The 55,082-nt window shown below is 63.0% G+C and carries 53 protein-coding genes, 1 tRNA gene and 1 pseudogene (1 of these 55 running past the window's edge); 28 read left to right on the top strand and 27 right to left on the bottom strand.

Annotated elements, in window-relative coordinates; all coding sequences use genetic code 11:
• The 3 genes from ntrX to hflX form a co-directional block, all read left to right on the top strand.
• Nucleotides 1-51, top strand: the 3' end of a protein-coding gene (ntrX, locus tag AC5ZG1_RS22420) for a nitrogen assimilation response regulator NtrX (protein WP_130223414.1). The gene continues 1,320 nt to the left of window position 1, outside the view; only the last 51 of its 1,371 coding nucleotides appear in the window; the start codon falls outside the window, past its left edge; it ends in the stop codon at nt 49-51.
• A 261-nt stretch (nt 52-312) separates the two neighbouring features.
• Nucleotides 313-561 (top strand): RNA chaperone Hfq, encoded by a 249-nt coding sequence (hfq, locus tag AC5ZG1_RS22415; protein ID WP_027578348.1) that lies wholly within the window; start codon nt 313-315, stop codon nt 559-561.
• Between the two features lie 11 nt (nt 562-572).
• Nucleotides 573-1,955 carry a GTPase HflX gene (gene hflX / locus AC5ZG1_RS22410; protein ID WP_130223412.1) on the top strand — a complete coding sequence of 461 codons (1,383 nt, stop codon included), beginning with the start codon at nt 573-575 and terminating at the stop codon, nt 1,953-1,955.
• 78 nt (nt 1,956-2,033) lie between these two features.
• On the opposite strand, the gene mazG is transcribed toward hflX, so the two are convergent.
• The gene (gene mazG, locus AC5ZG1_RS22405) at nt 2,034-2,864 is read right to left on the bottom strand and encodes a nucleoside triphosphate pyrophosphohydrolase (RefSeq protein WP_496134113.1); all 831 of its coding nucleotides are present in this window, start codon (nt 2,862-2,864) and stop codon (nt 2,034-2,036) included.
• 127 nt (nt 2,865-2,991) lie between these two features.
• Between mazG and queC the strand changes: the two genes are divergently transcribed.
• A complete protein-coding gene (queC, locus tag AC5ZG1_RS22400) occupies nt 2,992-3,708 on the top strand; it encodes a 7-cyano-7-deazaguanine synthase QueC (RefSeq protein ID WP_496134112.1) in 717 nt (238 codons plus the stop codon).
• On the opposite strand, the gene AC5ZG1_RS22395 is transcribed toward queC, so the two are convergent.
• Genes AC5ZG1_RS22395 through nthA form a run of 3 tightly spaced genes read right to left on the bottom strand, consistent with a single transcriptional unit; the run spans nt 3,705 to nt 5,361 of the window.
• Nucleotides 3,705-4,085, bottom strand: a complete 381-nt coding sequence (locus AC5ZG1_RS22395; protein ID WP_496134111.1) for a nitrile hydratase accessory protein — start codon at nt 4,083-4,085, stop codon at nt 3,705-3,707. The genes queC and AC5ZG1_RS22395 overlap by 4 nt on opposite strands.
• The gene (gene nthB, locus AC5ZG1_RS22390) at nt 4,085-4,744 is read right to left on the bottom strand and encodes a nitrile hydratase subunit beta (RefSeq protein WP_496134110.1); all 660 of its coding nucleotides are present in this window, start codon (nt 4,742-4,744) and stop codon (nt 4,085-4,087) included. The genes AC5ZG1_RS22395 and nthB overlap by 1 nt, the downstream gene beginning before the upstream one ends.
• Nucleotides 4,741-5,361 (bottom strand): nitrile hydratase subunit alpha, encoded by a 621-nt coding sequence (gene nthA / locus AC5ZG1_RS22385; RefSeq protein WP_496134152.1) that lies wholly within the window; start codon nt 5,359-5,361, stop codon nt 4,741-4,743. Before nthA ends, nthB begins: the two co-directional genes overlap by 4 nt.
• A gap of 81 nt (nt 5,362-5,442) precedes the next feature.
• On the opposite strand from nthA, the gene AC5ZG1_RS22380 reads away from it, so the two are divergent.
• Entirely contained in the window at nt 5,443-6,249 is an 807-nt protein-coding gene (locus AC5ZG1_RS22380) for an enoyl-CoA hydratase/isomerase family protein (protein ID WP_496134109.1), read from the top strand.
• A 9-nt stretch (nt 6,250-6,258) separates the two neighbouring features.
• Here the strand turns inward: AC5ZG1_RS22380 and AC5ZG1_RS22375 are convergent, their stop codons facing one another.
• The 4 genes from AC5ZG1_RS22375 to AC5ZG1_RS22360 form a co-directional block, all read right to left on the bottom strand.
• Nucleotides 6,259-6,600 (bottom strand): hypothetical protein, encoded by a 342-nt coding sequence (locus AC5ZG1_RS22375; protein WP_496134108.1) that lies wholly within the window; start codon nt 6,598-6,600, stop codon nt 6,259-6,261.
• 97 nt (nt 6,601-6,697) lie between these two features.
• Nucleotides 6,698-7,825 (bottom strand): ABC transporter permease, encoded by a 1,128-nt coding sequence (locus AC5ZG1_RS22370; RefSeq protein ID WP_496134107.1) that lies wholly within the window; start codon nt 7,823-7,825, stop codon nt 6,698-6,700.
• Between the two features lie 4 nt (nt 7,826-7,829).
• The gene (gene rbbA / locus AC5ZG1_RS22365) at nt 7,830-10,565 is read right to left on the bottom strand and encodes a ribosome-associated ATPase/putative transporter RbbA (protein WP_496134151.1); all 2,736 of its coding nucleotides are present in this window, start codon (nt 10,563-10,565) and stop codon (nt 7,830-7,832) included.
• The gene (locus AC5ZG1_RS22360; RefSeq protein WP_496134106.1) at nt 10,562-11,653 is read right to left on the bottom strand and encodes an HlyD family secretion protein; all 1,092 of its coding nucleotides are present in this window, start codon (nt 11,651-11,653) and stop codon (nt 10,562-10,564) included. The genes rbbA and AC5ZG1_RS22360 overlap by 4 nt, the downstream gene beginning before the upstream one ends.
• 251 nt (nt 11,654-11,904) lie before the next feature.
• Here AC5ZG1_RS22360 and AC5ZG1_RS22355 point away from each other — a divergent pair, with 251 nt between their 5' ends.
• Complete coding sequence (locus AC5ZG1_RS22355; RefSeq protein WP_496134105.1) at nt 11,905-12,090, top strand: hypothetical protein; 186 nt, start codon at nt 11,905-11,907, stop codon at nt 12,088-12,090.
• 142 nt (nt 12,091-12,232) lie between these two features.
• Entirely contained in the window at nt 12,233-13,072 is an 840-nt protein-coding gene (locus AC5ZG1_RS22350) for a universal stress protein (RefSeq protein ID WP_496134104.1), read from the top strand.
• A gap of 13 nt (nt 13,073-13,085) precedes the next feature.
• Here the strand turns inward: AC5ZG1_RS22350 and AC5ZG1_RS22345 are convergent, their stop codons facing one another.
• Complete coding sequence (locus AC5ZG1_RS22345; protein ID WP_035690792.1) at nt 13,086-13,970, bottom strand: LysR substrate-binding domain-containing protein; 885 nt, start codon at nt 13,968-13,970, stop codon at nt 13,086-13,088.
• A gap of 106 nt (nt 13,971-14,076) precedes the next feature.
• On the opposite strand from AC5ZG1_RS22345, the gene AC5ZG1_RS22340 reads away from it, so the two are divergent.
• The 6 genes from AC5ZG1_RS22340 to AC5ZG1_RS22315 are packed head-to-tail and all read left to right on the top strand — an operon-like array spanning nt 14,077 to nt 21,285.
• Nucleotides 14,077-15,240 carry an acyl-CoA dehydrogenase family protein gene (locus AC5ZG1_RS22340; protein WP_456641650.1) on the top strand — a complete coding sequence of 388 codons (1,164 nt, stop codon included), beginning with the start codon at nt 14,077-14,079 and terminating at the stop codon, nt 15,238-15,240.
• 4 nt (nt 15,241-15,244) lie between these two features.
• The gene (locus AC5ZG1_RS22335) at nt 15,245-17,335 is read left to right on the top strand and encodes an acetate--CoA ligase family protein (RefSeq protein WP_496134103.1); all 2,091 of its coding nucleotides are present in this window, start codon (nt 15,245-15,247) and stop codon (nt 17,333-17,335) included.
• Nucleotides 17,328-17,693 (top strand): hypothetical protein, encoded by a 366-nt coding sequence (locus tag AC5ZG1_RS22330; RefSeq protein WP_496134102.1) that lies wholly within the window; start codon nt 17,328-17,330, stop codon nt 17,691-17,693. Before AC5ZG1_RS22335 ends, AC5ZG1_RS22330 begins: the two co-directional genes overlap by 8 nt.
• Nucleotides 17,690-18,550 carry an alpha/beta fold hydrolase gene (locus AC5ZG1_RS22325; protein WP_496134101.1) on the top strand — a complete coding sequence of 287 codons (861 nt, stop codon included), beginning with the start codon at nt 17,690-17,692 and terminating at the stop codon, nt 18,548-18,550. Before AC5ZG1_RS22330 ends, AC5ZG1_RS22325 begins: the two co-directional genes overlap by 4 nt.
• A gap of 35 nt (nt 18,551-18,585) precedes the next feature.
• Nucleotides 18,586-19,797 (top strand): ABC transporter substrate-binding protein, encoded by a 1,212-nt coding sequence (locus tag AC5ZG1_RS22320; protein ID WP_130223388.1) that lies wholly within the window; start codon nt 18,586-18,588, stop codon nt 19,795-19,797.
• A 39-nt stretch (nt 19,798-19,836) separates the two neighbouring features.
• The gene (locus AC5ZG1_RS22315) at nt 19,837-21,285 is read left to right on the top strand and encodes an NAD-dependent succinate-semialdehyde dehydrogenase (protein WP_496134100.1); all 1,449 of its coding nucleotides are present in this window, start codon (nt 19,837-19,839) and stop codon (nt 21,283-21,285) included.
• Between the two features lie 9 nt (nt 21,286-21,294).
• Here the strand turns inward: AC5ZG1_RS22315 and AC5ZG1_RS22310 are convergent, their stop codons facing one another.
• Nucleotides 21,295-22,320, bottom strand: coding sequence for a pyridoxal phosphate-dependent aminotransferase (locus AC5ZG1_RS22310; RefSeq protein WP_456641656.1), 1,026 nt, complete (start codon nt 22,318-22,320; stop codon nt 21,295-21,297).
• Nucleotides 22,321-22,721: 401 nt separating this feature from the next.
• On the opposite strand from AC5ZG1_RS22310, the gene AC5ZG1_RS22305 reads away from it, so the two are divergent.
• Together AC5ZG1_RS22305 and AC5ZG1_RS22300 are read left to right on the top strand one after the other, a co-directional pair.
• Nucleotides 22,722-23,192, top strand: coding sequence for a hypothetical protein (locus AC5ZG1_RS22305; RefSeq protein WP_496134099.1), 471 nt, complete (start codon nt 22,722-22,724; stop codon nt 23,190-23,192).
• A 494-nt stretch (nt 23,193-23,686) separates the two neighbouring features.
• A complete protein-coding gene (locus tag AC5ZG1_RS22300; protein ID WP_496134098.1) occupies nt 23,687-26,437 on the top strand; it encodes a cation-translocating P-type ATPase in 2,751 nt (916 codons plus the stop codon).
• 42 nt (nt 26,438-26,479) lie between these two features.
• Here the strand turns inward: AC5ZG1_RS22300 and AC5ZG1_RS22295 are convergent, their stop codons facing one another.
• The gene (locus tag AC5ZG1_RS22295; RefSeq protein WP_130223378.1) at nt 26,480-27,382 is read right to left on the bottom strand and encodes a polyphosphate kinase 2 family protein; all 903 of its coding nucleotides are present in this window, start codon (nt 27,380-27,382) and stop codon (nt 26,480-26,482) included.
• A gap of 503 nt (nt 27,383-27,885) precedes the next feature.
• On the opposite strand from AC5ZG1_RS22295, the gene AC5ZG1_RS22290 reads away from it, so the two are divergent.
• Genes AC5ZG1_RS22290 through AC5ZG1_RS22280 form a run of 3 tightly spaced genes read left to right on the top strand, consistent with a single transcriptional unit; the run spans nt 27,886 to nt 32,525 of the window.
• Nucleotides 27,886-28,905, top strand: coding sequence for a TRAP transporter substrate-binding protein (locus AC5ZG1_RS22290; RefSeq protein WP_496134097.1), 1,020 nt, complete (start codon nt 27,886-27,888; stop codon nt 28,903-28,905).
• Between the two features lie 44 nt (nt 28,906-28,949).
• On the top strand, nt 28,950-30,848 hold the full coding sequence (locus tag AC5ZG1_RS22285) for a TRAP transporter large permease (RefSeq protein ID WP_496134096.1): 1,899 nt from the start codon (nt 28,950-28,952) through the stop codon (nt 30,846-30,848).
• 27 nt (nt 30,849-30,875) lie between these two features.
• On the top strand, nt 30,876-32,525 hold the full coding sequence (locus tag AC5ZG1_RS22280) for an acyl-CoA synthetase (protein WP_130223372.1): 1,650 nt from the start codon (nt 30,876-30,878) through the stop codon (nt 32,523-32,525).
• Between the two features lie 108 nt (nt 32,526-32,633).
• On the opposite strand, the gene AC5ZG1_RS22275 is transcribed toward AC5ZG1_RS22280, so the two are convergent.
• From AC5ZG1_RS22275 to AC5ZG1_RS22245, 7 genes are all read right to left on the bottom strand, one after another.
• On the bottom strand, nt 32,634-33,440 hold the full coding sequence (locus AC5ZG1_RS22275) for an MBL fold metallo-hydrolase (RefSeq protein ID WP_496134095.1): 807 nt from the start codon (nt 33,438-33,440) through the stop codon (nt 32,634-32,636).
• Nucleotides 33,437-34,228 (bottom strand): TatD family hydrolase, encoded by a 792-nt coding sequence (locus tag AC5ZG1_RS22270; RefSeq protein WP_496134150.1) that lies wholly within the window; start codon nt 34,226-34,228, stop codon nt 33,437-33,439. Before AC5ZG1_RS22270 ends, AC5ZG1_RS22275 begins: the two co-directional genes overlap by 4 nt.
• A gap of 14 nt (nt 34,229-34,242) precedes the next feature.
• Entirely contained in the window at nt 34,243-36,195 is a 1,953-nt protein-coding gene (gene metG, locus AC5ZG1_RS22265) for a methionine--tRNA ligase (protein ID WP_496134094.1), read from the bottom strand.
• 58 nt (nt 36,196-36,253) lie between these two features.
• Nucleotides 36,254-37,294 carry a DNA polymerase III subunit delta' gene (locus AC5ZG1_RS22260; RefSeq protein WP_496134093.1) on the bottom strand — a complete coding sequence of 347 codons (1,041 nt, stop codon included), beginning with the start codon at nt 37,292-37,294 and terminating at the stop codon, nt 36,254-36,256.
• The gene (gene tmk / locus AC5ZG1_RS22255) at nt 37,291-37,977 is read right to left on the bottom strand and encodes a dTMP kinase (RefSeq protein WP_456641663.1); all 687 of its coding nucleotides are present in this window, start codon (nt 37,975-37,977) and stop codon (nt 37,291-37,293) included. Before tmk ends, AC5ZG1_RS22260 begins: the two co-directional genes overlap by 4 nt.
• Nucleotide 37,978: 1 nt before the next feature.
• Nucleotides 37,979-39,238, bottom strand: a complete 1,260-nt coding sequence (locus tag AC5ZG1_RS22250; RefSeq protein WP_130223364.1) for a D-alanyl-D-alanine carboxypeptidase family protein — start codon at nt 39,236-39,238, stop codon at nt 37,979-37,981.
• A 240-nt stretch (nt 39,239-39,478) separates the two neighbouring features.
• Entirely contained in the window at nt 39,479-40,372 is an 894-nt protein-coding gene (locus tag AC5ZG1_RS22245; protein ID WP_496134092.1) for a septal ring lytic transglycosylase RlpA family protein, read from the bottom strand.
• A gap of 926 nt (nt 40,373-41,298) precedes the next feature.
• Between AC5ZG1_RS22245 and AC5ZG1_RS22240 the strand changes: the two genes are divergently transcribed.
• Together AC5ZG1_RS22240 and AC5ZG1_RS22235 are read left to right on the top strand one after the other, a co-directional pair.
• Complete coding sequence (locus AC5ZG1_RS22240) at nt 41,299-42,036, top strand: hypothetical protein (protein ID WP_496134091.1); 738 nt, start codon at nt 41,299-41,301, stop codon at nt 42,034-42,036.
• A gap of 275 nt (nt 42,037-42,311) precedes the next feature.
• Nucleotides 42,312-42,401, top strand: a tRNA-Ser gene (locus AC5ZG1_RS22235).
• A gap of 283 nt (nt 42,402-42,684) precedes the next feature.
• Here the strand turns inward: AC5ZG1_RS22235 and AC5ZG1_RS22230 are convergent.
• From AC5ZG1_RS22230 to AC5ZG1_RS22220, 3 genes are all read right to left on the bottom strand, one after another.
• Nucleotides 42,685-43,011, bottom strand: coding sequence for an Atu4866 domain-containing protein (locus AC5ZG1_RS22230; RefSeq protein WP_496134090.1), 327 nt, complete (start codon nt 43,009-43,011; stop codon nt 42,685-42,687).
• Between the two features lie 91 nt (nt 43,012-43,102).
• A complete protein-coding gene (locus AC5ZG1_RS22225; RefSeq protein WP_496134089.1) occupies nt 43,103-43,633 on the bottom strand; it encodes a nuclear transport factor 2 family protein in 531 nt (176 codons plus the stop codon).
• 89 nt (nt 43,634-43,722) lie between these two features.
• Nucleotides 43,723-44,445: an SDR family oxidoreductase gene (locus AC5ZG1_RS22220; protein WP_496134088.1), complete on the bottom strand. Its 723-nt coding sequence runs from the start codon at nt 44,443-44,445 to the stop codon at nt 43,723-43,725.
• 99 nt (nt 44,446-44,544) lie between these two features.
• Here AC5ZG1_RS22220 and AC5ZG1_RS22215 point away from each other — a divergent pair, with 99 nt between their 5' ends.
• Together AC5ZG1_RS22215 and AC5ZG1_RS22210 are read left to right on the top strand one after the other, a co-directional pair.
• Complete coding sequence (locus tag AC5ZG1_RS22215) at nt 44,545-45,432, top strand: LysR family transcriptional regulator (protein WP_496134087.1); 888 nt, start codon at nt 44,545-44,547, stop codon at nt 45,430-45,432.
• Nucleotides 45,433-45,576: 144 nt separating this feature from the next.
• Nucleotides 45,577-45,754: pseudogene (locus AC5ZG1_RS22210) on the top strand (EamA/RhaT family transporter); the annotation flags it as partial.
• Nucleotides 45,755-45,898: 144 nt separating this feature from the next.
• Here the strand turns inward: AC5ZG1_RS22210 and AC5ZG1_RS22205 are convergent.
• Nucleotides 45,899-46,444 carry a CAP domain-containing protein gene (locus tag AC5ZG1_RS22205; RefSeq protein WP_496134149.1) on the bottom strand — a complete coding sequence of 182 codons (546 nt, stop codon included), beginning with the start codon at nt 46,442-46,444 and terminating at the stop codon, nt 45,899-45,901.
• A 338-nt stretch (nt 46,445-46,782) separates the two neighbouring features.
• Here AC5ZG1_RS22205 and AC5ZG1_RS22200 point away from each other — a divergent pair, with 338 nt between their 5' ends.
• A complete protein-coding gene (locus AC5ZG1_RS22200) occupies nt 46,783-46,956 on the top strand; it encodes a hypothetical protein (RefSeq protein ID WP_165435055.1) in 174 nt (57 codons plus the stop codon).
• Nucleotides 46,957-47,402: 446 nt separating this feature from the next.
• On the opposite strand, the gene AC5ZG1_RS22195 is transcribed toward AC5ZG1_RS22200, so the two are convergent.
• Nucleotides 47,403-48,344: an alpha/beta hydrolase family protein gene (locus AC5ZG1_RS22195; RefSeq protein WP_496134086.1), complete on the bottom strand. Its 942-nt coding sequence runs from the start codon at nt 48,342-48,344 to the stop codon at nt 47,403-47,405.
• Nucleotides 48,345-48,407: 63 nt separating this feature from the next.
• Between AC5ZG1_RS22195 and AC5ZG1_RS22190 the strand changes: the two genes are divergently transcribed.
• Nucleotides 48,408-49,046, top strand: a complete 639-nt coding sequence (locus AC5ZG1_RS22190) for a TetR/AcrR family transcriptional regulator (RefSeq protein ID WP_496134085.1) — start codon at nt 48,408-48,410, stop codon at nt 49,044-49,046.
• Here AC5ZG1_RS22190 and AC5ZG1_RS22185 read toward each other — a convergent pair.
• Nucleotides 48,996-50,114 carry an AbrB family transcriptional regulator gene (locus tag AC5ZG1_RS22185; RefSeq protein WP_496134084.1) on the bottom strand — a complete coding sequence of 373 codons (1,119 nt, stop codon included), beginning with the start codon at nt 50,112-50,114 and terminating at the stop codon, nt 48,996-48,998. The genes AC5ZG1_RS22190 and AC5ZG1_RS22185 overlap by 51 nt on opposite strands.
• Nucleotides 50,111-50,680 carry a hydrolase gene (locus tag AC5ZG1_RS22180; protein ID WP_496134083.1) on the bottom strand — a complete coding sequence of 190 codons (570 nt, stop codon included), beginning with the start codon at nt 50,678-50,680 and terminating at the stop codon, nt 50,111-50,113. The genes AC5ZG1_RS22185 and AC5ZG1_RS22180 overlap by 4 nt, the downstream gene beginning before the upstream one ends.
• A gap of 118 nt (nt 50,681-50,798) precedes the next feature.
• Here AC5ZG1_RS22180 and AC5ZG1_RS22175 point away from each other — a divergent pair, with 118 nt between their 5' ends.
• The 3 genes from AC5ZG1_RS22175 to AC5ZG1_RS22165 all read left to right on the top strand — a co-directional run bounded on the left by AC5ZG1_RS22175 (nt 50,799) and on the right by AC5ZG1_RS22165 (nt 52,980).
• Nucleotides 50,799-51,419, top strand: coding sequence for a TetR/AcrR family transcriptional regulator (locus AC5ZG1_RS22175; RefSeq protein ID WP_496134082.1), 621 nt, complete (start codon nt 50,799-50,801; stop codon nt 51,417-51,419).
• A gap of 157 nt (nt 51,420-51,576) precedes the next feature.
• Nucleotides 51,577-51,780 carry a hypothetical protein gene (locus tag AC5ZG1_RS22170; protein WP_028168768.1) on the top strand — a complete coding sequence of 68 codons (204 nt, stop codon included), beginning with the start codon at nt 51,577-51,579 and terminating at the stop codon, nt 51,778-51,780.
• 84 nt (nt 51,781-51,864) lie between these two features.
• Nucleotides 51,865-52,980 carry an acyltransferase family protein gene (locus AC5ZG1_RS22165; protein ID WP_496134080.1) on the top strand — a complete coding sequence of 372 codons (1,116 nt, stop codon included), beginning with the start codon at nt 51,865-51,867 and terminating at the stop codon, nt 52,978-52,980.
• Here AC5ZG1_RS22165 and AC5ZG1_RS22160 read toward each other — a convergent pair.
• Complete coding sequence (locus tag AC5ZG1_RS22160; RefSeq protein ID WP_496134079.1) at nt 52,960-53,286, bottom strand: nuclear transport factor 2 family protein; 327 nt, start codon at nt 53,284-53,286, stop codon at nt 52,960-52,962. The genes AC5ZG1_RS22165 and AC5ZG1_RS22160 overlap by 21 nt on opposite strands.
• Nucleotides 53,287-53,467: 181 nt before the next feature.
• On the opposite strand from AC5ZG1_RS22160, the gene AC5ZG1_RS22155 reads away from it, so the two are divergent.
• Entirely contained in the window at nt 53,468-53,767 is a 300-nt protein-coding gene (locus tag AC5ZG1_RS22155) for a winged helix-turn-helix transcriptional regulator (protein ID WP_207230945.1), read from the top strand.
• On the opposite strand, the gene AC5ZG1_RS22150 is transcribed toward AC5ZG1_RS22155, so the two are convergent.
• Nucleotides 53,744-54,538 carry an SGNH/GDSL hydrolase family protein gene (locus tag AC5ZG1_RS22150; RefSeq protein ID WP_496134078.1) on the bottom strand — a complete coding sequence of 265 codons (795 nt, stop codon included), beginning with the start codon at nt 54,536-54,538 and terminating at the stop codon, nt 53,744-53,746. The genes AC5ZG1_RS22155 and AC5ZG1_RS22150 overlap by 24 nt on opposite strands.
• Between the last annotated feature and the right edge of the window lie 544 nt (nt 54,539-55,082).

Genomic DNA, 55,082 nt, shown 5'->3' with positions numbered 1-55,082 from the left:
ATGGAGCGCTCCGCGCTCCATCGCAAGCTCAAGGCCTTGGGGGTCGGCTGAGCCAACCGGTCGCAGATCCATGCAATTGACTGGGAATGATCGCTTTTTTCCCCATGCTTTTGCGGCAATTGCCGATTCTTGTTCATGGGTGGCGCGTCAACCGGCTTGCCTAATGGGCGGGCCTGCCCTCTAATCCTACCGCCGAGCCTGTCAGAGGGGGAACTCAGGATAGGCCGGCAACCGGGGAAAGGCTCCGTCAGAGGGCTCCAACCGGTTCCAACATTCCAATAAGAAGAACCACAAGACGGCGGGACAACAAAAATGGCGGCAGACCGCGCTCAAAATCTACAAGACACCTTCCTAAATCATGTTCGTAAGACCAAGACGCCACTGACGATCTTTCTGGTGAACGGCGTTAAACTGCAGGGCATTGTCACCTGGTTTGACAATTTCTGCCTTTTACTCCGGCGCGACGGTCATTCGCAGCTTGTCTACAAGCACGCGATCTCGACCATCATGCCGGGCGCACCGATCCAGTTGTTTGAAGGCGGTGAAGATACACAGGGGTGAGAGTGAACTGATTGGAGCCCCGTAATCGTGAAGGGGCCGCCGACCGGCCACGGTCGGCGGAGGGAGTTGAGACGGGCCGGGTGATTGTCGTCGGCCCGTACATGCGCATGCGCCGCGGCGAGGCCGAGGCGCAAACGGAGGCCTCTGTCCGCGATTTCGAGGGCCGGATCGAGGAAGCGGCCGGGCTTGCCCGCGCCATCGACCTCACGGTGATCGACAGCGTGATTGCCCCGGTCAGCCAGATCAGGCCGGCGACCTATCTCGGCAAGGGCAAGGTCGAGGAAATCACCGGCCTCGTCGCCGGGCACAATATCGAGCTCGTAGTGATGGATTGCGCGCTGTCGCCGATCCAGCAGCGCAACCTCGAGAAGGCCTGGAACACCAAGGTGCTCGACCGCACCGGCCTGATCCTGGAGATATTTGGCCGCCGCGCCAAGACCAGGGAAGGCGCGCTGCAGGTCGAGCTCGCGCATCTCAATTACCAGCGCAGCCGGCTGGTGCGGTCATGGACCCATCTGGAGCGTCAGCGCGGCGGCTTCGGCTTCATGGGCGGCCCCGGCGAAACCCAGATCGAGGCCGACCGGCGGCTGATCAGCGAGCGCATCACCAAGCTCGAAAGCGAGCTGAAGAAGGTTCAGGCGACGCGGCGATTGCACCGCGCCGGCCGCCAGCGTGTGCCGTACCGCGTGGTGGCGCTGGTTGGCTACACCAATGCGGGCAAGTCGACGCTGTTCAACCGGCTGACCCGTGCCGATGTCCAGGCCGCCGATATGCTGTTCGCGACGCTCGATCCGACGCTCCGTGCGCTGCATCTGCCGCATGGTGGCAAGGCGATGCTGTCTGATACCGTCGGCTTCATCTCCAACCTGCCGACGCAGCTCGTCGCGGCATTCCGCGCCACGCTGGAAGAGGTGCTGGAAGCCGATCTCATCCTCCACGTCCGCGACATCTCGCATGACGATGCCGAGGCCCAGGAGCGCGACGTCGAGGCGGTGCTGCGCCAGCTCGGGATCGATCCCGATGCCGACGGCGGCCAGCGCATCATCGAAGTCTGGAACAAGATCGACTGCTTCGATCCCGAGGAGCGCGCGAATTTGCGCAACATCGCCGCCCGCCGTCCGCCGGAGCGGCCGGCCTTCCTGGTCTCCGCCTGGAGCGGGGAGGGCGTCGACGAACTGCTCGCCGCGATCGAGGATCGGCTGGCGGCAAAGCGCATGACGCTGGACCTGTCGATCGATGCCTCCGACGGCGCCGGCATTAGCTGGCTGCACCGCAATTCCGAAGTGCTTGACAAGAAGCTGCATGACGGCCGCTTTGATATGACCGTGCGCGTCGACGAGACGAAGCGCGATATCGTCGTGTCACGCTTCGATGCCGTGCCGCATGTGATGTGAGCGGAAGCCCCGTAGCCCGGATGGAGCGCAGCGCAATCCGGGACCGGTCGAGCCAAACGCAAGAACCCCGGATTTCGCTTACGCTCCATCCGGGCTACGGGCACCTTTCGCTTCGTTCCACAGCGCATCCATCTCTTCGAGAGATGCGTCTTGCAGCGAACGCCCTTTCGCCTCTAGCGCGCGCTCGATATAGGCGAAGCGGCGCTCGAATTTGGCGTTGGTGCCGCGGAGTGCGGTTTCCGGATCGGCGCCGACGTGCCGCGCGAGATTGACCACCGCGAATAGGAGGTCGCCGGTTTCTTCCGCCAGTTCATCGGCATCGGCCCCGTCGAGTGCGGCCTCGATCTCGTCAGCCTCCTCGCGGATTTTCTTCAACACCGCGCGCGGATCGTTCCAGTCGAAGCCGACGGTCGAGGCCTTGCGCTGCAGCTCCATCGCGCGCGTGAGGGCAGGCTGGCCGGCCTTGATGCCGGCAAGCAACGATTTGTGCCCGGCCTCTTCCGGCGGCCGGCGCGCTGCACGCTCGGCCTTCTCCTCGGCCTTGATGCGATCCCAGACTTCCTTGACGTGGGAGGGGGCGAGATTGCCGTCCTTGTCGGCGAACACGTGCGGATGCCGCCGGATCATCTTCCTGGTGATCGCCTCCACAACGTCGCCGAACGCAAAGGCGTTCTGCTCCTCCGCCATGCGGGCGTGGAACACGACCTGCAACAGCAGATCGCCGAGTTCTTCCCTGAGATCGTCGAGATCGCCGCGGGTGATGGCATCCACCACCTCATGGGCTTCCTCGATCGTGTAAGGGGCGATGGTCGCAAAGTTCTGCTCGAGGTCCCAAGGGCAGCCGGTCACCGGCGTGCGCAAGGCGGCCATGATCTCGATGAGGCGTGAAATGTCGCGGGAAGGGGTCATGCGGCCACCAGAATTCTGCTTGTCCCGCTTTATGCCGTAAGCGACCGGCCGATCCCAGCGGAACACGCTGAAATATGCCGATTTCCACCGGTTGGCCGCCATCGCTGGCGGTGCTAAAGCGCGCGCCATGAGCGAAGATTTGTCGTCCGAAATCGCGCTGGTGCTGTTCTCCGGCGGGCAGGATTCCACCACCTGCCTTGCCTGGGCGCTCAAGCATTTTGCGCGCGTCGAAATGCTCGGTTTTGGCTATGGGCAGCGCCACGCGATCGAACTCGAATGCCGGGAGGGGCTGATCTCCGGCATCAAGGCGCTGCGGCCGGACTGGGCTTCAAAGCTGGGCGAGAGTCACACGCTGGAAATCCCGACGCTCGCCGAAATTTCCGACACCGCGCTAACACGTGACGTCGCGATCGCGATGGGCGCGGACGGCTTGCCCAATACTTTCGTGCCCGGCCGCAACCTCGTATTCCTCACCTTCGCAGCCGCGCTGGCCTACCGCCGCGGCATCCGCCACATCATCGGTGGCATGTGCGAGACTGACTATTCCGGTTATCCCGATTGCCGCAACGAGACCATCAAGGCACTGCAGTCGGCGCTCAGCCTCGGCATGGCCAAGGATTTCGAACTGCACACGCCGCTGATGTGGCTGAGCAAGGCCGAAACCTGGAATCTCGCTCATGAACTCGGCGGCACCGGCCTGGTCGACCTGATCCGCGAGCATTCCCATACCTGCTATCTCGGCGACCGCGGCGCGCCGCACGACTGGGGCTACGGCTGCGGCGAATGCCCGGCGTGTACGCTGCGGGAGAGGGGATGGCGGGAGTATGCGGCCGCCCAACGCTAGCCCGCAAAATCCTCCGGCCGCAGTTCGATCGGCTTGCCGTGTGGGGTGCGGTCGGCGGCGTGATCCCAGGCGTCGCGGTAGCGGTGGAGGGTGGCGGCAGTGGTGACGCCTTTTTCGGCGACGAGATGTTCCAGCGTCGCGAGCCAGTGGCGATAATAAGTCTCGCCGGTGTCGGGATCGCCTTCCGCCTGTGCGCGCTTGATCTGGTCGGCGAGGGCTGCGGCCCATTCGTTCCAGGTGAACAAGCCGCGCTCGTGCAGCGTTAGCGCCATCGCAAAGGCCTGCGCTTCCCAGGGTTCGCGGAACACCGGGCCGTCATCGTCGCGCGGGATGCTCGGCACGGCGGCGGTGGCGCGCGCGGCTGCGGCGCTGTCCATCACACACGCTCCAGATATGGCTCGAAGGCGTCGACCGAAATCTTGACGGTCGGATCCGACTCCGGGCCCCACAATTCGGTCCCGTCGAACACCACGGTGTAGAGCCACTGCGGGTTCTCGCCGGCTTCCATTGCGGCGGAGTCCGGAAACACGTGACAGCCATGGTCGCGCTCGACCACGCCGACACGGCCGCGCACATAGCGGGGCAGCCGCGTGTGCGTGAGGGGGTGGATGTTCTTCGCGCGCACCCTGTCGCCTGCCTTGAATTTTGCGGGCGCCGGCGCCGTGCGGCCGAACTTGCCGCGCACCATCACGCGCTCGACGTCATCGAGCTCGAATTTGCCATGCTTGAGCGCCTTTGGCGGCTGCACCGCGTGGCCCGTCGCGACTTCGTCTTTTGCGATGAACCCCTTGTCCAGCAAGAGGTCCTCGAGCCCGAGCAGCCACTTCGTGTAATAGCAGCTCGCGAGATAGATGTGCGGCGGCAAGGCTTCGCGATAATAGCGCGAGGTGTCGATGTTGAAGGCGCCGGCCGCGCCCATCGCGCGCACCATCGCCATCACCCGCGCTTCCCATGCGGCATGGAACATCGGCTCGTTCGGCTCGGGCTCGACCTTGCCGAACCCGTCCATGCCGCCCATGTCGTGCACGCCGTTCATGACGGCGCTCCCGGCCGCTTCGGGAACCCGGTGCCGATCATGGAATCGCGTGTCACGAGGTCCGCAAGCTGCGCCTCGCTCCAGCCCTCGGTGCCTTCGGGCCGCATCGGCAGCACCAGGAAGCGCGTCTCGGCGGTCGAGTCCCACACCCGGATTTCGGTCTCCTTCGGCAGCGTCACGCCGAAATCGGCGAGCACGCCGCGCGGGTCTTTCACCGCGCGCGAACGGTAGGGCGCGGCCTTGTACCAGACCGGCGGCAGGCCGAGCATTTCCCAGGGGTAGCAGGAGCACAAAGTGCACACGACCATGTTGTGGCGCTGCGGCGTGTTCTCGACCACGACGAGATGGTCCCCGACGCGGCTGACATGGCCGAGCGTGCCGACGGCCTTGCTGCCGTCCTCCAGCAGCGCCTGCTTGAACGACGGATCTGTCCAGGCTTTGGCGACGACCCGCGCACCGTTGTGCGGGCCGATCCGGGTCTCATAGGCCTGAATGATGGCGTCGAGCGCGGCCGGCTCGACATAGCCCTTCTCGGTCAAGATCGTTTCGAGCGCGCGCACGCGCAGCTCGGTCTCGGACAGTTCCGAATGATCCTGGTCGTGATGATGATCGCTCATGGCGGCGAGGATAGGCGAAGAATCCGGGGGATGTCGAGGCATAGAGTCTGCTAGCATTTCGACCATGACAGGGAGGCAATCGTGGCGGAATACGTAAAGATCGAAAAAGGCCTAGGCCCTGAAGGCCGGATCGCGGTCGTCCGCTTCGATCGCGGGGACGGCATCAATGCGCTGTCGCCGGAAGCGCTGCGCCAGCTCACCGATGCGGCCCGCAGCTTCGAGGATGACGGCGCGACGTCCGTCGTCGTGCTCACGGGCGGCGCAAAATCCTTCAGCGCCGGCTTCGATCTCAAGGACGCCGAAGGCCGTTCGCGTCGCACCATGGACATCGGCACGCTGCGCCGGCATCTGAAACTGGGGCCGCGGCTGACGCGGGCCTGGCAGGACATGGAACAGGTCACGATCGGCGCAATCGAGGGCTTTTGCATCGGCGGTGGCGTGGCGCTGGCGGTTGCGCTCGACTTCCGCGTCATGGCGCGCGATGCCCATATGCGCGTGCCCGAGATTGGGCTCGGCATGAACATGAGCTGGCAGAGCGTGCCGCGCATGCTGCATCTGATGGGACCGGCACGGACCAAGCAGGCCGTAATCCTCGCCGACGACCGCATCTCCGCCGCGGAGGCCTATGAATGGGGATTGGTGGAGCAGGTGGCCGAGCCCGGCAAGGCGTTTGAGGCCGCCATGACGCTTGCGACAAAGATCGCGGCGCAGCCGCCGATCTCGGTCGCCATGACAAAGCTCACGGTCAACCGCCTCGCGCACGCGCTCGATGATCTGGCTAGCCATATGGATGTCGATCAGTTCGCGCTGGCAAGCGTGACCGAGGATCACAAAGAGGGCGTGGCGGCATTCCTGGAACGGCGGAAACCGCGGTTCAGGGGGCGATAGCGCTTCGGGCTACTTTCGCGCTGCCGTCGTAGCATGCGCGTCAGCGGCCATTTCGAGGCAGGTCTGGAGCTCGACATAGCTCGGCGTGCCGTCGATGCTGGACTCGCTGATGCATGCCGCCTTGTCCTTCGCCGTGAACTTGCTCCACTGCCCAGCCACTTGCGTCCGCGCCTGCTCTTCGGCCTTCGTGCAGGACGCCAGGGTCTCTCCGATCCCTACCATCTCAGCCGTCTCTGCTTTGCAGATTTTGGCGATGTCAAATTTCGGCACCGCGTCCGCCGCGCGCACATCGTGTGATGCTGCAATTGAAGCGGCCGCGCCGAGCGCGGCAAAAATGATGAATTTGCGCATGTTCGACCTCCGGTCGTATCAATCATCATTAGACAAGCTCGTTCGATGTTGACGAAGATCAAGCCGGCGGCCGAGCACGTGAACGTGATCGTTATGACTAGTTCGAGGCCGAGCTGAGCGTGGACCGGAAACGCAGCAGCGACAGCACCAGGAACAGCGAGGCGATGCCGGCGACGGCAAGGAATTGCGGCCACACCACATCGAGCCCGGCGCCGCGATAGAGGATCGCCTGCGCGAAGGACACGAAGTGGGTCGAGGGCGACGCCTGCATCACTGTCGCAAGCCAGGGCGGCATGCTCTCCAGCGGCGTGGCGCCGCCGGACAGGACGTTCATGGGCACGGCGACCAGCATGTAGAGCAGGCCGAGCTGGGGCATCGACCGCGCAACAGTGCCCAGGAACAGCCCGATCGCGGTCGCGAAGAACAGATAGAGGATCGCTCCAAACATGAAGAGCGGGATCGAGCCGGCAATCGGGATCTGCAGCAGCAAGCGGACCACCAGATAGAGCGACAGGCCGACCGCGACCGCAATGACGAACCCGTTGGCCCAGATTTTCGACATCGCGATCTCGAACGGGCTCAGCGGCATCACCAGGAGATGGTCCATCGTGCCATGCTCACGCTCGCGTACCAACGCTGCACCGGCGAGGATGATCGCGAGCATGGTGACGCTCGAGATGATGCCCATGACGCTGGAGAACCAGGCCGTCATCACGTTGGGATTGAACGCGATCCTGGCCGCCAGGTCGACTGGCGATTCCGGCACGCGTTCCACCTGCGACACGAACTGAGCAATCTCGGTATTGATGATCTGTTGCGCGTAGCCCGATCCCAGGCCGGCCTGGATCATCGCGGTGGCGTCGACGTTGATCTGCAGTCCGGGCTGGCGGCCCGCCAAGACGTCGCGTTGGAAGTTGGGGGGAATATCGATGACGAAAGTGTATTTGCCGGTATCCATCAGATGTTCGATATCGGCTTGCGCGATCGCCACCGGCTCCTTGAAATAGGGCATCAGGAAGGCATGCGTGATCCGGCGGGACAATTCCGAATGGTCTTCGTCGACCACCCCGATCGAGGCATGAAACACTTCCTGTGAATTGCTTTGCGCCTGGCTGATGACGGCAAGCGAGAATGAGTAGATCACGAAGCCGAGCAGCACCCAGTCGCTGAAAAAGCTGCGCAGCTCCTTGGTGCCGAGCCAGACGATGTTGGAGAGGGAGCGCATCGTCTCAGCGCTCCTGCTTGGGGAGCAGCATCATGCTCAGCGCCGTCAGCACGGGGACGAAGACGAGCAGCATGAGGATGCTCGAACCGAGATCGGCAAGGCCCAGGCCCTTGGTGAAGGCGCCGACGCTGATCGGGCGGTAATAGCTCATCGGAAAGCAAAGGCCGATAAGCTGCGCCGAACCGGAAAGCGAAGAGACGGGCGTCATCATGCCCGAGAACTGCTGGGCTGGCAGGATGGTGAGGATCGCGGTGCCGAACAGCGCGGCGATCTGGGTCGTGCAGAAGGTCGAGATCAGCATGCCGTAGCCGGTCGTCGTGAAGACGTAGATGACCGTGCCGGCCAGCAGCGCCACAAAGCTGCCCTTCAGCGGCACGTTGAAGATGAAGACCGCCATCGCGAACATGATAATGAAATTGATCAGCGCGACGGCGACGTAAGGAAGCTGTTTGCCGACGAGGAATTCCAGCCGCGTCACCGGCGTAACGTAAAGGTTGGTGATCGAGCCGAGCTCCTTCTCGCGAACGACCGCAAGCGCCATCAGGATGGCCGGGAACAGCGCGAGCATCATCGCGAGGGTCGAAGGCACCATGGCGTAGATGCTGTCAAAATCCTGATTGTACTTGAACCGGACCTCGATATTGGCGGGCAGGGGCCTTGCCGCCTGCGTCGTGTTCAGCACGGGATCGCTCAGATAGAGCTGGTGCATCCCCTGCAGGTAACCCCGAATGGTTGCGGCGCGGAACGGCATGGCGCCGTCGATCCACGCGGATACGTAGGCGGGCCGCCCGCGCTTGATGTCGAGGCCGAAGTTTGGAGGAATCTCGATGCTGGCCGAGATGTCGCCGTTCTTCAGGCGACGATCGAGATCGGCATAGTCGGTCAGCGGAGGCTTTTCGAGGAAATAGGGCGATCCTCTCAGCTCCGACAGATAGGCACGGCTTTCGGGCGTTTGGTCGCGATCGAGCACGGCAAAGCTGAGATTGTTGACGTCGGCCGAAATGCCGAAGCCGAACACGATCATCAGGAGCGCAGTGCCGAACAAGGCGAACATCAGCCGGATACGATCGCGCATCAGCTCGAGGCCCTCGCGTATGGTATAGGCGAACAGCCGCCGAAAGGTGAAAAAGGAGCGTCTGCTTTCGCGGCCGGCGGTCTTGTCCGGTTCGGCTTGCGGCTGGTCGAGAGTCACGGTGGATGCCGTGCCCGGCGTTTCCCGTTCGAGGAAGCTGATGAACGCATCCTCCAGGCTCTTGGCGTTTCTCGCCTTGATCAATCCGGCCGGCGTGTCGGAGGCAAGCACGCGTCCTTCGTGCATCAGCGACAGCCGATCACAGCGCGCCGCCTCGTTCATGAAATGCGTCGAGACGAAAATGGTCATCCCTTGATTGCGCGACAGGTCGATCAGAAGCTGCCAGAACTGGTCGCGCGCCAACGGGTCGACGCCGGAGGTCGGCTCGTCCAGGATCAAGAGGTCCGGCTTATGGACGACGGCGACCGCAAGCGACAACCGCTGCCTGATTCCGAGCGGGAGCGACGAGGCGAGGTCATCGAGATAGTCGGCGAGGTCGCATTTCTCGATCAGCTCCGCGATGCGTGCCTCCGCAAACGCCAGAGACAGGTGAAACAGCCGCGCGTGCAGGACAAGGTTCTGGCGAACCGTGAGTTCCCCGTAGAGGGAGAAGGATTGCGACATGTAGCCGACGCGGCGGCGTGCTTCGAGGTCGCCGGCGCGCAGCACTTCGCCGAAGATCAGCGCCTCGCCCTCGGACGGCGGCAGCAGCCCGGTGAGCATCTTCATCGTGGTCGTCTTGCCCGATCCGTTCGAGCCGACAAAGCCAAAGATCTCGCCGCGGCGGATCGTGAAATTCACACGGTCGACGGCGGTGAAGTCGCCGAACCGGCAGGTCAGGTCCTTGGCGACAATGACGGGCTCGGCGTGACCGTCGAGCGGCGGACCGATCGGCTTTTCGTTGCCGGCACGCTGTCGCTGCGGGAGCAGGGCAACGAACGCGTCTTCGATCGAGTCGGTGCCGGTTTGCTGTTTGAGGTCGGACGGCGAGCCGGTCGCGAGAATCTTTCCCTCGTTCATCGCCATCAGCCAGTCGAAACGCTCGGCCTCTTCCATATAGGCGGTTGCGACGAGCACGCTCATTTTCGCCGTGCGGCCCCTGATACGGTCGATGAGATCCCAGAACTGGCGGCGCGACAGCGGGTCGACGCCGGTCGTGGGCTCGTCGAGGATCAGGAGATCGGGATCATGGATCAGCGAGCAGCACAGCCCGAGCTTCTGCCGCATGCCGCCCGACAGCTTGCTGGCCGGCCGGTCGGCGAACGGCGCAAGCCCGGTACTTTCCAGGAGCTCATTGATGCGCCACTCGCGCTCCTTGCGCGACTGTTCGAACAGCCGCGCGAAGAACTCGACATTCTCCTTAACGCTCAGGTCAGGATAGAGATTCTTGCCCAGCCCTTGCGGCATGTAGGCGATGCGCGGACAGATCAGGGCGCGCTCGGCGGCCTTGGAGATGTCGGTGCCGAGCACGGCGACCGCACCCTCCTGGATCTTCCGCGCGCCGGCGAGGATCGCGAGCAGGGAGGATTTGCCGACGCCGTCGGGTCCGATCAAGCCAACCAGGCGTCCGGCGGGTATGTCGGCCGATATGCAGTCGAGCACCGTCACCGAACCGTAGCGATGGGAGAGGGCTCGAACAACGGCGACCGGATCGTCGCTGCCGTTCATGGCGCAGCCTGCAGCGTCGTCGGCCATGCAACCGCGGAATCCCAGCGGACATAAGCAACACCGGGGAGGCCACTTCTGACCGCGTCCGCATGCGCAAGCAGGCGCTCCGGGTCGATGCGGACCCGAATGCGGAACATCAGCTTGTCGCGCTCGGTCTTGGTCTCTACCGTCTTCGGCGTGAACTGCGCCTGGCTCGCGACGAACGAGACCTTCGCCGGGATCGGATGATCGGGGTAGGCGTCGAGAACGATACGTGCGTCAGCGCCGACCTTCACCTTGCCGGCTTCCGTCGTCGGGAAATAGAGGTCCATGTAGACATAGGTCAGATCCAGCATCGTGAAGACCTTGCCGCCGGCCGCGAGGACTTCGCCGATATTGGTAAGGCGGTACTGGATCCGGCCCGCCTTCGGCGCCACCAGAGTGTTGTCGGCGATCTGCACCCTGTAGAGACCGGCATCGTGCTGGGCGGCCTCCAGCGCATGTTGGGATTCGAGCACCCTTGCCTGGGCCGCAGCGAGCGCGCCATTGGCCGCGTCGAGCTGCTGCTTGCGCTGGTCCAGCAATTCCTTGGTGGCCCAGCCGTTCTTGAACAGCGATTCAGTCCGCTGGTTCTCCTGCTCGGCGAGGGTCTTCTGCGCCTGCTGCTGGGTCAGCACGGCCTCGGCTTCCTCGATGGCGCGCTGCGCCTGCCGGCCCTGCGCAACCGACTTAGAAAGCGATTGCTCGAGATCGCGGGTATCCATCCGCGCCACGATCTGTCCGGGCGCAACCATGTCGCCGATATCGGCGAGTAGCTCGTACACGCGTCCGGCATATTTGGTGCTGATGTCGATTTCATCGGCTTCGATACGGCCGTTGCCGACGCTGATGCCGACAGGCAGCGGCGGATGCATTTGCTTCCAGATGTAATAGCCGCCGCCACCGGCGCCGAGCGCAGCGAGGAGGAGCGCCACCGTGATCCGCAAACCGCGCCGTTTGCCGCTTGGGCGGACCGGCACAGGCAGATGCGAGGCGGGCGCAGGCGCGGGCGAATGAGACGCATCGCCGGCTTGCGCGCCTCCTTTGATCTCTTCGATTTGATCTTGCATCGGTCAGTGCCTTTGGTTGCAGAGCTTGTCTGCAATCTTGCACCGCCGCATCCGCGGGCTGTTGACGTAACGCAAATTCTGCCGAACGCCGGTCCCGTGAGCCGTGTTCCAAGTAGGTTCCGAGCGACCGGCACATCAATGCGCGCGACAAAGTTGATTTCGCTCAACCCGCACCGCCGCGAATGCCCCATGCTCTGTCCAATTGCGCAGCGAGACGGCGCGCTCGCTTTCTGATCACCGAGGACAGGTCCATGGCCGACAAGAAGAACGTGGTTGCCACCGAACCCGGGATCGGTACCCTAAAAAGTCTCCAGACCAAAAAACAGCAGGCAGAGGTGGGAAGCAGGGTCCACGATTGTCTGGAAGACGACGAAGTTCGAGAAGCGCTGGACCTCCTCCATGAGCGCGACGAGAGAACGCCTCCCTGGCAAGATTGAAACGGGGACGGTTGTGGGTGACGTCAGTTAGAATTGGTGATCGGCATGCTCCCGGCGTTCAACGCGGTGCGATTGATCCACGTCAATCGCTGTCGTCTTGCTGCGCGCTACGTGTTTTCAACAATTCGCTGGGGAGTTTTCCGTGCCGCTGAGAACGATAGCCGTCTTCTTCGATCCGTCGCCTGCCGGCGAGGCGCGTGCCGACTATGCCGTCAAACTCGCATTCCGTCACCGCGCGCATCTGGTCGGGATCTTCGTGGTGCCATTCGGCTGGGACGGCAATCCGTCCGAATCCTTCGTCCGAGGGCAGGCCGCGGTTCGCGAACTCATTCAGCGCCATACGGCAAGCGAACTGGCTGCGACAAAGGCCGCGAGCCAAAGCTTCGCGACTGTCTCCACCCGCGAGGACATCAGTTGCGAGTTTCGTTGCATCCCTCCCGGTGAAGCCAATGAGGCGTCCGCCCTGAACGCGCTGCATTCCGATCTGGTGATCGTCGGCAGTCCACGGTCAGGCGGCCTGCCGCAGGAGTGGTCGGCGGAATCCCTGCTGCTCGCCACTGGTGTACCCGTCCTCCTGTTGCCCGAGCATTGGAGTGGGACCGCGGCGGAGCACATCGTGGTCGCCTGGAATGCCAGCCGTGAGGCACGCCGTGCCATCAAGGATGCTCTTCCGCTGCTTGCAGCCGCGCAGTCGGTGACTGTTCTCCTGGTGGATTCGCGCAAGAATGCCCGGCATGGCGAAGAGCCCGGCGCCGATGTCGGACTGTATTTGTCTCGCCATGGCGTAAAGGTGACCGTCGAGCGGATCCACTCCAACGGCGCTTCGGTCGCCGATGCCATCCTTGGTTTTGCCGGGCGCCACACAAGCGACCTGATCGTGGTCGGTGCTTACAGCCACGCGCGAGCGAGCCAGATGATCTTCGGCGGCGTGACCCGCGCCCTGTTGCGGGACGCGACCGTTCCATTGTTGATCGCGCATTGAGAGACCCGGCGGGCTAGCGCTGAAAATCGCTCATGCGGCTTCTCAGCCAGGCGAGAAAGCTGCGCGCCTTTTTCGGCAGGGGGCGGTTTTTCGGCCAGACCGCATAGTGCGCCAACGGGCGTTCGAGCGGTTGTTCGAACAGCGTCACGAGCGAGCCGTCGCGCAATTCGTTGCGGAGGAGGTGGAGCTGTCCTATCGCCACGCCGACCCCTTCGGTCGCGGCCTGATAGGTCAGCACCGAGCTCGGAAACGAGATGCCTGCGTCATTCAAGAGATCGAGACGATTGCAGGCCATCAGCCAGTCCGCCCAGTCTGTCCGCCGATAATGCGAATGCAGCATCGGCACCCGCTTCAGGTCGTCGATCGAATGCAGGTTCGCCTTGCGCCGCAAGGTGGGGCTGCAAACCGGCTGCAGAAGGTCGCGGAACAGCAGCTCGCTTTCAACGCCAGGCCATTTGCCGCCGCCGAACTGGATTGCGAGGTCGACCTTCTCCTTCTCGAAATCGACCGGCGCCACCGCATTGCTGATGCTGAGCCTAATGCCGGGATAGGCGGCGTAGAATGAAGGCAAACGCTCAATCAGCCATTTTGCCGCGAAGGTCGTGTAGACCCGCAGTCGCAACGGCTCCGATTTTCCGCTCGCGACCAGCCGCTGCGTGACTGTTTCGATAACGCGAAACGCCGGCGAAATCTGACGCTGCAGCTCCTCGCCCTCCGGCGTCAGCCTGATGCCGAGCTTGTCGCGCTCAAACAGCCGAAAGCCGAAAAAATTCTCCAGCGTCTGGATCTGGCGGCTCACGGCAGGTTGCGACACGCGCAAATCTTCCGCCGCCCGGGTGAAACTTTGCAGGCGGGCCGTTACTTCAAACACGTGCAGCGGATTGAGCGGCGGGAGCATTTGTGGCCATAACAAAATATCATGACCTTATAATCTATGTTCAGTTGCCGGGCAATGCTTTGGCTGGAAAACAGGCGTCAGTATCGTTCTTCCTGGCCCGGTGCAGATGGATTTCAGTCTCTCAGAAGAGCAGCAGATGTTCGCGGACTCGGTGCGCCGTTTTGCCGAGGGCAATCTTACCGAGGGCGCGCTTGCCCGCGCGCATGACCCGCGGTTTCCGTTCGATGTGGCGCGGCTGCTGGCGGATCAGGGGCTGCTCGGCATCGCCTTTGACCCGGCAGACGGCGGTCAGGGTGGAACGCTCTTGGATTCCGTGATCGCGATCGAACAGATTGCCTCCGTCTGTCCCCGCAGCGCCGATGTGGTACAGGCCGGCAATTTCGGGCCGATCCGCACCTTCGTGGAATATGCCAGCGCCGAGCAGAAGGCCCGCTATCTGCCCGACCTGCTCGGAGGCCGGGCCGTTATCAGCCTCGGCATGAGCGAGCCGGACGCAGGTTCCGCCGCGACCGAGATGAAGACCGCCGCAAAGGCCGATGGCGATCACTATGTGATCGACGGTAGCAAGGTGTTCGGAACCCACAGCCCGGATGCCAACCTGTTCCTGGTCTACCTGCGCTTCGGGCCAGGCGTCGGAGGCATCGGCTCAGTGCTGGTGGAGCGTGGAACGCCGGGTTTCACGGTCGGCAAGGCGTCCTCGTTCATGAGCGGAGAAGAGTGGAGCCCGCTGTATTTCGAGAACTGCCGGGTTCACAAGAGCAACGTTCTGCTCGGCCCCGGCGGCTTCAAGAAGCAGATATCGGGCTTCAACGTTGAACGGCTCGGCAATTCGTCGCGCTCGCTCGCGCTTGGCCGCTATGCCTTCAATCTGGCGCGGGAACACGCGCTGGTGCGCCGCCAGTTCGGACGGCTGTTGTGCGAATTCCAGGGCCTGCAGTGGAAGTTTGCGGACATGGCGACCAAGCTCGATTCCGCGCAATTGCTGCTCTACCGCGCTGCCAGCGTCAAGGAAGGCTTGCCCTCGGCGTACCACACCGCCATGGCGAAGCTGGCCTGCAATCAGGCGGGTTTCGATGCCGCCAACGAAGCGGTGCAGATCATGGGCGGTCTCGGCTACAGCACGGAAGGGTTGGCGGAGTACTGCATGCGGCGCACGCGCGGCTGGATGATCGCCGGCGGCTCGATCGAGATCCTCAAGAACCGGATTGCCGAGGATGTCTTCGAGCGGCGTTTCGATCAGCGCGGCGTCCAGGTTCGCGCGGCCGAGTAGGGCGATGGCGGACACCGGCTTCGTTCAACCGCTGCTCGCGCCCAGAAGCATCGCGCTGATCGGCGCCTCCGACGACAGCACCAAGACGTCGTCGCGGCCGCTGCGCTATCTGAGGCAGGCCGGATACGAAGGCACGATCTATCCTATCAATCCTCGTCGCGCGCAAATCGCGGGCGAGCGGGCATGGCCGTCATTGTCCGAGCTGCCCGCCGTCCCGGATCATGCCTTCATCCTGACGCCGACGGAGCAGGCCCTGGAGGCGGTCGAGGAATGCGCGCGCCTGGGTGTGCCCGTGGCGACGATCCTGGCGACAGGATTCTCCGAAGATCGCAATGCGGGACCTGCGCGGGTCGCGCGCCTCAAATCGCTGTGCAGGGATTCGCGGCTGCGCATCCTGGGGCCGTCGAGCCTTGGCGCCATCAACCTGCACCACCGCACGATCCTCACAGCCAACGCCGCGTTTGCGGAGCCGGATCTTCCGGTTGGCGGCACCTTCGTCGCCTCCCACAGCGGCAGCATGCTTGGCGGATTGATATCGCGCGGCAAGGCACGCGGCGTAGGCTTTGCGGGCCTGGTGTCGGTCGGCAACGAAATCGACCTCAGTCTCGGCGAGATATGCGCGGCGACGCTCGATGATCCCAAGATCATCAGCTACATGCTGTTTCTCGAAAGCCTGCGGCACGCCGACGATCTCAGAGAATTCGCGCTCGGCGCGGCGGCGCGCGGCAAGCCGATCGCAGCCTACAAGCTCGGGCGTTCGCCAGTGGCGGCGGAATTGGCGCTGTCGCATACCGGCGCGCTCGCCGGCGAGGATGACGTCGCCGACGCTTTCCTGGCCGATTGCGGCATCGCGCGGGTCGAGAATTTCGAAACGCTGCTCGAAGTGTTGCCGTTGCTCGAACGCGTTGCCCTCGGCGCAACCACGGGCCGAAGCCCTCGGGTCGGCATCCTCACCACCACCGGTGGCGGCGCGGCGATGGTGGTGGACGGTCTGGCGGGCAGGGGAATTGAGGTCGTCACACCTTCGAAAGAGACCTTCGCCGCCATTGGCGCTGCGGGCGTCGCCGTGCAGCACGAGCGGATCGTCGATCTGACGCTTGCCGGAACGCGCTATGACGTCATGAAGGCTTCGCTCGAGGCGATGCTGGCGGCACCTGAATTCGACATGGTGGTCGCGGTCACGGGATCTTCGGCGCGGTTTCAGCCCGAGCTCGCGGTAAGGCCCGTGATCGACAGCGCGGCATCCGGAAAGCCGCTTGCCGCATTCCTGGTGCCGGATGCGCCGGACGCATTACGTCTGCTTGGGCAAGCCGATGTGCCGAACTTCAGGACTCCGGAAGCATGCGCCGACGCGATCGCGGCAGCCTACAAGAGGCGCAGGCCGCGCCCGGCGCCGCCGGCCGCTCCACTCTCGTCCGGCACGCGACAGCTCGACGAACTCGAAGCCTATGTGCTGCTCGCAGGCCTCGGAATAGACCGTGCGCCGAGCGTGTCGCTTCCGGCCGACGGATCGAAGCTGGATCTGCCGTTCTCCTATCCCGTCGCGGTCAAGGCGCTCTCCGCAGAGATCGCACACAAGACGAATGTCGGCGGCGTCGCGCTCAACGTGACCAACGCGGAGGAGCTCAAGGCCGCGATCCTGCGCATCGCCGCCTCTGTGGCCGCGAACTGCCCCGGGATTGCGCTGCGCCATGTCCTCGTCCAGCCCATGACCTCGGGTCTCGGCGAGGTCTTGCTCGGGTATCGGCGTGACCCGGACGCTGGGCCGATCGTGCTGCTCGCAGCCGGCGGCATTTACACGGAGATCTATCGCGATCGCAGCATTCGCCTTGCGCCGGTCGACCTCGCTGGCGCGCGCGAGATGATCGAGGAGCTGAGCATCTCCCGCATCTTCCAGGGCTTTCGCAACCGGCCGGTCGGTGATCTGGAGGCACTGGCCCGCGCTATTGTCGCATTCTCGAAACTTGCCGAATATAGCGAGCGCGGCGTGATCGACGCAGAAATCAATCCCCTCATCGTCCGTCCAAAAGGAGAGGGTGTCCTCGCGATCGACGCGCTGGTGCAACTCGCACAACAGGGAGATCGTGATGATTGAGCAATTGAAAGAGCGTGTAAACGCCGACGCCGGCCTGGTTCGCCGCGGCCGTTTCCTCTCGACCAACTTCCTGCTCGAGGTCGGCTCGACGCAGTGGCTGGTAAACATCGTGGAAGGACAGGTTTCGTCGGTGACGCGAGGGCCGTTCGTGATGCCGTCGTGGTCGTTCGCGCTGCGCGCGCCGCAGGAGGAGTGGGCGAGGTTCTGGCAGGCTGATCCGCAGCCCGGTTCGCATGACCTGATGGCGCTGATCAAGCGCCGCGTTCTGAAGGCCGAGGGAAACCTCCAGGTCTTCATGGCGAACCTTCGTTACTTCAAGGAAAGCCTCGCCAAGCTGCGGGCGGGAGTTGCAGCATGAGCGCGAGCTTTGAACCGATCGTCGGCCGCTACATGAATCTTCAACTGCTGGGCCGGCCGCATCGCCTTTATGTCGAGGAGGCAGGGCAGGGCGTGCCGCTATTGTGCCTGCACACGGCCGGTTCGGATGGCCGGCAATATCGGGCGCTGATGAATCACAAGGACATCATTGCCCGTCATCGGGTGATCGCTTTCGATATGCCCTGGCACGGGAAGTCGTCACCGCCCGCGGGTTGGCACGATGAGGAATATCAGCTCACTTCGCAGCAATACACCACGATGATCCTCGAGATCATGCAGGCGCTCGAGCTGGACAAGCCCATCGTGATGGGATGCTCGATCGGCGGACGCATCGTGCTGCATCTGGCGCTGGAGCACCCCGATCGCTTCCGCGCGATTATCGGTCTGCAGGCGGGCGCTCACGTCGACCCCTACTATGATCTCAACTTCCTGCACCGGCCCGATGTGCATGGCGGCGAAGTGTGCGCGGCGATCGTCTCCGGCCTGGTCGGACCGAAGGCGCCGGTCAAGGAGCGCTGGGAAACGCTGTGGCATTACATGCAGGGCGGTCCCGGTGTTTTCAAGGGCGACCTGCATTTCTACAAGATCGATGGCGACATCCGCCAGCGCGTCGCGCAGATCGATACAGCGCGTTGTCCGCTGTTCCTGCTTTCCGGCGAATACGACTATTCGTGCACGCCCGAGGAAACGATGGCGGTCGCTGCAAGCGTGAAGGGTGCCCAAGCCACCATCATGAAAGGCCTCGGCCATTTTCCGATGAGCGAGGACCCTCTGGCGTTCATTGGTTACCTGCTGCCGGTGCTCGAGGAGATCAGCCGGACAGCCGGCAAAGGGTAATTGCAATTTTCAATTAAAGGGGAGGACAAGGGCAAATGAATCTTCGTTCCATCGTGCTGGCTGTGTCGGCTGCTCTGGCGGCCACGCCGGCTGCGGCCGAGATTTCGGGCGGCGTCGTGAAAATCGGCGTGCTCACGGACATGTCCGGTCCCTACGCCGACAATGTCGGCGCAGGTGCGGTGCTTGCGGCGAAAATGGCGGTTGAGGATTTCGGCGGCAAGGTCGCCGGCGTTCCGATCGAGGTCCTGTCTGCCGATCATCAGAACAAGGCGGACATCGGCCTTGGCATTGCACGGCGCTGGTACGACACCGAGGGAGTCGACACCATTACCGAGGTCGTGTCCTCGGCGGTCGCGCTCGCTGTTCAGCAGCTCTCGCGCGACAAGAACAAGGTCCTGCTGGCGACCGGCCCCGGGACGCCCGACCTCACGGGCAAGGCCTGCTCACCGGTCGGCATCCATTGGGCGTATGACAACTACGCACTTGCCAATGTCGCGACCGCACCGCTGGTGCATAGGGGGCTGAAGAGCTGGTACTTCCTGACCGCAGACTACAGTTTCGGGCATGCCTTGGAAGCGGAGGCGGCCAAGGTGGTCACCGCGAACGGGGGCCAGGTGCTCGGGTCGGCCCGAGCCCCGCTCAATACGTCCGACTTCTCCTCGTACCTGCTGCAGGCGCAGGCATCGAAGGCCCAGGTGGTCGGCCTCGCAAATGCGGGAGCAGACATGATGAACTCGCTCAAGCAGGCCAATGAGTTCGGTCTGACCGATGGCGGCCAGAATATCGCGGCCTTGCTCGTGAACCTTCCCGACATTCACGCCCTCGGTCTCAACAGCGCCAAGGGCCTGATGTTTGCCGACAGCTTCTATTGGGACCTCAACGACAAGACCCGCGCATGGAGCAAGCGCTTCATGGAGCGCTTCAATGGCAAGGCGCCCGGCAGCCTTCAGGCCGCCGTCTACGGTGCCGTGACGCATTACCTCAAGGCAGTGGAGGCAACCAAGAGCGATGAAGGAACGGTCGTCGCACAACAGATGCGCAAGACGCCCATCAACGATTTCTACACGGTGAACGGCACCATCCGCGAGGATGGCCGTGTGCTGCGCGACATGTACCTTCTGCAGGTGAAGCAACCGTCGGATTCGAAGTATCCGTGGGACTACTACAAGGTCCTCGCCACCGTTTCGGGCGACAAGGCGTTTCGTTCCTTGAAGGACGGTAACTGCCCGCTGCTCACGGAGAAATGAGGTCACTCCCGGTCAACACGCAAGCACGAGAGCGTCCGTATGGCAGTGGACTATCCTGAACTGAGGCTGTTCGTCGGCGGCCGATGGATCGGCCTTGACGCGCGAAAGGGTGAGCCGGTCTACAATCCGGCGACGGGAGGTGTCCTCGCCGAGCTCCCGCATGCGACCGTGGCCGATCTGGACGAAGCCTTGGATGCCGCGGCCGCAGGTTTCGAGCGGTGGCGGCGCACGTCTCCGGTCGAGCGGGCGCGGGTGTTGCAGCACGCGTCCGCCCTGATGCTCGAGCGGCGGGACCAGATCGCGACGCTGATCACGCTGGAGCTCGGCAAACCGATCGCCGAAGCAAAGGCCGAAGTCGAGCAGGCCGCGGGAATCTTCAGCTGGAATGCAGAGGAGGGGCGACGCGCCTACGGGCGGGTCATTCCGCCGCGAACGCGAGGGGCCATGCAGTTCGCTTTGCGCGAACCGATCGGTCCCATCGCCGCTTTCGCGTCCTGGAATGCGCCGGCAATTACGCCGTCGCGGAAGATCAGCGGTGCGCTCGCCGCTGGTTGCTCCGTGATCATCAAGGCGTCGGAAGAAACGCCGGCGACCGCACTTGCCATTGCCGCACTGCTGCAGGAGAGCGGTCTGCCGGATGGGGTGCTGAACGTCGTGTTCGGCAATCCCGCGGAGATATCGGCGAAATTGATCGGCTCTCCGATCATTCGCGGCATCACCTTCACGGGCTCGACCTCGGTCGGGAAACAGCTCGCATCGCTGGCGGTGCAGGGCATGAAGCGAATGACTCTGGAACTCGGCGGTCACGCACCCGTGGTGATTTTTGAAGATGTCGATCCGGAGGCAGTGGCACTCTCTGCGGTGACGGCGAAATACCGCAATGCGGGGCAGGTGTGCACGTCACCGACGCGGTTCTACGTGCATCGCGCGATCCACGATCGCTTTGTCGCGCGTTTCGCCGAGCTCGCAAGAGCCATCAAGGTCGGAAACGGCCTCGATCCGGCGACGAGAATGGGCCCGCTGGCCAATGCCCGCCGGTTGGAGGCGATGGACCGTTTCCTGGATGATGCCCGCTCGCGACAGATCGCGGTTCCGGTCGGCGGCAAGCGGATCGGAGGCGAGGGCTGCTTCTACAGCCCGACCTTGATCGCGAATGTCGATGAGGATTGCCTGGTCTCGAACGTGGAGCCGTTCGGACCGATCGCCGCGACAACTGCGTTCGACACGGCGGAAGACGCCATCCGTCTCTGCAACCGGCTTCCGTTCGGACTTGCCTCTTATGTGATGACCAACGACATGCGCAATGCCGGCGCCGTGATCGACGGCATCGAGGCCGGCAACGTCATCGTGAACCACTGGCAGGCATCGCTACCGGAGACGCCGTTCGGGGGCTACAAGGACAGCGGCGTCGGCTCGGAAGGCGGGGTCGAAGGGCTGCAGGCCTTTCAGAACATCAAATATGTGAGTGAGCATAGGCCGCCGTCGTAACGGCGCGGCTCAGGTCGCGCGCAACAGGTCCGCGACAGCCCGCCGGGCGATCGCGTTTTCCTCCGGCAGGCCGATCGAAATGCGCACCCAGGTATCGAGCGGTGGATAACTACGACCGATGTCGATGCCTTGTGCTGCGAGCGCGGACGCAATGGCTTGTTGCGGCCGGCCGGAGTTGAAGAACACGAAATTGCCCTGCGATTCCGTGAAGCGAACCTTTCGTTGCCGGAACAGCTCGTACCAGGCATCGCGCTCGACCGTGACCTTCGCGCGAACTGACGGCACATAGTCTGCATCTTTCAGACTGGCGTTCGCGGCGACGAGGCTGAGCCGATTGAGGCCGAAAAATGCGCCGATGCCGAGCTGCTTCACCGACTTGGCCAACTCGGCGGGCGCCAGCGTGTAGCCGATGGCAAGGCTGGCGAGCCCGTAGATTTTCGCGAATGTCCTGAAGACGGCGACCTGATCGCCGTTGCGAACGAGGCCGGCGACGGTTCGCTTCTCGAAATCCGGCGTGAATTCGAGATAGGCCTCATCGACGATGACGAGCGTGCGCTTGGAGAGATCGTGCACGAATTCGATGAACTGCGCCGCCTCGCTCACCGTGCCGCTCGGATTATGCGGATTGACAAGATAGACTGCGCGTGTCCGTCCATTGACCTTGCCGGCGATGGCGGGGAGGTCGTTCTCGAGTCGGTCGTTGAGTGGAACGCCGACCACGATGCCGCCGGCGGGCGAGACGGCATCGACCAGCGCAGTATAGCCGGGCTCGGAATAGATGAACTCGCCGCCCGTACCGCCGCGGGCCGACAGATACAGGCCGAGCACGTCGAGAATCTCGCCGAGTACGACCTGCTCGGCAGCAACATTCTCGTGCGCGGCAATCGTCCGCGTCAGCTCGGTGAGTTCGTCGCCGGTATAGCGGCTGAGACCGGTCAGGTGGGCCTTGATCGCCTCCACCGCCCGGGGCGAGGGACCGAACGGATTTTCATTCAAGGAGAGGCGAATTCGATCTTGTTTCGATGCATTGGCCATGGCTGGATACAAAAGACTGCTGGTTGCGGCCGCACTGATCAGCAGCCAATCGCGTCGAGAAAGCTCCGTCAGGGTGCTGCTCCTTACGGTCGATAGCGGTCGCAAAGTTGCGCCGGTCACCACCAACTATAAGCGACCAACGGGACGATCGAGAACACGTCAGACTGCACCGTCGCGCGATTGTTACGCGCGGTGAACTTACGTTGTCTACAGTCTTGATCTCGGATACGGTTCGGACTTCTCTCCGCGCGACACTCTCATTGTCGGGACCGACAACGAAAGGATTTTCGGATCGAACGAAAATCGACACACATCGGCGAATGCAAACGGTGAGTTTATTTTTCTCCGGTGCAAACTGCTGCGAACATTTCGACGTTGAGCACATGCAAAAGGAGGCAAGAATGAAGACAGTGGTTGTGTTCCTGTCGACGATTTTCCTGCTGGCCGTACCTGTGACGGCGCATTCCAAATCCGTTTTTGTTGCGAAAGTTCCTAGTGTCTGGCGCACGCCAAACGGCGCAGCCTTCCTGGAATTCCGTTCCAACCCTGATCTAAATCGCGCGTGGGTATCAGCGACCTTATGCGATAAATACGTTAATGGAGATTGGGCAGCGTCCGAATGCAAACCATACAACAGCTACAAGATTAGAGTTGCTGGCCTTGTCTACGATCGTTCGTTAGGTGCAATCCGCCTTGGCAAGCACGTGTGCGCCTGGGTGGAAGATGGACTTGTGCGGCCGATCTTTCGGCAGACGGGCCAGTGCAAACTCAACATAGGCACGGTTCGCCAAGACTACAGCGATGGCTTTGATACGTACTGGCGACCGATGGATGTGATCACCATCCAGCTAAATGATGGAACCGGCAGATAGGTCGAGCGGCGCGCGTTGCGGAATACTGTCTCGCTCTCGTGCAGCACAACGAGAGGAAGGCGAGGGTGATGCGAACCGAGCGCGTTGGCGCTAGGTAAACGTTGCTGACGTATCAAGGCGTGTCAATCGACCAAGAAGCTCGGCGAGCTGCGATGCAGCGAGAGGTAGAAAGCTCACCACACGGCTAGATACGTTGCCTTGGTGAGCGTTCGTTGCATCGTGCGGTCTTCGGATCTTACGAACGAGAAGTTCGTCGACGCGTTGCACCCGATATCGCTCGGTATCCGCTCGCGTGCTGTCGGCTGTATCGACCCCGGTCGTCAGCCTGGGGGGCAATTGCTCCTTGAGTTGTATTTGGCGAGGGACGGTGCGATGATGTTCGCGCTCACCGACGCGTACTTGAATGCGATCGTACCGGATTTGGTGCCGACTGCCAGCCTTGGACGATCGGTTTCTGGAATTCCAGGTCGCAAGCTTTTCTTCCTTGCAGACGCATGAGCACAGCAGTGAATGCGAACCCGGTCAGCGAGATTGTTGCCTGGCACGCGATATCTCAACAAGAGGTCGTGGAGCGACTCGGCACCAGCCGGGAGACAGGTCTCGATCCGGCTGAGGCCGCGGTCCGCCTTCGGAAATACGGGCCAAACCGTCTGCCGGAAGGCAGGAAGGAGGGACCATTTGCCCGGTTTCTCGCGCAGTTCAACAACATCCTGGTCTACGTGCTGCTCGCCGCGGGATTCACCAAGTTGATGCTGAACCTTTGGGTTGATGCGGCAATCATTTTTGCTGTGGTCATTCTCAACGCGCTGCTCGGGTTCATTCAGGAGGGCAGGGCCGAGAAGGCACTGGACTCCATCCGCAACATGCTGTCCGCGGAGGCGCGGACGTTGCGCGGTGGCGAGAGCCGCATGATTGCTGCGGAGCAACTTGTTCCGGGCGACGTCGTGCTCCTGGAGTCGGGTGACAAGATTCCTGCAGACCTGCGGCTCATCGAGACAAAGAACCTGCGGACCGAAGAGGCCGCCCTCACTGGCGAATCGGTACCGGCGGAAAAGAGTGTCGATGCAGTACCTGTGAACGCAACGGTCGGGGATCGCGAGAGCATGGCGTTTTCCGGCACCATGGTCACGTCCGGTCGCGCGACCGGAGTGGTCGTCTCGACCGGCAGCGAGACCGAGCTCGGCCGCATCAACCAGCTGCTCGCCAATGTCAGTGCGCTCGAGACTCCGTTGCTGCGCCAGGTCAAGAAATTCGGCTACGCCATCACCGCTGCGATCGGGGTGATCAGCGTCCTGATATTCGCCTACGGGAAGTGGGTGAAGGGTATGGACTTTGTGGAGTTGTTCCAGGCCGTTGTCGGCATCGCGGTATCGCTTATTCCGGAGGGACTACCCGCGCTCATCACGATTACCCTGGCCATCGGCGTGCAGCGCATGGCGCAGCGCAACGCCATCATCCGGCGATTGCCCGCGGTCGAGACGCTTGGATCGGTGTCGCGGATCTGCTCGGACAAGACGGGCACGCTGACGCTTATGGAAATGATGGTGGTGTCCGCCGTTACGGCTGAGTCAGCATATCAAATTACAGGCGACGGTTATTCGCCGAAGGGGGAGATCAGAAAGGACGGAGAGGCCGCGGGCAGGGAGCCGGTACTCGCGCTCATGGGGCGGGTCTCAATGCTCTGCAACGATGCGGAGCTGTTTCTGGAGGAAGGCCGCTGGAAAGTGGAGGGCGATCCGACGGAAGGGGCGCTCTATCCGTTCGCGGCCAAGCTCGGTATGGATCGGCAGGCAGAGCAGGCGGCAGCTCCGCGTATCGATGCCATTCCCTTCGAATCCGAGCACAAGTTCATGGCGACGCTCCATGAGGCTGCGAGCGGCGAGCAGGTGCTGCTGGTCAAGGGCGCCCCGGAAGTGATCCTCGATCACTGCGATCGCCAGCAGACCGCCGACGGCCCGCCGAGGCCCCTCGACCGCGAGCACTTCTTGAAACAATCAGACGGACTTGCGGCTCAAGGCGAACGTGTGCTGGCGCTGGCGTGGCTCGAGAATCCGAATGTGAAGGCCGGCAGTCTCACCGCGGCCGACTTGCCACGGACGCTCGTCTTGCTCGGCCTGATCGGCTTGCTCGATCCGCCGCGCAAAGAGGCCATCGAGGCTGTGAAGGAGTGCCATGGCGGTGGCATCCGGGTCACCATGATCACGGGCGATCACAAGATCACCGCCGCGGCCATCGCCAAGATGCTCGGTCTCGGCGACGGGAAGACGGCGATCACGGGCACCGAAATCGAGGGCATGGACACCGCGACGTTGCAGGAACGCGTTCGCACTGTTGATGTCTTCGCGCGTGCCAGCCCTGAACACAAGCTGCGCCTTGTGAAGGCCATCCAGGCCAATAACCAAATCGTGGCGATGACAGGCGATGGCGTAAACGACGCGCCTTCGCTCAAGAAAGCCGACATCGGCGTGGCCATGGGTATCAAAGGCACCGAGGTGACGAAGGAGGCCGCCGGGATGATCCTGGCCGACGACAACTTCGCCTCGATCTCGGCAGCAGTGAAGGAGGGGCGCACGGTCTACAACAACATCGAGAAGGCCATGCTTTTCCTGTTGCCGACCAACGTCGCGCAGGCAATGGTGATTGCGTCGGCCATCTTTCTCGGCTTCACCATGCCGATCACCGCCCCGCAAGTCCTTTGGGTCAATATGGTGACTTCGGTCGCGCTTGGCCTGGTCATCTCCTTCGAGCCGCACGAGATCGATGTGATGAAGCGGCCGCCGCGCGCGGTGGACCGCCCGATCGTCACAGGATTCGGGATTTGGCGGATCGTCTTTGTCGGCTTGGCGCTCCTTGCCTACACCTTGCTGGCATTCTTCTGGATGAAGGCCGAGGGCGCTTCGGACGGATTGGCGCGGACGGTCGCCGTCAATGCCATCACAATCGGCCAGGTCTTCTATCTCTTGAACAGCCGCTATCTGCTCGACTCGTCGCTCGACGTCAGGGCGCATATGGGCAACCCGTACTTGCCGCTCGGGATCGTTGCCGTGGTGATCCTGCAACTGATCTTCACTTACACGCCGCCGTTCCAGGCGACGTTCGGCAACGAAGCTATCCCGTTATGGGTCTGGCCCTGGCTGCTGGCGGGCGGTCTGGTGTTCTTCCTCGTCGTAGAGGCTGAGAAGCTGATCATTCGCTCGTCGGGCTCGCTGCGGAAGGTTGTCGTCGCTGCCGAAGCTGGCACATGACTGATCGCAGAGCCTTGGATCCCAGAGCCTTGGACAAAGGCGTCAGCCTTCGCGCGCAAGCTCCGCACGCGCGGCCGCCAGCTCCTTCTTCTGGCCCGCGCTCAGCGTCGGGTATGCAAGGTCAAGCTGCTCGACCGCCTCCACGATTGCCGCAGCGACGACAAGCCGGGTGAACCACCTGTTGTCGGCTGGGACCACATACCACGGCGCGTGCTCCGAAGCCGTGACCCGGATTGCATTTTCAAACGAGCGCATGTAGTCGTTCCAGAACTTGCGCTCGTGGATATCCGAAGGGGAGAACTTCCAGTTCTTCTCCGGCTCGTCGAGGCGCTTCATGAAGCGTTTTTTCTGCTCTTCGCGCGAAACGTTCAGGAAAAACTTGAGGATGACCACGCCCTGCCGCGTCAGGTAGTCCTCGAAATGCGCGATGTCGGCGAGCCGTTCGTCCCAGATCCGCTTGCTCATGAACCGCGGAGGCAATTTCTGCCGCTCCAGGATATCCTCGTGCACGCGCACAATGAGAACTTCCTCGTAATAGGAGCGATTGAATATGCCGATCCGCCCGCGCTCAGGCAGACGCTTGACGTAGCGCCACATGAAGTCGTGGTCGAGCTCTTCCTGCGAAGGCTGCTTGAACGAGTAGACCTGACAGCCTTGCGGATTGACCCCCGACATGACGTGTTTGATCGTGCTGTCCTTGCCAGCGGCATCCATGGCCTGGAAGACGAGCAGCAGCGACCAGCGATCCTGCGCATACAGCATGTCCTGTTCTTCCGCCAGCCACTGAGTGCCGCGTTGAAGGAGGCCGGCAGCTTCACCCTTGTCCATCTTCAGGCCGCGCGTATCGCCGGGGGCGAAATCCTTCAATTGAAAGCGCTTGCCGTTAGCGACGCGGAACGGGTGGGTGTACTTCTGGATTTGGTCGAGAATCTCTTTCCTCGGCATAGCGAGACCTCCCATTTGTGAAGAGACAATCTCGCTCGGTCGGCTAGACGCCGCAATGCTGTCGGCCTCAGTGATCGGGCAGCTCAGTACGATCTGGAATTCCCGGGCCGATCGCCAGCGCGGGAGCAATAGCAGGGAGGGCGTGCAGGACTCGCGTGAACGGACCGCAGACAATCGGGAGAGCGCTACAACAACGGCTCGAGGCTATGGCCTATACCAAATTCGCATAAGGTATATTATGGAATATTTTTATATACAATCAGATCAAAGATTTAGGCGAACTTCCTGATAGAAACGCCAATCTGGCGCGTCAGCGCCAGCTTCCCGTCAGGCAATCCGGAGCGACCGCATTGGCCAGTCCGCGTGTGAGCATCCAGCCGTCCGCCGCCCTGTGTGAAAGCCTATATTGCCGCCGGCTCCAGACGCTGCAATAAGCGCCAGCGAGATCGCTTGCCGACCCGCGGCACGGACAACAACAAGCCTCATAAAGGGAGCAAACCAAGATGACCTTTTCACGACGCGCGCTACTGAAGGCATCGGCTGCCTCGGCCGTTTTGGGCGCCCTTGGCGCGCCATTGGTGGCCCGCGCGCAAGCCGCCGAGTTCACCTACAAATACGCCAACAATCTGCCGGACAGCCATCCCATGAACGTCCGCGCCCGCGAGATGGCGGCGGCGATCAAGACCGAGACCAATGGCCGCTTCGACCTGCAAGTCTTCCCCAACAACCAGCTCGGTTCCGATACCGACGTGCTGAGCCAGATCCGTTCCGGCGGCGTCGAGTTTTTCACGCTGTCCGGCCTGATTCTGTCGACGCTGGTGCCGGCGGCATCCATCAACGGCATCGGGTTCGCGTTCCCGGACTATGACACGGTCTGGAAGGCCATGGATGGCGGGCTGGGCGCCTATGTCCGCGGCGAGATCAAGAAGGCCGGGCTCGAGGTGATGGAAAAGATCTGGGACAACGGGTTCCGCCAGACCACGTCGTCGACCAAGCCGATCAACGGTCCGGAGGATTATAAAGGCTTCAAGATCCGCGTGCCGGTCTCGCCTTTGTGGACCTCGATGTTCAAGGCGTTCGACGCCGCCCCCGCCTCGATCAATTTCAGCGAGGTCTATTCGGCGCTGCAGACCAAGATCGTCGAGGGTCAGGAGAACCCGCTGGCGATCATCTCGACCGCCAAGCTGTACGAGGTGCAGAAGTACTGCTCGCTGACCAACCACATGTGGGACGGCTTCTGGTTCCTCGCCAACCGCCGTGCCTGGGAGAAGCTACCCGAGGACGTCAGGACCATCGTCGCCAAGAACGTCAATGCGGCGGCCGTCAACGAGCGTGCCGACGTCGCCAAGCTGAATGCCAGCCTGCAGCAGGAACTGGCCGGCAAGGGCCTCATCTTCAACCAGCCGGGCATCACGCCGTTTCGCGACAAGCTGCGCGCCGCGGGCTTCTATGCCGAATGGAAAGGCAAGTACGGCGACCAGGCCTGGGAGCTTTTGGAGAAATCCGTCGGCAAACTGTCGTAAGCTCCAGCGCGCCAACTCAATAATCTCTAGTGCAGGGGGCCGTGATGGCTCATGCCGAACTGAGCGAGATCATGGCCGGCGAGGCGGACCACTCCCCTCGCCGCCGTTCGTTCACGGAATCGCTCGAACACACCCTCGGACGGCTGGTCGAGATCCCGGCGGCGCTATTGGTCGTAGCCGAGATCGTGATCCTGTTCGCCGGCGTGGTTGCTCGCTATGCGCTGCACAGCCCGCTGATCTGGTCGGACGAACTGGCCTCGATCCTGTTCCTGTGGCTGGCGATGCTGGGCGCTGCGGTCGCGTTCCGCCGCGCCGAGCACATGCGGATGACCGCCGTCGTCGCCAATGCGCGTCCGGCGCTGCGGTCCTATCTCGATCTCGTCGCCACCGCCGCGGCGCTGGCGTTCCTGCTTCTGATCGCCTGGCCGGCCTACGAATACGCTTACGAGGAAAGCTACATCACGACGCCGGCGCTGCAGATCCTCAATAGCTGGCGGGCGGCGGCGCTACCGACCGGGATCGGCCTGATGGCGCTGTTCGCGCTGCTGCGGCTCGCCCGCGCGGCCGATGTGCGGACGGTGCTGGCCGCAATCGCATCGGTAGCGGCGGTGATTGCCGTATTCTGGCTGCTCAAGGGCGTCTTGCGACCGCTCGGCAACCTCAATCTCATCATCTTCTTTGTCGGCGTCACCGGCTTTTCGGTCTTCGCCGGCGTGCCGATCGCGTTCGCGTTCGGGCTTGCGACCTACGGCTATCTGGCGCTGACCACCGGCACGCCGCTGATGGTGCTGGTTGGCCGCATGGACGAGGGCATGAGCCATCTGATCCTGTTATCAGTGCCGCTGTTCGTCTTCCTGGGTCTTCTGATCGAGATGACCGGCATGGCGCGGGCGATGGTCGCCTTCCTGGCGAGCCTGCTCGGTCATGTCCGTGGCGGACTGCATTACGTGCTGGTCGGCGCGATGTATCTGGTCTCCGGCATTTCCGGCTCCAAGGCCGCCGACATGGCCGCCGTCGCGCCGGTGCTGTTTCCGGAGATGAAGGCGCGCGGCGCCCGTCCCGGCGATCTCGTCGCCCTGCTCTCCGCCACCGGCGCGCAGACCGAAACCATCCCGCCGAGCCTCGTGCTGATCACCATCGGCTCGGTCACCGGCGTTTCGATCGCCGCACTGTTCACCGGCGGCCTGCTGCCTGGCGTGGTGCTGGCGATCACGCTGTCGGTGCTGGTCTGGTGGCGCTACCGCAAGGAGGACTTGCGGCACGTGAAGAGGGCGAGCGGCGCCGAGATTGGGCGGACACTCATCATCGCCCTGCCGGCGCTGGCCCTGCCTTTCGTGATCCGCTACGCCGTCATCGAGGGCATCGCCACCGCAACGGAAGTCTCTACGATCGGCATCGTCTACGCCTTTATCGTCGGCTTCTTCATCTATGGCCTTTTGATCTACCGCAATTTCGACTGGCGGCGACTCGTGCCAATGCTGGTCGAGACGGCTTGCCTGTCGGGTGCGATCCTCCTGATCATCGGCACGGCAACCGGGATGGCCTGGGGGCTCACCCAGTCCGGCTTCTCGCGGGCGCTCGCCGCGGCCATGACCGGCCTCCCCGGCGGCTCGGCAAGCTTCATCGCGGTGTCGATCCTGGCATTCGTGATCCTCGGCAGCGTGCTCGAGGGGATACCGGCGATCGTGCTGTTCGGGCCGTTGTTGTTCCCGATTGCGCGTGCCGTCGGCGTCCACGAGGTGCACTATGCCATGATCATCATCCTGGCGATGGGCATCGGATTGTTCGCACCGCCCTTCGGCGTCGGCTATTATGCGGCCTGCGCCATCGGGCGCGTCGATCCGGCGGAAGGCATCAGACCGATCTGGGGCTATCTTCTGGCGCTGATGGTTGGACTGATCATCGTCGCGATCTTCCCGTGGATTTCCATCGGGTTCTTGTGAGACTTTAATCTTTAATGGGATCCAGCCATGAGCGCAGCCCAGAACCAGTACAATATCGGATTGGACAAGACGCCCGCCAACTACGTGCCGCTGACGCCGCTCAGCTTCCTGGCGCGTTCGGCCGCCATCTATCCCGACCATGTCAGCACCGTCTATGAAGGCCGTAGCTTCACCTGGGCCGAGACTTACGATCGCTGCCGGCGCTTCGCGTCCTATCTCGCCAGCCGCGGCATCGGGGTTGGCGATACCGTTGCGGCGATGCTGCCGAACATCCCTGCGATGAACGAACTGCATTTCGCGGTGCCGATGACCGGCGCGGTCTTGAACACGTTGAACATCCGGCTCGACGCGCCGTCGATCGCGTTCCAACTCGATCATGGCGGCGCCAGGATCATCCTGGTCGATCCCGAATTCGCCGGCGTCATCGCCGACGCGCTGGCGCAGATGAAAGGTCCCAAGCCCTTCGTCATCGACGTCGATGATGCATCGTTCGATGGCGGCCAGCGCATCGGCGAGATCGAATATGAAGCGGCGCTCGCGCTGGGCGATCCCGCCTTTGTCGAGCGTCGGCCTGACGACGAATGGGAAGCGATCGCGCTCAGCTATACGTCGGGGACCACGGGTAATCCCAAGGGGGTGGTGACGCATCACCGCGGCGCCTATCTCAACGCCGTCAGCAACATCCTCGCGGGTAATCTCGGACAGCATCCGGTCTATCTCTGGACGCTGCCCATGTTCCACTGCAACGGCTGGTGCTTTCCCTGGACCATAGCAGCCGCCGCAGGCGTCAATGTCTGCCTGCGCAAGGTCGAGCCCACCAGGATCTTCGAGCTGATCGCAAAACACGGCGTCAGCCACATGTGCGGCGCGCCGATCGTCTACAACGTGCTGATCAATGCGCCGGACGCGCCGAAGGGCGGGCGCGCAAAGCCCGTGATTGGATTGATCGCAGGCGCCGCCCCGCCGGTCGCCGTGCTCGAAGGCGCCGAGCGGATCGGCATCAAGCTCACACATGTCTATGGCCTGACCGAGGTCTATGGCCCTGCCTCCGTCTGCGCCGAGCAGCCCGGCTGGGACGAATTGCCCGCCCCGCAGCGCGCTCAGATGAAACGGCGACAGGGCGTGCCCTACCCGCTCGAGGAGGCTGTCACCGTGCTCGATCCGGCCACGATGCAGCCCGTGCCGCGCGACGGCGAGACCATCGGCGAAGTCATGTTCCGCGGCAACATCGTGATGAAGGGCTATCTTAAGAACGAGAAGGCGACGCAGGAAGCCTTCGCCGGCGGCTGGTTCCACACCGGCGATCTCGGCGTGCTCGATCAGCACGGCTACGTCATCATCAAAGACCGCTCCAAGGACATCATCATCTCCGGCGGCGAGAACGTCTCCTCGGTCGAGGTCGAGGATATTCTCTACAAGCACCCCGCTGTGCTGTTTGCGGCAGTGGTCGCCAAGCCCGACCCGAAATGGGGCGAAGTGCCCTGCGCCTTCGTCGAGCTGAAGCAAGGTGCGCAGGCGACGGAGGCAGAGATCATCGCCTTCTGCCGCGAGCAGATGTCCGGCTTCAAGACGCCGAAGGCGGTCGTGTTCGGCCCGATTCCGAAGACCTCGACCGGCAAGATCCAGAAATTCATGCTGCGTAACCAGGTCGGATCAGCGAAGGCGATCTCGACCTAGCCGCGATCACCGCCGTCGTTACGAGCGCAGCGAAGTAATCCATCTATCCACGGGCGCAAGCGGAGGAATGGATTGCTTCGCTGCGCTCGCAATGACGACGATGGACTTTTACCCCGCCTTGTCCAGCACCAGCCGCATCCCGTCATAGGCCGGCACCACGCCCGCGGGCAGGCTTTGGCGGAGCACTTCGTAATCGAGGTCGGCGTGCATATTGGTGATGACGGCGCGCTTCGGCTTGAAGCGGTCGATCCATGACAGCGCGTCGGCCACGCTGAAGTGGCTGGAATGCGTCGCATAGCGCAATCCGTCGACGATCCAGAGATCGAGGTTCTCCAGCGCCGGCCAGCTTTCCGTAGGGATATCGTGCAAATCTGGCGTGTACGCCGCGCCGCCGACGCGAAAGCCGAGCGCGGGAATCCTGCCGTGCTGGACCAGGAAGGCGGAAAGCTTGACCGGACCGCCCTTCCCCTCGGTCGTATGGCTCTCGCCCGCCTCGATACCGTGACGCGTCAGGATCGGAGGATAGTCGCTGCCCTCGGGCGAGATGAAGCAATAGGAGAACCGCGCCATGATGTCCTTGGCGGTCGACTGGTTGAAGTAGACCGGAATGCGTCGGCGCTGATGCATCACCACCGAGCGCAGGTCGTCGATGCCATGGGTCTGGTCGGCGTGCTCATGCGTGAGGAAGACCGCGTCGATGTGATCGACGTTGGCGTCGATCAGTTGCTCACGCAGGTCGGGCGAGGTGTCGACCACGATCCGCGTGGTGCCGTGCGCGCCATTGCGCTCGACCAGCAGCGAGCAGCGGCGGCGGCGGTTCTTCGGATTGTTCGGATCGCAGGCGCCCCAACCGAGCGCCGGGCGCGGCACGCCGGCGGAGGAGCCGCAGCCCAAAATCGTCAACGTGAGCGTCATGCCCCCTCTTTCGGAGCCGGCACTTTCGAGAAGAGCCGGAAGAAGTTTTCGGTGGTCTGTCGCGAGATTTCCTCGAGCGAAACGCCGCGCGTCTCGGCGAGGACCTTGGCGACCTCGACCACGTAAGAAGGCTCGTTGCGCTTGCCGCGGAATTTGCCGGGCGCGAGATACGGCGAGTCGGTCTCGACCATGATGCGATCATCAGGCAGCTCGGCCGCGAGCGCCCGCAACGCCTCCGATTTCTTGAAGGTCAGGATGCCCGTGAACGAGATCGACAGGCCAAGCGAAATCGCTTTCATCGCGAGCTCACGCCCGCCGGTGTAGCAATGCAGCACCGCCTTGAACGGTCCCTTCGCCACCTCGTCTTCCAGGATGCGGCCGCAATCCTCGTCCGCCTCGCGGGTGTGGATCACGAGCGGCAGGCCGGTGGCGCGTGCAGCGGCGATATGCGCGCGGAAGCCGCGCTCCTGCGCCTCGCGCGAACCGTGCTGGTAGAAGTAGTCGAGCCCGGCCTCGCCGAGCGCCACGACCTTCGGATGCCTGGTCAGCTCGATCAGTTCGGCCGGCGCAATGCCGTCTTCCTCGTCGGCCTGATGCGGATGCGTGCCGACCGAGCAATAGACGTTCGGAAAACGCTCGGCGATCATAAGCAGCCCATCGAGCCGCCGCACCCGGGTCGAGATCGTGACCATGCGCCCCACGCCCGCACCCTCGGACCGCGCGACGATGGCGTCGAGATCCTCGGCAAAGTCAGGAAAATCCAGGTGGCAATGGCTGTCGACCAGCATGTCCTTCCAACCGCTCAATCGGTCTTTGGTTCGACATAGCGAGGGAACACGCCGACCGGCGGCGGCAATTGGACGCCCGGCTTGAGCCGCTCGCCAAAGGCCGCGAATTGGCGCGACTTATGATCGTGCCTGGGAATGCCCAGACTGTCGAGCAGCTTGGCCGAGGCTTCCGGCATCACAGGCTGCGTCAGGATCGCGATCTGGCGCACGACCTCCGCGGTCACATACAGCACCGTCTTCTGCCTGATAGGATCGGTCTTGGCCAGCGCCCATGGCGCTTCGCCCGCGAAGTAGCGGTTGGCTTCGGCCACCACGGCCCACACCGTGTTCAGCCATTGGTGGATCTGCTGGGTCGCCATCGCATTTCGCGACGCCTCCAGCATGTTATCTGCCTGCGCCAGGATCGCCTTGTCATTGTCCGAGAACTCGCCGGGCTCCGGCAGCACGCCGTCGAGCTGCTTGGCGATCATCGACAGCGAGCGCTGCGCCAGATTGCCGAGATCGTTAGCAAGGTCGGCATTGATGCGCGCGACGATGGCCTCGTGGCTGTAATTGCCGTCCTGCCCGAATGGCACCTCGCGCAGGAAGAAATAGCGCATCTGATCGACGCCATACTGGTCCGCGAGGTTGAAGGGATCGACGACATTGCCGACCGACTTCGACATCTTCTCGCCCCTGCTGAACAGGAAGCCATGGGCATAGACGCGCTTCTGCACGGGGATGCCGGCCGACATCAGGAAAGCGGGCCAATACACCGCGTGGAAGCGGATGATGTCCTTGCCGATGATGTGCACATCCGCCGGCCAGTACCGCCAGTTCGGATCGGTCTCGTCGGGATAGCCGACACCGGTGATGTAGTTGGTGAGCGCATCGACCCAGACATACATCACATGTTCGGGATCATTGGGCACCTTGACGCCCCAGTCGAACGTCGTGCGCGAGATCGAGAGATCCCTCAGCCCGCTCCTGACGAAGCTCATGACTTCGTTGCGGCGCGAGTCCGGCCCGATGAAATCGGGTTGGCTCTCGTAGAGATGAAGCAGTCTGTCCTCGTACGCGGAGAGCTTGAAGAAGTAGCTCTTCTCCTCGACCCACTCGACCGGCGTGCCCTGCGGTCCGCGGCGGACATTGTCCTCGCCGACGACGGTCTCGTCCTCGGCGTAATAGGCCTCGTCGCGCACCGAGTACCAGCCGGAATAGCTGTCGAGATAGATGTCGCCATTCGCCAGCATGCGATCCCAGATCGCCTGCACCGAGCGGTGGTGCGCCGGTTCGGAGGTGCGGATGAAACGGTCGAACGAGACGTTCAGCCGCTCGTCCATTTCCTTGAAGCGGGCGGCGTTGCGCGTGGCGAGTTCGTGCGGCGTCAGTCCCTCGCCTTGCGCGGTCTGGATCATCTTCTGGCCGTGCTCGTCGGTGCCGGTCAGGAAGAACACGTCCTTGCCGTCGAGCCGCTGGAAGCGCGCCAGCGCATCGGTCGCGATCGCCTCATAGGCGTGGCCGATATGCGGCTGGCCATTGGGATAGGCGATCGCGGTCGTGATGTAGAACAGGTTGCCGCGATCGGTCGCAGGCGCGGGGTTGGCGGCGGGATCGGGTTGCTTCGGCTTTGGCTTCGGCGCCTTCTTCGCCACCGGCGCGGGCGCGGGTGTGCTGGCCTGCTCAGGAGCAGGAACCGGCTTTTCCGGCGCAGCCTTCTTCGTGGTTTTCTTTACCGGTTTTTTCGCGGTCTTCTTGGTTTTGGCAGTCGCTTTCTTGCTAGCTGCCTTCTTGGCAGTTGCCTTCTTGCCCGCGGCTTTCTTGACGGCGGTTTTCTTCTTGGCAGCTTTCTTCACGGCCGTCTTGGCCGTCTTTTTCGCCTTCTTCGTAGTCGCCTTCTTCTTTTTCGTGCGCGTTTTCACCGCGGCCTCGGCGGCGCGACGTGCTGCCTTCTTCGTCTTTTTCTTCTTCGAAGCTTTCCGAGCCACAACGAATTCCTCAAGGTGCAGTTCAAGCGAAAATGATCGGGATTGGTGAAATGGCGGATTACCGCACGGCTTCCGCGAGCATCGAAAACACCGAGAACACCAGCGGTTTGCGTTCCAGATTGTATGCTTCGGTATCGCGCGCGGCGAGGACGATCTTTTCCCATACCTCCGCCAGCCGTGCAAGGCGCGGCAAATTGGCGTTGGGATCGCCCGTGCGCAGTCTGTCGCTGATCCAGCGTTCGACGCCCTCGATGAAGGCCGCGAGCGCCACGCGATCGCTGAGGCCCAGCGAATCCGCGAGCGCATGCAGTTCGCGCGGATCGACCTGCGGCAATGTCGCAAGCAGCGCTGCGGTCTTCTGCTGCAGCTTCAGCGCGTCGCCGCCGAGAAGGTTCAGCGCCCGCGCCACGCTCCCCTGCGCCGCTGCGGCGGCCTCGATCAGCGCCGGATCGTCGGGTGCCATTTCGGCGGCCGCGGAAGCGGCGCGGATGACGTCATCGGTATCAAGCGGCCTGAGCAGCAATTTACGGCAGCGGGACAGGATCGTCGGCAGCACCCGCGACGGCGCGTGGCTGACCAAAAGGAACAGCGATTGTTGCGGCGGCTCCTCGAGAATCTTCAGGAGCGCATTGGCCGCATTCGGATTGAGCTCGTCGACGGTATCCACGATGCAAACGCGCCAGCCCTCGACCGCAGCCGTCGAGCCGAAGAACGAGATGGTTTCGCGGGTCTCGTCGACCGTGATCACCGTCCGCAGCACGCCGCGGTCGTTGAGCCCGCGCTCCAGCACCAACAGCCCGCCATGAGCACCCGCCGCGACCTGCCGCGCCACCGGATCCTGCGGATCGACCGCCAGCGTTTCCGCCTGCTGCACGGAAGGCGCGAGCGGATCGCGGTGCGCCAGCACGAAGCGCGCCATGCGATAGGCCAGCGTCGTCTTGCCAATGCCCGCCGCACCGCCGATCAGCCAGGCGTGCGGAATGCGGCCCGAGCGATAGGCCGCGAGCAGCGCGGTCTCCGCCTCGCGATGCCCGAAGAAATCGGGCGTCTCGCGCGGATGCCGGACCGCGATCTCCTGCTCGACCTTGCGCGCGCTCATGCGTGGCTCGCCGCCGGAATTGCTGTGAGGAGGCGCTCGCGCAACGCATGCCAGATGCGCTCGGCGACCGCATCGGCGTCGGCATCGGCATCGATCAGCAGGCAGCGCTGCGGGTCTTCGACCGCGAGCTGCCGGTACGCCTCGCGCAAATCCTGATGGAACTGGACGTCCTCGGACTCGAAGCGGTCGGGCGCCGCGCTGCCGCGCCGTGCCGCCGCCCGCTTCAGGCCGACTTCCACGGGCACGTCGAGGATGAAGGTGAGATCCGGCTTGAGGTCGCCGATGGTGACGCGCTGCATGGCGCTGACGAGGCCGGGCGGCACCTGTCCGAGCCGGCCCTGATAGACGCGCGTCGAATCGAAGAAGCGGTCGCAGAGCACCCAGATGCCCTGATTCAGCGCTGGCTGGATCACGGTGCGGACATGGTCGTCGCGCGCGGCTGCGAACAGCAGCGTCTCGGCGTCGGGCCCGAGCAGCTTGCCCATGCCCGACAGCAGCAGATGGCGGATGATCTCGGCGCCCGGCGAGCCGCCGGGCTCGCGGGTGACGATGGTGCGCACCTTGGTCCCGTTCAGCCGCTCGGCGAGCCGCTTGATCTGTGTGGATTTTCCGGACCCCTCGCCGCCTTCGAACGTGATGAAACGCCCGCGCAAGGATGGTCGTTTGGCCCTCGCCTTTGCCATATCAGAGCTTCTCGACGCCGGCGCGGAACATGCCGATGACCAGCTCCTGGGCGCCGTCGAGCGCCCGGCGCACGGTCGATCCCGTGCCGATCGCGTCCGCCGCGTAGACGGGCGTTTCCACGGCAAGATTGCCGCTCCGCCAGACCCTGACGACGCCGATCTGTTGCCCGGCCTGGATCGGCGCCCGCACCGGGCCGTTATAGACCACGCGCGCGAGCAGCTTCTCATTGCCGTTCTTCGACACCATCACCTTGATCGGTTCGGGGCTCGTCAGCTTCACCGAGCGGCTTTCCCCGCCGAACACCCGTGCGTAGCCGATGGTCTGGTTGGCGGCGATCAGCGTGCGGGTCTCGAAGCTGCGGAAGCCCCATTCCAGCATCTTCTTGGCTTCGCTTGCGCGGTCATCGGCGTCCTCCAGCCCGTTGACCACCACGATCAGCCGCGTGTCGTTCTGCACGGCCGAGCCGACCATGCCGTAGCCGCCTTCCTTGGTGTAGCCGGTCTTCAGGCCATCGGCGCCGCTCAGCGAGTTCAACAGCGGATTGCGGTTGAGCTGACGGATCTTGTTCCAGGTGAATTCCTTCTCGCCGAACAGCTTGTACATGTCGGGATAGGTCAGGATGATATGGCGCGCGAGCTTCGCCAACTCGCGGACGGTCATCTTGTTGCCGGGGTCAGGCAGGCCGTTGGAATTGGCGAAGGTCGATTTGGTCAGCCCCAGCTCCCGGGCGCGCTTGGTCATGAAATCGGCCGCAAACTCGCGCTCGGTGCCGGCGATGCCTTCGGCGAGCGCGATGCAGGAGTCATTGCCGCTCTGGATGATCGCCCCGTGCAAGAGGTCGTCGACCGAGACCTTGCTGTGGATGGCGGCGAACATCGTCGAGCTGCCGGAGGGCGCCCCGCCCCGTCGCCAAGCGTATTCGCTTATCTTGTATTCGTCGGTCAGCTTGATGTGGCCGTTCTTGAGGGCGTTGAAGACGACTTCCGCCGTCATCAGCTTCATCATGCTGGAGGGCGCGCGGAGCTCGTCGGCGTTCTTCTCGAAAAGCACGCTGCCCGAGGACGCCTCGATCAGGATCGCGGTCGGCGCATCGCCGTCAAAGCCGCCCTCCTCCTTCTTGGCGCCCTGCACGCTGTTGTTGGCGGCATAGACCGCGGTGCCGAAGCCGATCGCAAGCGCGACCGCAGCCGCCGTCAGCGCGCGCCAAGGTGAACACCAGGGCCGGCGCGCCGGGAAAGCGGATCGAGAAGCAGCGATCATCGGCGATGTCCTGAAACGGGGGCCTTCTACCAGTTGGAAGTACCGCAAACAACTGAGGTTTTGGCCGCAAGGCCGTAGCCGGCGCGCACTCCCGCAGTGAAAATGATCCTATCGCGTAAGCCGCGTCGGTTCCTTGAAGCAAATCCGGCAAAGACGGCGGAAACGCGTACGCCTGAACGGCTCGAAGCTGCAGCCGGCGCTGATCAGGTTTCTTAAGATAAGCGCGTGAAGCTGTTGATTTTAGTACAGCCCGCGACCGCTCAGCACTTCCGCCGGACCGCGCGGATCAATCGGGACATAGGCCGAGCCGGCATCGCTCGCAGAGCTGCCATTGGCGTCATATGACACCTGCCGCAGATTCGCGGTGCCCCGCCCGCGCCCACGGCTGGAGGCAGACATTTCCGAGGTCGCATTGGTCGAGGCGTAATCGGCCGACGTATTGCCCAGCGAATAGGGCCGCCCCTCCGGCAGCGGAACCTCGGCCCGGATGTGGCCAGCCGAGGACGACATGTCAGGCACGAACGGCCTGGCCGAGGCGATCCGGACCGTGGACGGCGACGGCGCCGGCACGCCGCTGCGCAGCGTTGCCAACAACTGGCGGTCGTCGGAGCCCTCCAGCGGCGCCCGTCCGACATATTCGACGCGGACGCGGGCGACGCCATGACCTTTGAATTCAAGCAGTTCGGCGGCTTTGTTCGAGACGTCGATGAGGCGGTTGCCGTGATAGGGGCCGCGGTCGTTGACGCGCACGATCAGCGACTTGCCGTTCCGCAAATTCGTCACCCGCGCATAGGAGGGCATGGGCAGCGTCGGATGAGCGGCGGTCAGCGAGGCCATGTCGAACACTTCGCCATTGGCGGTCAGCCGACCGTGGAAATCATCGCCATACCAGGAGGCCATCCCCTCCGCGCGGTAGTTGGCGTCTTCCTCCGGCACATACATGCGCCCGGCCACCATGTAGGGCTTGCCGACCCGATAGGTCCCGCCGCCCTTCGGTACCGGGTCGCCGAAGGCGACCACGCGCGGGCTTGCGGAAACACCGTACTTCGGATCGACGCGGCTCGCGAACTTGTTCGAGGACGCGCAGTTGGCGAGCACCAGGCAAGTCGCGACCGCAGCCACCCCCCGCGCCATCGCTCGAATCGGATATTGCCGCTTCCCCATCGACCCCAACTACCACGCTACCGGACGCGTGCCCACTTGCGAGGCCTCTTCGCGTCACTGATCCCCACGATGCGGCCCACCTTCCGCATCAGAACGTGAGGATATCGCAACCGGAACACGGCGGAAATGGGGAGAGCCGAACCATGGTAAATTCTCGGTTGCGCCCTCCCCGGCATTCTACGGGCAAAGCTGTCCCGCTTTCACACATCTGTTGCAGCAAATCATCACTTCACGGCCGATCGCAGCGTTGCCGGCAGGATTCTTTTGACTGTGCAAGGCTGCAGTCGTTCTCTCCCTCGTGCGCAGGGGGCGCAAAGGAAGTTCTGAAATGATCGAGACGGTTACGGCGGTGATGGGCCTGGTGAGCGCGGGGATCTTTCTGGCCCATGCCTATGAGGGTTTTCGCACCCGGGCGTAAAGCCCAACGCGAAATGGAAAGACGCATCACCTCTTTCCCGAAAGGCATGTTCGTAAAGCTTTAATAGATTCGGACGAGCATCGGAGTGTAGCAGGTGCATCATGCGCAAACACGACTTGGTCTCCGACGGATTCCTGACGCTCACAGCAGCAAGCTTCGTGCTGCTGTGCTCGAGCCTGCTGGCCTTCGCGCTGAACTAGGCTAAGGCCACGCCTCCCCGGGGGCATTCCGGGCCGATCGTGCTGCGCTCTCGTTTCGACGTGCGCGGCCTTTGCAGTTTTCGCACAGTTTTTTTTGATCTCGCCTTCCCTGCGCGGCGGTCGCCAGACCGTCCTTGATCTTCGGCTCCCAGCCTGAGACGAACTGCGCAAGCTCCTTAGCGAGGCTTACGCGCATTGCTCCACGCCATAAAGACCACCGCTCTCTTGATCTCGCGCGCCGGTTGGGCTTTGGGTATGGCAGGTTTGGGGGAATTCCAATGCGTAAATTGTCGATCGTGGCGTTGTGCGCCACGCTGGCGGGTTGTGTCTCGGCCGGCGAAACTGTTTCATTCAAGACGTCGAACCCGCAACAGCAGGCCTTGATGCGCGACGGCCAGCCCGCGCTCGTGTCGCGGCAGAAGAATTCGCTGGTGCTGGTCCGTCCAGCGGCGCGGCAGCTTCAGGCCAACGGGCGACCTGTATTTGTGGTCGGCATCAACAATCTCGGACGTCAGCCCGTCGACTTCCGCGTGGCCCAGGTCGAGGCCGTCCAGCATGTTGGCGGACAGGATTTCGGCATGCAGGTCGTCACCTACGAGATGCTGGTCCAGGAGGAGAAGAACCGCCAAGTAGCGGCCGCTATCTTCACCGGTCTTGCGGCCGCCGGTAATGCGTATAGCGCCTCACAGGCTGGCCATGGTCACTACAGGACGCCCTCCGGTCGCACCGGCACTTTCTACAGTCCGACCGCTGCAGCAATCGCCCGGGAAAACGCTGCAGCACAGAATGAGGCGATGATCGAAGCCACGATCGAAACCGGCCAGCGCAATATGGCTGCGCTGGAACAAGCTGTCATCAAGGACAATACTTTGATGTCGGGTGAATGGTACGGCGGCCAGCTACACTTGGCACCGCCGACCGACCAGGGCGGCGGACCGAAGACCTACACCATCGTCATCACCGTTGGCAGCGAGCGCCATGTGATCGATGTCTCGCAAGGGCCAGCGGGCGTCTGATCGACGAACCGAAAGCGGCACCAAGCGCTACTCCAAGGCATGGAGCGACCTGCCAGTTGCTCCGTGCCGGCGTGGATGCGGTCACAATTTCCAAGCGTCTCGGGCACGCCAAGCCTGATATCACCTTGCGCATCTACGCCCATTTGTTCAGAAAGGACGACGGCAGGTGGCAGCGGCGATCAACACGGCGCTGAATCGCCAGGCTGCCAATCGGGTGCCGATTTCGCGGTTTGTTCCATTGAAACCTCCCGCTAAGCACTTGAAAACATTGGTTTGGAAGGGTGGCCGAGTGGTTTAAGGCACCGGTCTTGAAAACCGGCGTGCCCGCAAGGGTACCGTGGGTTCGAATCCCACCCCTTCCGCCATTGGCCGCCGATTGCCCTCAATAGCGCGACATAGTCGCCGATTATCGGACGCCTGCCACGTGGCATAGCGACCCGTCGATTCTACGCCATAGCCCGATATATTCAGATCGAGGCCACAGACTTCAGCACGGAACGACCGCTTCGAGTCCATCCCGCCGTTCACCTGTAACCATGACGAGCGGTCGGGCTGCACCTCGTTCGGTCCGCGTCGGTCCCGGCGATAGGACATTGATGCGGATGCCGGTGCCGCGCAGGCGGTTTATTTCGGAAGACGCCCCCTGCGCTACCGGCGATAGAGGATCATCCCGGCGTGATGCAGAACATCGTCGATGAATTCGCCATCAGCGGTGAAGCCGGTATCATCCCAATATTCGATATGCGTGCCGGTCACTTCGTAACGGCCCTCGTAGGCACGCTCGCGCGTCCCTCGCGCTTCAATGTAGCGGCCGTTCGGCAGAAGTTCGTGACGGATGTGGCCGTCCTGCGTAACCCAGAGGCCGACATAGGGGTGATTGGCTTTCAATTCTGTTTCCTCGGCCCGCCCAGGTGGGATCAGGAGCGTTGCCACGATCATGGCTGCAAAGACGCGCTGCATGGCCGAGCTCCTCATTTCATATGTGTGTGTTGAGTTGGGCCGCGGCCGGCCGCTCCGTGTCCGGGGACACGAAGCGACTGGCCCCGGCGAGGTTCGTTATGGCCGCCTATTGCCGGCGCGGCTCGTTGTTGTCGACGACCTGCTGATAGGCGACGAGATCGAGAAAGGCTTCGGCCTCGACGACAGACCCGTCCTTCATCTTGAAGATCCACACGAACCGATTGCGGTACGGCGCTCCCGACGTCGTGGTGGCCGAAGCGTCGAAGCGGACGATGACCCTGTCCCCTTTTGCCCAGATGTGGTGCACGACAGGCCGGAGCGGAGTCGCGAGACGGCTCACAAGGGGAGCCGAGGCGCGATCGACGAAATCCTTGAGGCCGCGATAGGTGCCGGCAACTGGGCCGGAGCCATGGATTGTCCATGTCACGTCGGGGGCCAGGAGGTCAGCAAAAACGTTGCCGCCCGCAGTCCATCCCTCGAAAGCCTTACGCACGGAGGCTTCATTCCGCGCCTCGATGTTAGCATCCGGCGTGGGGGAATTGGCCTGGGCGAGGCCCGTGGTCGCTATGACGGTCAGGAGGATCAGGAGCGTGCGGGTGCGGCCCGCAAGCCGGTCGATCGAAGTGGCAAAGGTCATGGCCTCTTTCCTGTCGTTAAGGGGATAAAGGCCGCGAACGGGGTCATCAGCACGGGATTGACCCCGATCGCGGATCGGATCGTCCGGCATCAGTTGCTCGATGCGGTAGGTCGGATGGTAATTTCGGTTGTGTCCACGCTCGGCGGAGCCTCGATCAGTTGCCGGACAGCGCGCGCGATGTCGGCGGGCTGAAGCGCGATCGCCCGATAGCGTTCCATCACAGCCACGGTCTCCGCATGGGTGATGGTCGAGGCGAGTTCACTTTCCACGACGCCGGGGTTGACGCAGGTGACGCGGATATTTGTGCTCTCCTGACGCAAGCCGTCCGAGATCGCGCGAACCGCGAACTTCGTTGCGCAATAAACGGCGGCGGTCGGCAAGACCGAGAGCGCGCCGATGGAGCCGATATTGATGATCTGGCCGCTGCCATGCGCCTCCATGATCGGCAAGACGGCGCCGATGCCCCAGAGCACGCCCTTGATGTTGACATCGACCATGCGCTCCCATTCGTCGAGCTTGCCGGCCGCAAGCGGCGAGAGCGGCATCACGCCGGCATTGTTGACGAGAACGTCGATGCGCCCCCACTTCTCCATCGCCGCCTGAGCGAAGCTGGCCATGGAATGGCGGTCGGTCACGTCGAGCAGCCGGGCTTGGGCGATCCCGCCGGTTCCTGTGATGTTACCGGCGATGGCTTCGATGCGGTCCAGCCGGCGGGCGCCCAGCAGCACCTTTGCGCCGGCCCTGCCGAGCTCTCTGGCGATGCCCTCGCCGATCCCGCTGGAGGCGCCGGTGATCAGAATAACCTTGTCCATTTCGTGCCCCTTGCTTTGCATTCGGAGCCCAAGATGGACGTTCGCCGCTGTTGCTGGTATCCGTCCAGTGTTTGACTGGATGGTTAGCAATGCTGGACAATGAAGATTGACCTCAACCTGCTGCCGCTCTTCCTTGCCGTCGCGGAAGAACACAACTTCCGCGCTGCCGCCGATCGCCTTGGCGTGACCCGCTCGGCTGTCAGCCAGGGAGTGCGGCGGCTTGAGGATGCCTTTGGCACGAGCCTCGTCACGCGCACGACCCGTTCGGTACGCCTGACGGAAGCGGGTGAGCGTCTGCGCGAGGCACTGTCCCAACCCATCTCGGATATCGCCACGGTGCTTGACTACGTGGCCGCAGAGAATGCGCCGCGCGGGCTGCTGCGCATCGCCGTCACCTCAATTGCCGAGCGGTTCCTTTCAGGCCCCCTCATCGCCTCCTTCGCCGCGGCTCATCCTGGCGTCACGATCGATGTCACGGTCACGGACGAAGAATTCGATATCGTCGCGGCCGGCTACGATGCGGGCGTCAGGCTGGGCGAAGTGATCGAGCAAGACATGATCGCGGTTCCCCTGACAGGCGATCAGCGCGAAGCCGTCGTGGCAGCTCCCTCCTATCTCGCGGCCCACGGCGCGCCGGCGCATCCACGCGAACTGATCCATCATCGCTGCATCGGCTGGCGCCCGACGCCGAACGTCGCGCCCTACCGCTGGGAGTTTGAAGAGAACGGCATTCCCTTCGACCTGGCGGTCGAACCCCAGATCACCACGAACGACTTGCGCTTGATGCTTCGTGCGGCCCTCTGCGGGGCGGGTATCACCTTTGCAACGGAGGAAACCTTCCATCCATTCGTGAAGACCGGCGAACTCGTCCCGCTCCTGGAAGAATTCCTGCCGCCGTTTCCCGGTTTTTTTCTCTACTTTCCTCAGCGTCGCAACATGGCGCCCAAAATGCGCGCTTTGATCGAGCATGTGCGGCAGTGGCGATAGCCCCGGCTGTAACAAGGCTGCCGATCAGAGCTAGCAGCAGGTGGAGGACATGCCGTCAGCCTAGACAGTTCGGCCGTGGCCGAAGCATCCCCTGTTCCGAAGCAGCTAGCACCGCCGCATCGGAATCGTCGCGGAAAAGGGATGATGACCGGCAAGACAAACATGGCGCCGAAGCTGACGGTGCTATTGGCCGACGCTTTTGGGGGCATTCTACAGCTTCATCAAGATCGGGGTGGAAACCATCCCGCCGGTCACGCTGATCGCGGCGCAGACGTTGATCGCTGGGACGATCCTTGCGGCTATCCTCCGCTGGCGGGGCCTGCGCTCGGCGATCAGCACTCTGCTAGGAAGAAAGTGGATGAGTTCGAGCCGACCGCGTCAGTAGCGCTCACACCCATCTTTCATCCAGTTGGGTCGGCCCTCTGGCCTGTGCCAAACTCGCGCCTCCGTCAGGAAAAGCCCTGCATCAGAGGCAGATGCTGAGAATTTTCAGACGACAGGCCTCCACAGCGCGAGATTTCGGCTTGGCAACCGTCGCCTGCTTTGAGCTCTTCGGCGAATTCTTCGCCACCTTCGGACGCTCATAGTCGCCGGCAATCACCATCGCCCAATAGGTCCGCCCGGTCGCCGAACTCTTGACGCTGGCGACGCCAACGCGCGAGGCGTTGTGCAACAGCAGATTTCGCCGGTGACCCGACGAATTGATCCATTGGTCGAGGGTCTTTGGAAAGCTGTCATAGCCGTAGGCGATGTTTTCTGCCGCCCGGCCCGCGCCCGCTGGGTGGACGCGCGAGTTGAAGGGGCCGAGGACGTCGTGGTCGAGTTTGTCCTTTGCCGCCATCGCCGCGGCTTGCTCGTGCGCAATGCGCGTGAGCGTCGCATCCAGCACCACGCGCCCCTCCCCGTGCTGTACGCGATAGCCGGAGATCATGGCGGCGGGAGATTCGGCCCGAGCAAGCGCTGGGTAACAGCAAGCGGTAAACCAAAGGCAGAGTGTAAGGAGGGATTTCATCGATGTTCCCAAATCAGTCTTCCGGAGCGATAAAGAGACCGGACGAACCCGTAAGTCATTGATTTTATTATTTCGGACTGCGCTTTCCCCCAACTTGATCTTGGGAACGCGATGTCGATACGCGCGAACACGGGCGCCAGCAAGGCGCTCGCGAAGGCCCTTCCCTCAAAACAAAAATGAAAAATATCAATGCATTATCGGGAAAGAATGCTGAACATTGCTTTCGTCCAGCTTGCGGCAAGATTTCCGTGCAAACACTGATTAAGCAAAATGGAACCGTATTTTGCTCAATTGTGTTGTGTTGGGGTTGCATTCACCACTGCAGGGAGGCGACTAGAATGACGGACGAGCAGTTAGCTCTTCAGGCCGTTCGTGATGCCCAGGGCATACTTGAAGAATACTTGCAGCCGCGACCGCGCAATAACGAGCGGGTCTTCCTTGATCGATTGGTGGAAGTGTTGGAGCGGCCCGAGCTCCTGATCGCCGTCAACCGGATGCAGCGCGGCCTGTAGCCGCGTCATCGCCAGCCTCTGGAGCCTCACTGGCCTTCGCAAGCGCCAGCCAATCGGCTGCGAGCGTCAGCCAGGCATCTTCGTCCACCGGACTGCGAGCCTCTGCCGCCCGGTCCCTGCATTCCTGAGCTAGCTGACGAAACCGGACCAAATCTTCCCTCATGCCAGAGCTACGCTCCAACTGAGCAAAAGTTGCAGAGGGCTGCTGACGATTAGCGATACACCGGACGGTCCCGCCCTATTCCCGCGCCGCGATCAAATAAGTTTTCTTTGGCGTCACACCCTTGTGGCACACACGTTGCACTTCAATGGGTACTGGGGATTTCAGGGGCCCAGTATGAGACAGGGCGCCGCCGGGACAGTGTATTTCAAGCCCGGCGGCGTACCTTTCTGAGACATGTTAAACACCGCCGAAAGCACGCTTGGCGAAGCGCTCCACCTCTCAACTACGGCCCGCCAGGACCGACAGATGCAAGCACGTGCCCTGGCCAGGGATTGCGGCCATCCCTGAGCCACGGGAGCGTGTCGGTCCAGAAGCCGGCCGCGTGACTGTCGTGGAAGAGATTGAAATGGCCGATCGCCTTGCGACCGTAGTCGGACGGCTCGAGCAGCACCGCCGTGCGCGGCGCACCGGTGTAGTAGCCAAGCGTGCGACGGATTGCGGGCACGGTGCCGAGTTCGTCATCCGACACGGCAATCGCAAGGATCGGCCCCGTCACCGCCGCCATCCGTGAGAGCACGGCCTGTCTCTCGCCGCGTGGATGGCTGCGCTCGAAGCGTCGCCTGCGGAAACTCCATTCATTGGCGACGCCGGCAGGCAAATCCTCCAGCCAGCCGAGCCTGCGGCCGGGAAAATAGCCGCAGAGCACCGTCATGACGGGCATGGCGATGTGCCATTTGAGGAACAGGCCAGCGCGCCGGCGCGGCGCATAGTCGCCCCACCAGGCATATTGCGCGCCGACCGTCAGCATCCGCTCAATCAAGCCAGCGCTTGCGGCGAGCCCCGCCAGAAAACCGCCGACGCTGTGGCCGACCACGATGAGGCGAGCCTGCGGCCGACGTTCGTGCATGAAGCAAAGCGCCGCCTCGAAATCGAGTTCGCCCCAATCGCGCCAGCGATAGCCACAGCCTCTGAGTCGAGACGGCCGCGAACCGCCGATGCCGCGATAGTCATAGGTGAGGACATCGAAGCCGTGGTTCGCCAGGAAGCATGCATAACGGTGGTAATAGCGCGCAGCCACCCCCGTTGCCGCATTGACGATGATGCTGCCGGCGGAGCGGCCGGCTGGCGCGAGCCACAAATGGCCGCCGATGGTCACGCCGTCCCGGCAGGGAATCGTGACGGGTGTCCCATCCTCCATCGATATACGCAGCGCCACCTTGGTCATGCGCGCGACGGTAAGCGATGGACTGCGTTGTGTATATTCACTGGTCGGTATACATAAGGCGCCATGAGCGAGACTGGCCGTTCGACGCGCGAGCGCATCCTTCAAGCCGCCGGAAAATTGTTCTACGGCGAGGGCATCCGCGCCGTCAGCGTCGATGCGGTGGCGGAAAAGGCCGGCCTTACCAAGCGAACGCTCTACTATCATTTCCGCAGCAAGGACGATCTGATCGCGGCCTATCTCGAGATCCGCGACCAGCCGAATCTCGCTTTGTTCAAGCGCTGGTTCGCCGAGGCCGACGGTGACGTGGCCGCCAAGGTGGAAGCGATCTTTCGCAATCTGGCGCGATCGGCACGAGGCGCAAAGTGGAAGGGTTGCGGTTTCCTGCGTACCTCAGTCGAACTGGTCAACCTGCCCGGTCATCCAGCGATGGTGATCGGCCGCGCGCACAAGAAACGCGTCGAGGACTGGCTCTGCTCCGTCTTCGAAGATGCGGCCGCCTCGCGGGAAGCGCGGCAGCTTGCGCGGCAGGTCATCCTGCTGTTGGACGGCGCGTTTGCCGTCGTCCTGCTGCATCGTGATCCAAGCTACATGGAAACCGCTGGAGCAGCGGCCACCCATCTCATTCGCGGGCTGATGCCGACGCCGCGCAAGTCAATCAAGGTTGCCAGGGTCCGGCGGACCATCCGGCCCCGGACTGGCTGACGCGCGATCGAGCGTTCCCGCCACCCAGCGCGCGACCGACGGACCGACGAACAGCAGCAGGATCACGCGCACGGTCTGCAGCGCCATGACGAAGGACGTGTCGACCTTGGTCGAGGCGGCGATGATCGCCGCGGCATCGACGCCGCCGGGGCTGGTGGCGAGATAGGCGGTCAGCGGATCGACGTGCAGGAGCACCACCAACAGCCACGCCAGCAGGCCGCAAAACCCCATCAGGATCGCGGTTGCGCCGATGCTCTGGGGCAGCGCGCGGGCAGCGGTCGCCAGCACGTCACGCGTGAAGCGCAAGCCCGTGTTCCAGCCGATCAGCGCGTAGGTTGCAATCAGCACCAGCGGCGGCAGCTCGATCTTCACCCAGCCAAGCACGTTGAGCACCGCGCCGAGAACGAGCGGCCCAAGCAGCACGCCGGCCGGCATCCGCGCGGCAAGACCAGCGCCGACGAGCGCAATGGCCGTGGTGGCTCCGAGGTTCGTCAGGTCGACAGGCTGAAAAAGCCCGGCACTGAAACGGCCGCCACCGCCGTGCGCAAACCATAGCGCCACCACCGAGGCCGCCGCGGCCACCAGCACGACGCGCAGATACTGCATGAAAGCCACGAGCCGGAAATCGGCGCCGTGAGCCTCGGCCATCACCATCATCACCGTGGCAGCGCCGGGCAGCATGCCCCACACCGCCGTGGTGCCGGGGATGATGCGCAAGCGGCTCATGGTCCAGCCGATCAGAGCGCTTGCGCCGACCGAAAGCGCCACGGTGGCGAGGATGATCGGCCAGTAGCGCACGAAGCCGCTGATGATTGCCGGCGTGATCGATTGCGCGACGAGACAGCCAATGATTGCCTGGGCTGCAGCGATCAGCAGGCGGGGCACCCTCACCGCCCCTCCGCCTATCTGCACCAGCGCGGCCGCGGCCAGCGGCCCCAGCAGCAAGGCGGCAGGCAGCCTCACCCACTGCAGCACGCCGGCGATCAGCAGCGAAACCACGACGAGCACCGCCCAGCGGACGGCGACCGGCAGCGCTCGGAGCGGGAGATAGGCTTGCTGCTCGCTCACCGCTGCAGCTCGATCTCGGCCGCTTTAGCCACGCGGCCGAGCCGCGGGAAAATGTGCTCGAAGGCAAAGGCGTGCATGTCCGCCGAACGATCGGCGCTCGCGTCTTCCGCCAGCACGACCGCATAGCCATGCTCATGCGCGGCACGCGCGGTGGATTCGACGCCCATATTGGTGGCGATGCCGCCGATCACCACGGTGGTCACGCCGCGCCGGCGGAGCTGCAGATCGAGCTCCGTGCCATAGAACGCGCCCCATTGCCGCTTGGTGATCCTGATATCCGACGGTGCGGCGAGGCCATCCGCCAAGTCCGACCAACCCTCGGGAAAGCCGCCGGGCGGCGCTTGCATCGGTTGATCGACCGGCGACTTCAGCGCGTCGCCAAAGTCGGGCGAGAAGGCGACGTTGACCAGCACGACGGGCGCCTTGGCCGCGCGGAAGCGCCGGGCGAGCTCCTGTCCCTGGGCAAGGACGGCTGGACCGGAATGGGGCTCGGTCGGCAGGCCGACGATCCCTTTTTGAAGGTCGATCAGGATCAATGCTGTGGTCGCGGCAGGCAGGATGAGCATGGGATGTCCTTTCGCCAGGTGGGGGCGTCCCCGCCCGTTGCCGGGCGCGTGGGGAGCGGCTAAATACTTGAGGGAAAGCTCAAGCACGCAACCACTCTATTTGAGGATATACTCAACTTTGTCAAGTCGGGACCGCAAACCGCTCCAGCCGCAGCGCGAGGTCGGCCGCCAGCGCGTCGCCGAACTCATGCAGGCGGCGGCCGAGGTGATCCAGGAACGGGGTTTCGAGGCCGCGACCATGGCGGAGATCGCCGCGCGGGCGGACGCCAAGATCGGCTCGCTCTATCGCTTCTTTCCGAACAAGGACGCCGTCGCCGACGCCTTGATGCAGCACTATGCCGAGGTGCTGCGGGCGGAATACGACGCGATCCTCGCCCACGCCGCCGACGCCAATCCGGAGCAACTGGCCGACATCCTCATCGATCTCCTGGCCAAGCTCTATCCGCAGATCCGCGCAGTCACCGCGTTTTTGGACTCCCGCACCGACTGGACCGAGATCCGCCTTCGCTTCCGCAGCCAGACACTCGCCGGCATCAAGACAGCGCTGAAGCGTTGCGCGCCCGGCCTCGACGAGCAGGAGGCCGAGGACATCGCCGCGGTCGTGCTCAACAACATGAAGACCATGGTCGGCATGACCATGAAGGACGCGCCGACAACCCCCGGCGCGCCCGAGCAGCTCAGATTGATGAACCGCCTCTATCTCGCCGCCAGGCTCGCGCCCGGCAGGCCGGCGGGATAGCTGCACCGGCTTGCGCGCAGTGAGCGCATCGGAAGGCGGATCGTTGCCGCTTTCGTGAAAACAGGTGCGCATTTTGGAAATGCCGACTGCGACCAGATTCTGCATGGCAGGCAGCGTTCGCGTTGCGCGAACGTCCGGTCGAAGCGGAGGATATCCGATGCGATTTGCTCTTTGCTTGGGCGTGCTGATCATGCTGTGCGCCGCTGCTGACGCGGCGCCGGTGCGTCGCGTCAGACATCCCGAGCGACATTTCCGTCTCGAGCAGCAGCCCATTGTCCCGCCGAAGGGATTTGCCGTTCCTGGCTGGTCCGACGAGGAGACGCGACAATGGATCGACAGCGCCTCAGGGCCCAAAGGTTAGCGGATAAGGGTTAGTCCGGAAGGTTGGCGAACGCGTGCCCGGCGCGCCACAGTAGCCAAGCTCTGCGCGGAATGTTACGCGACCATGATGGCGGCAGTCCCCGAAGCACAGGTGAGCCCAAGCAAGGCAGGAAAGCTCGGTTTCCTGCCTCGCCTTGAATCGCTGCGCGGCATCGCGGCGGTCTCGGTCGTCGGCTATCACATGACGAGCCAGTTCACCGACACCTATGTCACGGGCATGGCGCCGGTCGTGATGTTCTTCGTGCTCAGCGGTTTCGTGCTGGCGCGCTCGCTGCAGAACAATCCGAACCCGGTCACGTTTCTGCGACATCGCCTGTTCCGGCTGTTTCCCGCGGCGATCGCGGTGGTCGCTCTGCTGACGCTGCTGCACCATCAATACGGCTTCTATGTCGGCTACGAAGCGAAATTCAATCCGCTCAACGTCATGCTCAATGCGATCATGGTCCGCCATGACATCAACGGCGTGATGTGGTCGATGACCGTCGAGTGCTTCGCGACGCCGGTCATCCTGCTGTCGGTCTGGATTTTTCAGCGCTTCGGCCCGCAGCCGCTCATGGTGTCGATCGCTGTCCTGTTCGGGCTCTCCTTCTGGGGGACCTATGTGCATCTGCTTGGCGGCGTTTCCAGCCTGGCGCCGCTCTACGCCTTCGTCGCCGGCGTTCTTCTGCAGATGCAGGGCGAGCGGACGGCCGAGCGGCTCCGCACGGCCGCTGCCTGGGCCCTGTCGATCGCGGCCATCGCCCTGCTCTGCTTCTGCGGATCACAGAAACAGACCGCGCTGATCATTGCGCTGGAGACCTTGAGTTCCTCGCTGCTGGTGCTGCTGGTCGCCTTTCGAAGCTCGATCGGCCTCTTTGCCGTTCTCGATCTCCGTCCGGTCCGTTTCTACGGCCGTATCTCCTACAGCTTTTATCTCCTTCACCCGATCGGTATGTGGCTCACCGGCCGACTGCTCGATGCCAGGGGGCTGCCGGTCCTGCTCGCGATATCTGCGACAACGATCGCGGCGGTCGCTCTGACGACGCCGATGGCCTGGCTCTCCTGGCGATATATCGAGAAGCCGTTCATTGCCCTGGGCCGGCGGCTGGCCACGAAACAGCCCTCGCCGGCGAGCGCGATCGAATCTAGACAGCAGCAATTGCTGTCGCTCGCTCCGACCTCAGGGAAGGATCTCGAGTGAGGCGATCTTGTCACCATCGAGCCCGAAGACGTATCTGAGATCGATCGGACTACCGGGAAAGTCGCCGACCACATGCGCTGTGACGACGATCTTCCCGTCGCGTTCCTCCACAGCGAACGGCTCGCTCGTATAGTTGTATTTGGTCGATGCATCGGCCTTCCACTGTGCGATGGCCGCGCGCCCCTCGTGCTTGCGCCCTTCGTCCTTCACGACGCCGCGTTCGCTGAAGCATTGCGCGATGGCATCGCCATCGCGGCTGTCGGCGGCAAAGTAGACGGCAACGGGGCCCGGCAGATCGAGAGACATCGGATTTCCTTTCCTTTGCGCGTCAGGAACGACGCGGTCGCGGATCGCGATTGCGTAGCCGGAAAGGTGTTTGTAGCTTCGCCAAACCGCAAGAACGCACGAAAAGGTAAGGTACTGACTTTTGGGTAAGATTGAGTACACAGCCGCGAGCGCCGCCGAGGGCGTTGAGAAGGCGTTCAGGATGCTGGATGGCCGGTGGAAGCTCGTGATCCTCTTCCACCTGTTTGGCGGCAAATTGCTGCGCTTCTCCGACCTGGAGCGGGCGATCCCGGGGATCTCGCAGAAGATGCTGATTCAGCAACTGCGCCAGATGGAGAACGACGGCATCGTGCATCGCATCGTCCATCACCAGGTGCCGCCGAAGGTCGAATACGGCCTGACCGATTGGGGACAATCCTTGTGTCCGTCGCTCGATGGGCTGCTCACCTGGGCCGAGCAGCGCCCGCTTGCGCCACCGCTAGACGCTGGTCGAAATGAATGAGGATATCTGGACGGCCCGGAGCAGAACGCCCCAATTGTTCGGGTGCACCCCGTCGTGGGTGAGAGCCCGATAGTTGGTTTTGCTGACCCCTCCTAAATTGAAGAGATCAAGACATGGGACGCGGTTTATTTCCGCCACGCGCAGCATGGCGCCGATGTAATCGCGAAGAAAATATCCGAGCTTGTTCGGATGCACATCGCTATCGCGATCGTCTTGGGTTGGCAACCACCAGGGCGTGATGAGAAAGATCCGCGCCGTCGGGCAAGACTTCCGCAGGAGCCTGATCGAATGATTGAGCGCCCCTTTGAAGGTCTCACTGCCGACATCATCGTCCGATCCGATCGGGCGGTCGTAGCGGAAGTCGTTGGCGCCGTACTCCAGGGCAATGTGGGTGACGCTCGGAAAGTTCGTCGCCCGCAGGTTAGTGACAGACGAATCGTGGACCGGTTCTCCGGTTCGTTGTTGTGCAGACCAATCGCCCGAGGAAATCGCGTCGGCGATCGCGTAAAGTGAAACAGGGTTGAGCGGCGGCAATTTATGTTGACCGGCACACGAACCCGGAAAGGCGCCATTGATGGCGAACATTCCGAGCCGCTCGCCTATGATGCTTGGTGTGGCTCCGCCATGGGTTGAGCCGGTGCCCGCGCTGATGCTGGTCCCGAGCTGAAGATAACAGCCGCCGCGCATGGTATTCCGGCTGCCAGCCCAAAAGGCTGTGCCCAAACCTACCGCGCCGATTCCAAATGTCTTAAGAAAAGCCCGCCGCTCCATAGGCCGGCTCTCTATCACCCACAACCGGTTCGGAGCAACTGCGCTCTCCATCTCGATGAGCCGCGTAAACGGCAGCTCGAGGATAGGCCACGAGCACCTTACTCTCCGTCATTCCGGGGCGCGCGAAGCGCGAGCCCGGAATCCATCGAGCCACTTGCATTGCGGGAAAACGGATTCCGGGCTCTATGCCGACGCATCGCCCCTGAATGACAGCCCCGTCATTGCGAGCGTAAGCGAAGCAATCCACGTCTCCGCAAGCGGCGCTATGGATTGCTTCGCTTCGCTCGCAATGACGATGTGGCTACCTTGGGTGCGACATAACAACCCGACGGGCAAATCAGCCAAAGTCTGTCCAGCCCACGCGAGAAAAACATTCCGCTTTCGCCGTCGGGCAAATCAGTGATTTAACTCTGCGCGTCTCACCCGAATGAGGGGGCGGCTCGCGATCGTCACGAACGTCGCGGTGGGATGCGGTGGACGTGATGGGTGTGACTGACGAGCACACACAGCACGGACGGCGAAGTCGTGTGGTCCTGGCGCCCCG

The organism is Bradyrhizobium sp. Leo78 (genome assembly GCF_059512425.1).
This window is presented reverse-complemented; position numbering and strand designations above follow the sequence as displayed.

Excerpts from the sequence above, each read along its gene's own strand:
- AC5ZG1_RS22260 (WP_496134093.1), bottom strand. The coding sequence starts at position 37,294 with ATGAGCGCGCGCAAGGTCGAGCAGGAGATCGCGGTCCGGCATCCGCGC.
- AC5ZG1_RS22150 (WP_496134078.1), bottom strand. The coding sequence starts at position 54,538 with ATGGAGCGGCGGGCTTTTCTTAAGACATTTGGAATCGGCGCGGTAGGT.
- AC5ZG1_RS22285 (WP_496134096.1), top strand. The coding sequence starts at position 28,950 with ATGGCTCATGCCGAACTGAGCGAGATCATGGCCGGCGAGGCGGACCAC.
- AC5ZG1_RS22160 (WP_496134079.1), bottom strand. The coding sequence starts at position 53,286 with ATGTCTCTCGATCTGCCGGGCCCCGTTGCCGTCTACTTTGCCGCCGAC.
- AC5ZG1_RS22270 (WP_496134150.1), bottom strand. The coding sequence starts at position 34,228 with ATGCTGGTCGACAGCCATTGCCACCTGGATTTTCCTGACTTTGCCGAG.
- hfq (WP_027578348.1), top strand. The coding sequence starts at position 313 with ATGGCGGCAGACCGCGCTCAAAATCTACAAGACACCTTCCTAAATCAT.
- AC5ZG1_RS22290 (WP_496134097.1), top strand. The coding sequence starts at position 27,886 with ATGACCTTTTCACGACGCGCGCTACTGAAGGCATCGGCTGCCTCGGCC.
- AC5ZG1_RS22245 (WP_496134092.1), bottom strand. The coding sequence starts at position 40,372 with ATGGCGCGGGGGGTGGCTGCGGTCGCGACTTGCCTGGTGCTCGCCAAC.
- AC5ZG1_RS22340 (WP_456641650.1), top strand. The coding sequence starts at position 14,077 with ATGGATTTCAGTCTCTCAGAAGAGCAGCAGATGTTCGCGGACTCGGTG.
- AC5ZG1_RS22395 (WP_496134111.1), bottom strand. The coding sequence starts at position 4,085 with ATGGACAGCGCCGCAGCCGCGCGCGCCACCGCCGCCGTGCCGAGCATC.
- AC5ZG1_RS22240 (WP_496134091.1), top strand. The coding sequence starts at position 41,299 with ATGCGTAAATTGTCGATCGTGGCGTTGTGCGCCACGCTGGCGGGTTGT.
- nthB (WP_496134110.1), bottom strand. The coding sequence starts at position 4,744 with ATGAACGGCGTGCACGACATGGGCGGCATGGACGGGTTCGGCAAGGTC.
- queC (WP_496134112.1), top strand. The coding sequence starts at position 2,992 with ATGAGCGAAGATTTGTCGTCCGAAATCGCGCTGGTGCTGTTCTCCGGC.
- tmk (WP_456641663.1), bottom strand. The coding sequence starts at position 37,977 with ATGGCAAAGGCGAGGGCCAAACGACCATCCTTGCGCGGGCGTTTCATC.
- mazG (WP_496134113.1), bottom strand. The coding sequence starts at position 2,864 with ATGACCCCTTCCCGCGACATTTCACGCCTCATCGAGATCATGGCCGCC.
- AC5ZG1_RS22355 (WP_496134105.1), top strand. The coding sequence starts at position 11,905 with ATGGCCGACAAGAAGAACGTGGTTGCCACCGAACCCGGGATCGGTACC.
- AC5ZG1_RS22335 (WP_496134103.1), top strand. The coding sequence starts at position 15,245 with ATGGCGGACACCGGCTTCGTTCAACCGCTGCTCGCGCCCAGAAGCATC.
- AC5ZG1_RS22250 (WP_130223364.1), bottom strand. The coding sequence starts at position 39,238 with ATGATCGCTGCTTCTCGATCCGCTTTCCCGGCGCGCCGGCCCTGGTGT.
- AC5ZG1_RS22180 (WP_496134083.1), bottom strand. The coding sequence starts at position 50,680 with ATGCTCATCCTGCCTGCCGCGACCACAGCATTGATCCTGATCGACCTT.
- AC5ZG1_RS22200 (WP_165435055.1), top strand. The coding sequence starts at position 46,783 with ATGACGGACGAGCAGTTAGCTCTTCAGGCCGTTCGTGATGCCCAGGGC.
- AC5ZG1_RS22205 (WP_496134149.1), bottom strand. The coding sequence starts at position 46,444 with ATGAAATCCCTCCTTACACTCTGCCTTTGGTTTACCGCTTGCTGTTAC.
- AC5ZG1_RS22300 (WP_496134098.1), top strand. The coding sequence starts at position 23,687 with ATGAGCACAGCAGTGAATGCGAACCCGGTCAGCGAGATTGTTGCCTGG.
- AC5ZG1_RS22195 (WP_496134086.1), bottom strand. The coding sequence starts at position 48,344 with ATGACCAAGGTGGCGCTGCGTATATCGATGGAGGATGGGACACCCGTC.
- AC5ZG1_RS22275 (WP_496134095.1), bottom strand. The coding sequence starts at position 33,440 with ATGACGCTCACGTTGACGATTTTGGGCTGCGGCTCCTCCGCCGGCGTG.
- AC5ZG1_RS22220 (WP_496134088.1), bottom strand. The coding sequence starts at position 44,445 with ATGGACAAGGTTATTCTGATCACCGGCGCCTCCAGCGGGATCGGCGAG.
- AC5ZG1_RS22345 (WP_035690792.1), bottom strand. The coding sequence starts at position 13,970 with ATGCTCCCGCCGCTCAATCCGCTGCACGTGTTTGAAGTAACGGCCCGC.
- AC5ZG1_RS22280 (WP_130223372.1), top strand. The coding sequence starts at position 30,876 with ATGAGCGCAGCCCAGAACCAGTACAATATCGGATTGGACAAGACGCCC.
- AC5ZG1_RS22360 (WP_496134106.1), bottom strand. The coding sequence starts at position 11,653 with ATGCAAGATCAAATCGAAGAGATCAAAGGAGGCGCGCAAGCCGGCGAT.
- AC5ZG1_RS22215 (WP_496134087.1), top strand. The coding sequence starts at position 44,545 with ATGAAGATTGACCTCAACCTGCTGCCGCTCTTCCTTGCCGTCGCGGAA.
- AC5ZG1_RS22305 (WP_496134099.1), top strand. The coding sequence starts at position 22,722 with ATGAAGACAGTGGTTGTGTTCCTGTCGACGATTTTCCTGCTGGCCGTA.
- rbbA (WP_496134151.1), bottom strand. The coding sequence starts at position 10,565 with ATGAACGGCAGCGACGATCCGGTCGCCGTTGTTCGAGCCCTCTCCCAT.
- AC5ZG1_RS22330 (WP_496134102.1), top strand. The coding sequence starts at position 17,328 with ATGATTGAGCAATTGAAAGAGCGTGTAAACGCCGACGCCGGCCTGGTT.
- AC5ZG1_RS22325 (WP_496134101.1), top strand. The coding sequence starts at position 17,690 with ATGAGCGCGAGCTTTGAACCGATCGTCGGCCGCTACATGAATCTTCAA.
- AC5ZG1_RS22155 (WP_207230945.1), top strand. The coding sequence starts at position 53,468 with ATGCTGGATGGCCGGTGGAAGCTCGTGATCCTCTTCCACCTGTTTGGC.
- AC5ZG1_RS22230 (WP_496134090.1), bottom strand. The coding sequence starts at position 43,011 with ATGAGGAGCTCGGCCATGCAGCGCGTCTTTGCAGCCATGATCGTGGCA.
- AC5ZG1_RS22165 (WP_496134080.1), top strand. The coding sequence starts at position 51,865 with ATGATGGCGGCAGTCCCCGAAGCACAGGTGAGCCCAAGCAAGGCAGGA.
- AC5ZG1_RS22320 (WP_130223388.1), top strand. The coding sequence starts at position 18,586 with ATGAATCTTCGTTCCATCGTGCTGGCTGTGTCGGCTGCTCTGGCGGCC.
- AC5ZG1_RS22315 (WP_496134100.1), top strand. The coding sequence starts at position 19,837 with ATGGCAGTGGACTATCCTGAACTGAGGCTGTTCGTCGGCGGCCGATGG.
- AC5ZG1_RS22375 (WP_496134108.1), bottom strand. The coding sequence starts at position 6,600 with ATGCGCAAATTCATCATTTTTGCCGCGCTCGGCGCGGCCGCTTCAATT.
- AC5ZG1_RS22370 (WP_496134107.1), bottom strand. The coding sequence starts at position 7,825 with ATGCGCTCCCTCTCCAACATCGTCTGGCTCGGCACCAAGGAGCTGCGC.
- AC5ZG1_RS22190 (WP_496134085.1), top strand. The coding sequence starts at position 48,408 with ATGAGCGAGACTGGCCGTTCGACGCGCGAGCGCATCCTTCAAGCCGCC.
- AC5ZG1_RS22310 (WP_456641656.1), bottom strand. The coding sequence starts at position 22,320 with ATGGCCAATGCATCGAAACAAGATCGAATTCGCCTCTCCTTGAATGAA.
- AC5ZG1_RS22225 (WP_496134089.1), bottom strand. The coding sequence starts at position 43,633 with ATGACCTTTGCCACTTCGATCGACCGGCTTGCGGGCCGCACCCGCACG.
- AC5ZG1_RS22170 (WP_028168768.1), top strand. The coding sequence starts at position 51,577 with ATGCGATTTGCTCTTTGCTTGGGCGTGCTGATCATGCTGTGCGCCGCT.
- AC5ZG1_RS22295 (WP_130223378.1), bottom strand. The coding sequence starts at position 27,382 with ATGCCGAGGAAAGAGATTCTCGACCAAATCCAGAAGTACACCCACCCG.
- nthA (WP_496134152.1), bottom strand. The coding sequence starts at position 5,361 with ATGAGCGATCATCATCACGACCAGGATCATTCGGAACTGTCCGAGACC.